This is a genomic window from Haloferula sp., from assembly GCF_049672945.1.
Lineage (GTDB): Bacteria > Verrucomicrobiota > Verrucomicrobiia > Verrucomicrobiales > Akkermansiaceae > Haloferula.
This window is the reverse complement of sequence record NZ_JBATWY010000058.1, coordinates 1-57,252: the sequence shown is the minus strand read 5'-3', so window position 1 is coordinate 57,252 and position 57,252 is coordinate 1. Positions and strand designations below refer to the sequence as shown.

The following is a 57,252-nucleotide window of genomic DNA, read 5'->3' as shown; positions in this document are numbered from 1 at the left end:
GGCTTTGAGTTCGTCCGGCCAGGTGACGGAGATGCTGTGGTAGCCGACGGTTTCGGGTGGGAGTTGGAATGAGGCGTCGATGGAGCCGTTGGCGGAGACTTCGAGGTCGCGGCTGAGGATTTCGCGGCCGGTGGGGTTGGTGATGGTGAGCTTGGGTTTGGCGGGGCCGGCGGCTTCGATGGTGTTGCCGTTTTGTTGGCGGATGATGCCTTTGAGGTGGACGGTTTCCTGCGGGCGATAAAGGGAGCGGTCGGTGAAAAGGAAGACGCGGCGGGTGGCAAGTGGGGGTTCGTCCCATGAGTAGCGAACCGGGAATCGCCACAGGCCCACGGTGGGCATGGCGGAGTCGTAGGGCGCGGTGAATTGGTCGCGTCCGAGCGAGGCACGGAGATGCCGGATGGATTCATTGCGTGGCAGGGTGGCGAGGCCGTTGGCGTCGGTGATGAATTGGTCGAGCGGTTCGGCGTCTTCGCCGAAGGTTTCGATTTTGACCTTGGGCAAGGGCTGACCTGTTAGACAGGAGAAGGCGTAGACTTGCGATTGGGTGTCGGTGATTTTCCAGGCCATGCCGATGTCGGTGAGCTGGATGAGGGCTTGGCCTGAGGGAGACTTCCTGGCTTCGGTTCCATCTTTTGGAGTGCCGATGACTTCGAGGAAGAAGGCGGCGGCGTTCTGGGGTTCATGACCGGGACGGTCATGCCACTGCTCGTCGGTGGGTTCTCCGATTTCGAAAGGAGTCTTTTCGCCGGCGAGGATCTTGTTCCAATCGAGGATGACGAGGCGGGAGGTGTCGATGGCGTTGTCGAGCGGGACATCGAATTCGGCGATGGTCTTGCCGCCCATCATTTCATAGGGAATGAGTCGGGTGGGTTCGATTGATTCGCTGTCCGGGCCACGGCCGGTGTAGTAGCGGTAGCCTTGCTGGGCACGGATGAGCTGGCGGCCGCTGAGTTTTTTGACGCGGACCTTGAGCTTGTCGAGATTGACCGTGGAAAGCCGGTAGCGACGGGAGCCGGTGGCGAGTTGGGTTTCGTCCTGACTTGGGAGGCCGAGTTGGGGTTTGAGGTGCTCGAAGACAAGTTTCTGGGAGATGGACTTGCCAAGCGCGCGGCCATCGTGAGAGGCGAGGCGGCCATCAATCGCGACGTTCCATTGGTCATCGGATGAGAAGTCACCGATCAGGTGGAGTTCGTCGTTGCGGGTCTCGATGCGGAGGTCGGAGACTTCCGGGCTGAGGGTGATCATGGAGGGTTCGATTTCGGCCGGTAGCTTGGCGGAGAAGTCGAGGATGATGCGTCGTGGGTTGTCGGGGGTGACGCGGGCGATGGATTTCTGGAGGGCGAAAGGACTGATGTCGCCGATGTGGCGGACGGTGTCGGTGCTGTATTTCGAGGATTTTCCCGGGAGGCCGGAAAGGATGGCGAGGCGCCATTCCTTGCCGATCGGGAGGGGGGATGAGGGTTCAATGATCAGGCCATTGGGGATTTCGGCATTGGGGGAGAGGTCGGGTTCACTGCTTGCGCCTGCGATGGATTCCGAGAAGAGTTGGGAGAAGCTTTTCCGGTTGTAGCCGGCGTGCTTGACGCGGGCCATGGTGGCCCGGGTGGTGCGGGCGGCGACGCGTTTGCCTTCCTTGCTTTCGAAGACGAGGAAGGGGGCGGCTTTGGAGGGCTCGACTTCATCGTTGAAGCGCAGGAACCAGGTGGCGTTGCGGGGCGACCAATCGTTCGAGTAGCGCTCGAGCATCGTCGCGTATTCGATTTGGAATGAGGGGGTCGAGTAAGTGCCGAGATTGGTATTAGGGACCTTGGAGCCGTCGAGGTAGATGTGTTCTCCGACAAGGGAGAAGGTATAAGCCGTGCCGATCGCGGGAGGAGCGGTGGGCACGAAACGGAGCACATTAGCTTCCTTCCAAAGGGTTTTGCCCGGCCATGCGGGTTTGATTTCAAGCCACGGGGTGGCGGCGACCTTGCCGATGCGATCGTCGGGGCAGGCGGCTTGATCGAGGACAAGTTCGATTTCGACGCCGGGGGTGATGGCCTTGTTGGGGACGTGCAGGCGAGGATCGGCGAGGGCGGGGGAGATGAGGGCGAGGAGGAAGAGGAGATGTTTCATGGCGACGACGGGTTCCAATTAGATATAACGTTCTCGGAGGCTAAGGATGTGTTTTTTAGTTGGGTCAATTTTGAAACGCCAAGACGCAAAGTCCGCCAAGGTTTGAGGAGTGTGTGGATACTAGGAATGGACAGAGTGGGTAGGTGGGGCCACCGGGAAGGGCATGGCTGGGACTTCGGATTGGCGTGGTTCTGGGGTGATCTCCTTATTGCGATGCCAAAAGTGTCGGTCGAGGTGGATCATGGGGTAGTAAAAATAGAAAATGGCTGTGCTGCTTAGGAGGGAGGGTTTCTTAAGAGAAGGGAAAGGGTTCCATTTTCTGATCACGATGCCGTCGTCTGGGTTGTGATAGAGAAGAGCTTGGATTTTGGTTTCTGATAGAGTCGTCGCCCGCTTCTCGAGTGTCGCGGTCAAATCGACGAGATAGAGGCCATCTTTTGAGACGACCAAATAGCTGAGGGGATACAGCAGCAGGATTACGAGGAATATGCAGATGGCACGGCGCTTTGGCATTGGCCCTAAAATGGCTGAGGGGACGGGGTGGTGGCAATGGTGGAAGTGAGGCAAGGAGCGGGGATTTGTAATCCCCGAGGGTGAGGTTGGCTGAGGTGGAGGGGTTTGAGTTTTCTGCTGGTGGTTCGCTAGGATGCTCAGCGAGTGAAGTCGCCGCTCTTTGGGGGACGGGGGCGTCGGTTTGCGATGGGGGGAGAAAAAAGGGAGTTGACGAGGGAGGCGTTGGGGCTCAGAAGGCCGCTGTTGCGATTGCGTCGCAATAACGATTTAAAAGAATACCGAATGATGCGAATGACGAAGCGATGGGAGTTGGCGGTCTGTGCCGGGATGGTGGTGCTGGCTGGGAATGTCGGGGCGCAGGATGCGCTCAATAGTCTGGAACCGGAGGGCTCGTTGGCTTCCTTGGAGACATTGCAGGGTCTGACGGTGGTGGGCAGCACCGAGGAGGTATGGAATCTGGCGGGCTCGGCGGCGTATATTGAATCTTCGGAGTTCCGGGATCGGGGCTACACGGATATCGCCAAGATCCTGGCGCGAGTGCCCGGCGTTTATGTGCGTCAGGAGGATGGCTACGGGAATTTCCCGAATATCTCGCTGCGTGGTGGCGATGGCACCCGGACCGAGAAGGTGACGGTGATGGAGGATGGCATTTTGACGGCCCCGGCTCCGTATTCCGCGCCGGCAGCCTACTATTTCCCGAAGAGCAGCCGGATGTCGGCGATCGAAGTGCTGAAAGGATCGAGTCAGGTTCGATACGGCCCGCAGACGACGGGGGGGGTGCTGAACTTAATTTCGACGGAGGTGCCGGAACTGGGTGGCGCGAATTTCTACACGCGGACGACGGCTGGAAGTGACAACACTCTCTTCACACAGACCTATTACGGAGACACGATTGAATTGGAGAACGGCCGCTTCGGCTACTTGTTGGAACTTCACGGGCAGCAGAGCGATGGCTTCCGGGAGTATCTCGGTGGGCTGAACAAGGACAGTGGTTTCAGGTACTACGAGCCGATGCTGAAGATGTTCTGGGAGCTGGATGGGCCGGTGAAGCAGCGCTTCGAGTTCAAGCTCGGTTACACGGATTTCGAATCGGACGAAGGCTACCTTGGTCTGACCGAATCGGATGCGCGGAACCTTCCGAATACCCGCTATTCTGCTTCTCAGTTCGACAAGATGGAGTCGGAACAGACCCGGACCTACTTCAAATATATCATTGAGCCGAGTGATGAGTTGAGTGTCGAGTCAGCGCTGTATTGGAATGTGTTCGAGCGGAATTGGTACAAGCTCGATCATGTTTCCGCGACCCAGAGCCCAGCGATTGATGGTCGTGGGCGGATCGGGACGGGGCGGACGAGCCTGAATGCCGCCCTTCTGAACCCTGCACTTACCGATGTGCTGAAGGGGCTGGCACCGGGGTCGATCGGCGTGAAGGCCAATGCGCGTTACTACAATGCCTTTGGATGGCAGAATCAGGCGACCTATCTTTTTGAGACCGGCAACGTTGCTCATGAATTGGTCGGCGGTTTCCGCCTGCACTATGACCGGGTCTTCCGCGAGCAGTGGGTCGATGTCCTCAATGCCAATGGCAACGGGACGTACAGCAATTTCCGCAACGGAATTCTCGGTGAGGAAAGCAATCGTCTGGAAGAAGCGGCGGCGGCTTCCTTCTATCTTGAAGATGTGATCAAGATTGGAGCATGGACGTTCCGTCCGGGAGTTCGCTACGAGCACGTGGCCTATGATTCGACAAATTTCAATGGGACGGGTATCCGGACGAGTGACGATCTTGGTGTCTGGGGCGGTGGTTTGGGATTCAATTATGAGTTCGATGACTGCAATGCGATGTATGGTGGCATATATCGCGGCTACTCGCTGCCGGGTCCCGATTCCTATATCAATGGGGGTGTGGATATTGAAGAGAGTATCGGTTACGAGCTTGGCTGGCGGTATCGCAACAGTGGGTTGATCGTGGACACGGCGGCCTTCTTCACCGACTTCGAGAACCTGATTGGAGTCGATGCGGGATTGGGTAACGGGGTGAATGCCAACGCGGGTGCCGCCGAGGTCTGGGGCCTCGAAACGGCAATCAATTACGATCCGACCTTTGACCGGGGATACAGCTTTCAGTTGCCGATGTATGTCAGTGCGACGTGGACGAGCGCCGAGCTTGAGTCCGGGCTGGTCGCCGGAGGAGCAGACAATATTTATGCGGGTGGTCAGCCGGGGGCGAACATTCCCTACATTCCCGAGTGGAAACTGGCGGCAGGGATCGGCTACACGACTGAGACGTGGGGCGTGAATCTTGATGGCTACTTCACCAGCAGCACCTATGGCACGGCCTTGAATTCGCCGGTGCCGGTCACGACGGCCCGTCAGGGGAAGATTGATGCGCTGCTGATCTTCGACTTGAGCGCCCACTACAATGTCAACGAGCAGGTGAAGCTGATCGGGGGATTGCACAACCTCTTCGACGAGCGAGGGATCACGACCCGTTTGCCGGAAGGTCCGCGGACGAACCTGCCCCGGACCTGGTTTGCCGGTGTGGAGGCGGCATTTTAAGGTATTTGTTTGTGCATCAGGCAGGCCGGTGGTGTCCCGAAAGCGGCGCTTCCGGCTTCGCTGTTGCCGGAAATCGATCCAAGCCCTAGGAATCCCGCCATGCGCACGCTGCTTCTGCTCTGCTCGTCCCTGATCCTGCCGTTGGCGGGTCAGGAGCCTGATGTCGATGCCCAGGTGGTCGAGTTGCGCGAAACCATCTCGAAGATGGTCGAAGTGAAGGCGCTGGCATCGATGGAGAAGAATGAGTGGGCGGGGCGCAAGGCGGAGATGGCGGAGTTGTTGAAGTTGCATCGCCGGGAGTTGGAGCTGTTGGGGGAGGAGTTGGAGAAGTCGGGGACTTCGGCAGGTGGTTATGACGAGAAGAAGCGCGAAGCTGAGGAGGAGCTGGAACGGCTGAAGTCGGCGCGTCGGGCGGCGAGTGAGACGGTGTTGAAGAACAAGGACCGGACGCTGGCGCTGGCGAAATTTTTCCCGAAGCCGCTGGCGATGGAGTCGGAGGTGGAGAGGGTTTCTTTGGAGTCGTGGGAGGCGGGTGATGAAGCACGGGATGGCTTGCAGGCGATTTTGGGGATGGTGACGAAGGCGGAGCAATTCAATCGGAGGATCACGAGAACGAAGGAAGAGCGGGACGGGCGCGAGGTGGAGGTGATCTATCTGGGTCTGGCCCGCGCCTACTACGCGGATCGTAGTGGGAACGCGGGAGTGGGTCAGCCGGATGAGGAAGGCTGGATTTGGCTTTCGAAGCCGGAGCTGAATGGTGAAGTGGTAAAGGCGCTGGATGAGCTCGATAAGAAGCGGCCGCCGGAAGTGGTGGAGCTGCCTGTTGGAATCAAGGAGGTGGCACGGTGACAAGTGGTGGATGGAAGATGGGTGGCGCTCTCTTGGCTGGAGTGGGTCTGGGTGTGGCTCGGAAGGCGGTGTCGGCGCTCGTGGCTCGTTCCGCCACCGCAGTCCAGAGTATGCTGGCGCTCGCGTTTCTGGGTTTGGTGTCGGCGGAGACATCGGTGCCGGATGCGTTGGAGAAGGCGAAGACGGATCTGGAGGCTTCCCTTTCCCAGCTGGACGAGACGCGCGAGATGATCGCCTCGGAGAAGCCGGAGTTGGCGAAGGAATTCGAGGAAGTCGGGCTGGAATTGCGGGAGAAGCGTCGGCTGGTGCGGATCGCGCGGATGAGTCGGGAAGATCGCGAGATGGCGATGCGCGAGTTGGAACGGGATCGCCAGGTAAGGCGTCAGGATGCGGCTTATTTGGCCGGCCTGCTGAAGGATCAGGCGTTGAAGATCCAGACGGTGTCGGGTCCGGGTGAGCCGGCGCTTGTGGTCGATGAGAGTATCATTGCAGGCGAAGCCGATGACCCTTCGAATGCGCTCGAAGAGCGGTTGGCGGTGGTGGATGCCTCCCTGGACCGGCTTGAGAGGCTCATTGGTGGTTCGAAAGCTCCGGGCAAGGCGGCCGTGGCGAGCGGTGAGGTGGTGGAAGGGGAGTTCGTGGCAGTTGGTCCGCAGGTTTGGTTTGCAGGTGCGGCTGCCGCCGGGCCGGTGGTTTGGGAGAAGGGGGGATCGCTGCCAAAGGTGATCGATGGAAATGCCGACGCGATTCGCAGTGTGATGGCAGGGAACGAGGCGCTGCTCGGAGTGGATGTGACCGGTGGCAAGGCACGGGCGCTTGAGGAGATTGATGGTGGTCTGCTGGATTTGGTCCGCAAGGGCGGCCTGTGGGTCTGGCCAATCATGGGTCTGGCCTTGCTGAGTCTGGTCTTTGGTCTGATCAAGCTGGCGCGCTTTGCGGGTTATCGCGAACCAGGTGAGGCCTGGGTGTCGGCGATTCTTGCGGCCTTGCGGGTGAATGATCGTGACAGGGCGCTGGAAGTGGCTGGTCAGGCGAAGCATCCGGTCGCAGCAGTGATGAAGAAGCTGGTGGAATCCGCGGAAAATACGGCGGATGTCGTAGAAGAGACGCTTTACGAGCAACTGATGGGTGTGCAGCAGAAGGCAGGGTCGCTGCTGCCGGTGATTGCGGTGACGGCGGCGACGGCTCCGCTATTGGGTTTGCTGGGAACGGTGTCGGGCATGATCCGGACCTTCAACCTGATCACCTTGTTCGGTTCGGGTGATCCCAAGCCGCTGGCGGGAGGGATTTCCGAAGCTCTGGTGACGACCTTGTTCGGCCTGGTCGTGGCCATTCCTGCGCTGATTCTTCATGCCTTCCTTGCGCGTCGCAGCCAGGGGATCGTCCAGACGACCGAGCGGTTGGGGCTTTCCTTTGTCAACTCCCTGAGGTCGAAATGAAGAATGCCATCCTCAAGACCCTGGCCGAAGGCGGACTTACTTTGTGGGCGCTGTTGCTGCTGGCGGTGATGATCTACTCTTTGGTTTACGGAGTGTGGCGTCATGGGCGGCGAACCCGCGCGCGGGTGTCTGCCGGCGAGTGGAAGAAGCGGACGAAGGTGGCGGGTGCCATGCCATGGGAGCAGGGGATCCGGGACCATCGCGAGATCGAGCGGAGCTTCGCGACCTTTGAGCTGGATGAAATGGCGTGGGTCGAGCGGCGGCTTCCGTTTCTGGGCGTGTTGATCGCGGCGGCACCCTTGCTGGGCTTGCTGGGAACCGTGGCGGGCATGCTGGTGACTTTTGGTGGAATGGCGTCGGGTGCGGGAGCCGAACCCATCGATGTGATTTCGGGCGGGATTTCGAAAGCGCTGGTGACGACCCAGGCGGGCTTGGTGATTGCAGTGCCCGCAGCCTTTCTTTTTGCGCTGTTGAAGCGCCAGAGTGAGTCGACGCATCTGGAGCTGCAGCGTCAGTTGCATGAAGAACTGAAGGGGGGAGCGGCGTGAGGAGGTTCCGACACAGCACCACGGATCAGGCCGTGACGACGGTGGACATTTCACCGTTGATCGATGTGGTGTTCCTGCTGCTGATCTTCTTCATCGTGACGACGGTCTTTGTGAAGGAGACCGGGGTGGAGATTTCGAAGCCGCGGGCGGCGAGTTCGGAGGACTTGCAGAAGCAGGCGATCCTGATTGCGGTGACCGATGAAGGACGTGTCTGGCACGGAGGGCGGGAGATTGGAATGGATGGAGTGAGGGCGGTGGTTTCGACCTTGTTGGAAGAGGATCCCGAGATTCCGGTGGTGGTGCGGGCGGATGCATCCGCAGCAACCGAGTCAACGGTGAGAGTGATTGATGCAGCGAAGCTGGCGGGTGCGGTCTCGGTGAGTTTGGCGACGGAGAAATGATACTTGTTTGCGATGATAGAAACCCTTGAGCCATTTGGAACCATTTTGGTTGGAGATGGTCCTGCGTTCATGACCGGGACGGTCATGCCACTGTGATATGAAGCTTCCAAGCGCAGTCGTGGGAATTGTGGTCGCGGGCATGTTGCTCGCGCTGCTTGGTTTGACGCGCTTGCTGGTTCCGGGTGGCAGGGTCAACGAATTGGAGATTCGCGAGGTTGAGATTGCGGCGTTGCCGGAACCACCTCCGCCACCTCCCGAGGAACCGCCACCGGATGCGCCACCGCCGCCGCCTTCCCTGACGGAAGTGAACGAGTTGCCTGATCCGACGCGGGTTCCGGTGCCCAAGGCGGAGATGCCGATGAATCTCGAGCTACCGGTCGATCCGTTTTTCACGGATGTGGAACCTGCGCCATTGCCCCAGCCGGTGGTTCGAAAGGCACCACCGAAGGCATCGCCCCAGCCTGCTTCGAGGCCGGCGTCAATGCGTCCTCCACCCGCGCCGGTAGCGAAATCATATTATGGGATCAGTGAACTGGACGGGAAACCGCGCCTGTTGCGACATGGCTCGGCCGCTTTTCCGAGTTCGCTTGCTCGCCAAGGCGTGACGAGCGGAACGGTGACTTTCGAAGTGGAATTGAGCACGAGCGGTGCGGTGAGTATCCGGCGGGTGGTGAGTTCGTCGCATTCCGAATTGGTAGCGCCGGCCCGGCGAGTGGCGGCATCGGCGCGGTTTACGCCTCCGACTCGAGGTGGGCAACGGGTGAAGGCGGTGATGCGATGGCCGATAACGATTAGAAAGTGATCGGGAAGGAATGAATATCCAATATCCAGCAAGGAATCATCAAAGCTCAATGAAAGACAATAGAGACTACGATTTGGAGGATCGGTTGATCGAGTATTCTGTGAGGATCATTAGTGTTTCTGAGGCTCTTCCAGATACGCGTGCAGGACGACATGTCTCCGGCCAGTTGCTCAGGAGTGGGACATCTGCCGCACCAAACTACGGCGAAGCTCAGAGTGCTGAGTCACGAAAGGATTTCATACATAAGATCAAGATCGCCCTGAAGGAAATGCGGGAGTCTCTTGTTTGGCTTAAGGTCGTCCGCAAGGCAGAGTGGATTACTCCTTACGGGAAGATTGAGCCATTGTTGAAGGAGACGGATGAGCTGATTGCGATTTTGTTTACTAGTGCGGAGACGGCGAGAAAGAATGACCAACGGTAATGAGGGGAATGAATATCCAATATCCAGCAAGGAATCATCAGAGCTCAGCGATTGATATGAGACAGTCTCGACGGGCCAATCGCGTGCTCTTCAAATACTTGATCATTGGATGTTCCTTGCTGGTTGTTGGATATTCCTCTTCGAAAGCGGCCGACCCGCTTCCGCTCTCGGCTTCTTATTGGAAGGATCCGTCGTTCCAGAAGAGCTTCAATGGGAGTTATCGGATCGAGGCGCGGATTGAACCGAGTGTCTCGACGGAGGAGCGGGGCTTGCTGGTCGAGGTGCAGGAACTGATGGCCAAGGGCGATCGGAAGTCGGCGCTTGCGAAGGTCAAGGGCAGTGCGCTGACATCGAAGTCGGCGGCGCTGAAGTTCAATCTCGGGAATCTTCAGTTTGAAGACGGGGAATTGGAAGAAGCGATCAAGGCCTATGAAGAAGCGCTCAAGATTTATCCTTCCTTTCGCCGTGCCCACCGGAATCTGGCAATGGCGCAGGCGCGAGACGGGGAACTCGAGGAGGCCTTGGAGCATTTGATCGAGGCGATGCGTTTGGGAGATGCCGATGGCGCGACCTACGGGCTGTTAGGGTACTGTCGCTTGCAGCGTGGAGAGTGGGCGAGCGCCTTGCAGGCCTACCGGATGGCACAACTCAGCCAACCGGATACGGCGGAGTGGAAGGCCGGGGTCGCGCAGTGTTTGCAGAATCTGAATGCCCGGGATGAGGCGGTGGCGATGCTGGATGAGGTGATTCGGCAGCGGCCGGAAGAGGCAGCGTATGCGAGCTTGCAGGCATCGATTTTGATCGAGCTGGGCAGACAGGAAGAAGCGGTGAAGGCGCTCGAGTTGCCGCGCCGTCTGGGTCGCTTGGATGCGGAGAGTCTGCTGTTGCTGGCGGACCTTCATCTGCGCGGGCAACGGGTGGCGGATGCCGGGGCCGTGGTGGATGAGGCCTTTGCCCTTGAGAAAAAACCGGAGCTTGGGCGAGTGATTTCGGTGACCGCCACGGCGATGATGAATGGAGAATGGGAGTTGGCCGAGGTGCTGGTGGAGAAGGCGGCGCCGGTTGAAGGGGAGCTGCCACGCGGGTTGAGACTTGCCGGGGCGCGGCTGAAGATCGAGTCGCAGAAGGCACCGGAGGAGGGTGCGGCGGAGCTTGAAATGCTGATCAATGAGGACCCGACGGATGGACAGGCGCTGATGGCTCTGGGTCGGTATGAATTGAGCGCTGGCAACCCAGGCAAGGCCGAGTTGCTATTCGAGCAGGCCAGTGCGGTGGGAGAAACGGCCGCAGATGCCTGGGTGGAGCTGGCCCGGCTCAAGGTGGACCAGCGGCGCTATGAGGCGGCTTTGAAGGCGGTGGAGCGAGCGATCGAGATCCGGCCAGGGGGAGAACTCGAGGCCTATCGAGATGGCTTGACGAATCTACTCAAGGCTGGTAAATAGTATGGATGGCCGAGATTCTTAAATACACCTCTGGACTGCCCTCCTTTTCGGAAGTCTTGGAGATTATTTCCCGCTGGAGTGAGCGGGAGACTCTCGTCGAGTCGGATCGGAAGCAGGCAAGAGAGGAACTCAACACCTGCCTCCAAGCCTTGGAAAACAAGACCGACGGGATGAGCGGGATGGTCCGCGGAAAGATCAAGAGCCTGCTGGAGCTGGTCGGCTAGCTCAGCAGCGCCTTGCGCGACGGATCATGTTCCTTCGCTGGTGCGAAGTTGCAGGTAAGCTTGGATCTCTTCTGAGGGATTGTGGGCGCGCATGAAGGTCTCGCCGATGAGGACGGCATTGGCGCCGGCGTCGAGGACCTGTTGAGCGTCGTCGAGGGTCTTGAGTCCCGATTCGGAAACAAGGAGAACGGAATCCGGGACTTCGTCGGCGAGTCGTTCGGTGGTTCCGAGATCGGTGGTGAAGGTCTTGAGGTTGCGGTTGTTGATGCCGATCAGGTCCGCCTCCAATTCGAGGGCTCGCTCCATTTCCGGCAGGTCGTGAACTTCGACGAGGACGTCGAGCTGGAAGTCCCTGGCTTCCTGATAGAGCCGCTTGAGGAGATCGTCGTCGAGGGCGGCGACAATCAGCAGAATCGCATCGGCACCGGAAATGACGGCTTCGTGGATCTGGAGCGGGTGAATGGTGAAGTCTTTTCGCAGCAGCGGCGCTTCTGAGAATTCCGCAATCTTGGTGAGGTAGCTGAGCGAGCCCTTGAAGTAGGGCTCGTCTGTCAGGATCGAGAGGCAGGAGGCACCGCCATCGAGATAGCGTTTGGCCTGGCGGATGGGATCGAAATTGGGGTCGATGATCCCGGCGGAGGGCGAGGCCTTCTTGATTTCAGCGATCACGCCGAGTTGGTCGGGTCCGCGGTCGAGAGCCGCACGGAATCCACGGAATTCGTTGCGCTGGAGGGCGGCGGCACGCAGATGACCGGCACGTGGGAGCAGGGCTTCCACTTCCTGGTGCTTGGTGGCGATGATTTCGGCGAGCTTGTCGGACATCGGACAGGGATTTGAGGGGGGAATGCGGGGATTGGGAATTGGAAACTGGGGAATTTGGGTATTAGACCCGATTGAGGTTTTTTTATGAATTTTGGCTTGTCCGCGGTGTGGGCAGGTGTAGAAACCGCCCACGCGTTTCGCGACGCGGGTGTAGCTCAGTGGTAGAGCGCGACCTTGCCAAGGTCGATGTCGTGAGTTCGAATCTCATCACCCGCTCCAATTTTAGAGAGAGGGCCCGGAAGAAATTCTGGGCCCTTTTTTGTTCACCCTGAAACGAGGTCCTCGAGCCGGAGGCGGGCGATGTGGTGGATTTGCTGGAGGGCTTCGGTGACCTCCTGGGTGGCGGTGTTGTTGAGGCGGGAGGTGAAGGACTTGATGACGCCATCTTTCGTGGTGAGGCGTGCGCAGATGATGAAGGGGAAACCGAAGCGCTCGCGGTAGCGGGTGTTGAGATCCGTGAGCTGTTCGAATTCGTCATCGCTGAGTCGATCAAGACCGAGGCCGGCTTGTTCGCGGGTGGACTCGGCGGTGAGGGCACCGGCGCGGGCGAGTTTGCCACCGAGGTCGGGGTGGGCGCGGATCAGGGCGAGCTGTTTGTCGGTGGGTGCGGTGTCGACCGTTTCACGGAGGGTGGCGAGGAGGGTGTCGATGCTTTCGAAGGGGGCGTGTGAGTGAGCGGCTTCGGCGATCCACGGGGAGTGCTCGTAGATGCCGCCGAGCAGGTTGACGAAGTCGTGGCGGGAAAAGTCATTGAGCTTGGAAAGCGGGGTCATGTGCAGGTAGGGATCATGGATGAGATTTCCCGGGGGGCAACCAAGGAGGACGTGATGGACGGTGTTTGGGAGCAGGTCGTGAAGCTGCGTGCGGCAGGTGTGGCGTTCGTGCTGGTGACGATCACGCAGGCACGTGGAAGCGTGCCGGGGGTGCTGGGGGCGAAGGCGCTGGTGACGGCGGAGGGCCTGGTCGGGGGAAATCTGGGCGGTGGAAAAGTGGAGGCGCGGGCGGTGGCTCAGGCGCAGGAGATGCTCGGTGGAGATGAACGGGTGATTTCGGTGCTGTGGAATTTGCAGCGGGATGTGGGCATGACCTGTGGGGGAGAGATGGGTTTTTTGTTTGAGCATGCGCCGGCGGAAGTGGGCTGGCACGTGGTGGTCTTTGGGGCCGGGCATGTTTCGCAGGCCTTGGTCCGGGTGCTGGCGGGATTGCGCTGCGTGGTCGAGGTGGTCGATGAAAGGGCCGAGTGGTTGGCGCGTTTGCCGGTGGCGGGGAATGTGAGGCGACACGAAGTGGCGGCCTTTGTCGATGGCCTGCAGTGGGTGAAGCCGACGAGCTTCGTGCTCTCGATCACCAAGGGGCATGCGGCGGATCGGCCGGTGCTGCGGGAGGTGTTGCGACGTTTTCCCGATATTCCGTATCTCGGGGTGATTGGAAGTGCTTCCAAGCGGGCGGTGCTGACGCGCGAGTTGATGGAGGATGGAATCGAGGTGGAGCTGTTAGATCGTCTTGTCTGTCCGCTGGGACTCCCGATTGGTGGCAATGATCCGGAAGAAATCGCGATCAGTATTGCGGCGCAGTTGTTGCAGCGCCGCGGGTGATTTCAGGCGGATTTTTTCCAAGCGGTAAGGCCGCGTTCCTCGTCGGTGCCGGGGATGGTGTTGTCGAGGAAGAGCGCGATGATTGCGCCGACGGACATGCCGGACGATCCGATCGAAGTCAGGATGTCACCGAGCCATTTCCCGGATCCGGTGAGAAGCGGGGCTTCGAGGGATTTGAAATATTCGGGAACGGAGAGTCCCATGAAGAGCGAGAAGCCGATGACGAACAGGTTGCGCGCCGAGTTGAGGTCGACGAACTGCAGATTGCTGAGACCAACGGAGGCGATCATGCCGAACATGACGCAGTACATGCCGCCGACGATGGGTTGCGGGATGGTGGAGAAAAGAGCACCGAATTTTCCGAGTACGGCGAGTCCGATCATGATGCAAGCACCACATTGGATGACACGTCGTGAACCGACACGCGTGAGCCCGATCGCGCCGATGTTTTCCGAGTAGGTGGTGGTGCCATTTCCTGAACCGAAGATCCCGGCGATGAAGCAGCCGATGCCCTCGAAGCCGATGCCGCGGTTGACGACCTTGGCGGTGGGGATGGGGGCTCCCGAGAGTCGGGCGCAGGCGTAGTAGTCACCGACGGATTCGATGATTGAGGCGAGGTAGCCGGCGAGAATACCGACGACGGCCGCGGTGGCAAATTGAGGCATGCCCCATTGGAACGGGAGGGGAACCTGAAGGATCGGTGCGGCCGTGACTTTCTCGAAATCGGTGTAGGCGGCATGGCCGGGAGCAAAGACGCCGGTGGCGGAGAGGATCATGCAGGTGACCCACGCGCCGACAATGCCGAGCAGGACCGGATACATGGCGAAGACGCGGTGCCTCTTGCGAAGGTATTGACTGAAGAGGATGATGAGGACGATGGTTAGTCCGCCGATCGGCCAGTTGGCACCGGCACCGGCTTTGGTGGCACCGAATTGAAAGAGCGCGAGGCCGATCAAGGCGATGGTTGGGGCGATGACGACGGGTGAGACGAGTCGCAGAAGTTTGCCGACGGCCCCGGTAAATCCGACGAGCATTTCGACGAGGGATCCGGCGATGATCGCGCCTTGGACATGCTGCATTTTGACCTCGAAGCCCGCATCGCTGATGCCCGCCATGCCACAGATGGCAATGGTGGGAGCGAGGAAGGAAAAGGTGCCACCCTGAACGACGGGGAGCCGGTTGCCGAAAGTCGATTGCAGAAGGGTGGCGATGCCGGAGACGAAGAAGATCGTTCCGATCAGCTGGGCCGTCTGGGTGGGGGAGGCCCCGAGGGCGTCGGCGAGGATGAAAGGGATCGCGACGGTGGACCCGAACATCGTGAGGTACTGCTGGAAGCCCAGCGGGATGGCCTCCTTGAGCGGCGGTTTGTCTTCGATCCCGTAGATCATGTCGTGGGGTTGTTTAGCCATCGGAATGAGAAAACTGTTCAGGTGGGCTTGGATTGTGCTATGGGTATCGCTTCGCGCTCCTCTCCGGAACGGGCGATTCAACCCCACTGCACAGATTATGCCGACTCTTAAAACTACCGTAGATGGCCTCGTATATCAGAACCCCTTTGTGATCGGTTCGGGACCTCCGGGAACGAATATGAAGGTGATCAAACGGGCCTTCAAGGATGGCTGGGGCGGAGTGATTGCCAAGACCGTCAGCCTCGATGCCTCCAAGGTCGTCAATGTGGGGCCGCGCTATGCCAAATTGAAGTCGGCCGACGGTAAGGAGGTCATTGGTTGGGAAAACATCGAACTGATCAGCGACCGGAGCTTCGACAAGTGGCTCGATGAGTTCAAAGAGATCAAGGACGAGTATCCCGATGGCATTCTGATCGCCTCCGTCATGGAGGAATACAACAAGGACGCGTGGTGCGAAATTACCGAGCGTTGCCAGGACGCGGGAGTCGATGCTTTCGAGCTCAACTTTTCATGCCCGCATGGTCTACCGGAGCGCAAGATGGGGGCGGCCATGGGCCAGGATCCCGATATTTTGAGGGAGGTGTGCGGATGGGTGAACGAGGTCTCGAAGATTCCCGTTTGGGCGAAGATGACGCCGAACGTGACGCATATTGAAGACCCGACCCGTGCGGCGCTTGCCGCCGGTTGCGAAGGGGTGAGTGCGATCAATACGATTCGCTCGGTGATGGGTGTTGATCTCGAAACCTTGAGACCCGAGCCGACTGTGGAAGGCTACACCACGCCCGGTGGTTACTCGAGCAAGGCGGTTAAGCCGATCGCGCTTCGCATGGTGATGGAGATCGCCCAGCTGATCCGCAAGGACTTCCCCGGGCGCTCGCTTTCCGCCATCGGTGGGATTGAAACCGGTGAAGATGCGGCGCAGTTCATTTTGCTGGGTGGCGACACGGTGCAGGTCTGCACCGGCGTGATGAAGTTCGGATACGGTCATGTGCAGACGATGTGCGAGCAGTTGCTCGGATTCATGGAGAAGAAGGGTTTTGAAACGCTTGATGATTTCAAAGGGCACAGCCTTGACTACTTCACCACCCACGCCGAGTTGGTCCGCATGCAGACGGAGCGCAAGGCAAAGGAGAAGGCCGCGAAAGAAGGGAAGGTCGTTTCCGATGCCGAGTGGGACGGCGATGATTTTGTGAAGCAGTCGGACGATCTGGCACGCAATTAACCCACTATGGAAACACTTCCAAACCTGATTGGTGGACAATGGTCCACCTCGTCCGCTTCTGAAAAATCCCCGGTTATGAATCCCTCGCGCGGGGATCAGATCGCCGAGGTGCCGATGTCTTCCGCCGCCGATGTGGATGCCGCGGTGCAGGCCGCTCAGAAAGCCTTTCCCGACTGGCGCGAGACGCCGCCGAACGAGCGGGCGCAGGTGATGTATCGACTCAAGGCTTTGTTGGAAGACGAGTTCGATGAATTGGCGAAAGGCATTTCACGCGAGCATGGCAAGACGCTCATTGAAGCGCGTGGCGACCTGCGTCGCGGACTCGAAATGGTCGAGTATGCCTGCGGCGCACCGACCTTGCTGATGGGCGAGAGTTTGGAAAACATCGCGAGAGGCATCGACTGTCACACCGATCGGGTGCCGCTCGGCGTGGTGGCAGGGATTTGTCCGTTCAACTTCCCGGCGCTGGTGCCGATGTGGATGTGGCCGCTCGCCTTGGCCTGTGGCAATTGTTTCATCCTCAAGCCTTCGGAAAAGGTGCCGATGACGATGCAGCGGGTCGCTGAGTTGCTGAAGAAGGCCGGCCTGCCCGATGGCGTCTTCTCGATTGTGCACGGTGGCCGAGAGGCGGTGGATGCGCTGTTGGAACATCCGGGAATCGAAGCGATTTCGTTCGTCGGTTCGACGCCGGTGGCCGAGGCGATTTACAAGAAGGGCTGCCTGCATGGAAAGCGGGTGCAGTCGGCGGGAGGCGCGAAGAACTTTCTCGTGATCATGCCTGATGCTGATCCGGAGCCGACAGCGGCCGCGCTGCGTGACAGTGCCTTTGGTTGTGCTGGTGAACGTTGCATGGCGGGATCGGTGGCTGTCGCGGTCGGTGAAGCGGGCAATCGGATTTTGCCAGGGCTGGTTGATATCATCAAAGGCATGAAGGTCGGTCCTACCGACGGAGTGGACCAACCGGACATGGGAGCGGTTATCACCGGTGCGCACCGCGATCGGGTGAATGAATTGATTTCACTAGGTGAATCGAAGGGTGGAAAAGTGATCGCTGACGGCCGCAATGCCAAGGTGGCGGATGCGCCCGATGGTTTCTATGTCGGGCCGACCGTGATTGACGAGGTCGACTACGGAAACGACATCGCCACGACCGAGATTTTCGGTCCGGTGCTGAGTGTGATGCGCGCCAAGACGCTTGATGAAGCGATCGCGGCCGCGAACAAGCAGTCGTTTGGAAACGGCGCCTGTATTTTCACGACCTCCGGCAAGGCGGCACGTGAGTTCCGTCACCGGGTTTCGGCTGGGATGGTCGGGGTCAATGTCGGGGTGCCTGCGCCGCTTGCCTATTTTCCCTTCACCGGATGGAATCAGAGTTTCTATGGCGACCTGCACATGCAGGGACGCGAGGGCGTCCAGTTCTACACCAAGCAGAAGACCACGACCACGCGTTGGTTTAGTTTTGGAGAAGGGGATATCTGGGTGAAGGACTGAAAAGGCATGGGGATCAGGATGGAAGGGATGGACAAGGTGAGGGAAATCCAACCGCAGATTAACTCAGATGTACGCAGATGAAGAGTGTGGTGGTTTGAGTGTTTTTTATTCATCCTGGTTCTGTTTTTCTATTTAGTAACTTGATGAGCTTATTGATTCGAAATGGAATGATCGTAACCGCGGAGCGGAGCTTTGTCGGGGACGTGCTTTGTGAAGGGGAAACCATCGCGGCGATTGGCGAGAACCTTGAGGCGCCTGCTGATGCGGAAGTCGTGGATGCAACGGGAAGGTATGTGTTTCCAGGATTCATCGATCCCCATGTGCACATCTATTTGCCGTTCATGGGGACCTTCTCGAAGGACGACTATGAATCAGCGAGCAAAGCGGCTTTGATTGGGGGGACGACGACCTTGATCGAGATGTGTTGTCCGTCGCGGCAGGATGATCCCTTGGAGGCGCTGGCGCTTTGGCGTGGCAAGGCGGAAGGCTTGTCGGCGTGCGATTTCACCTTTCACCTCGGGGTGACGAAGTTCGACGAGGAAACTCCGGCGAAGCTGAAGAAGGCGGTGGAAGAGGAGGGGGTCGCTTCCTTCAAGGTCTTCCTCGCCTACAAAGGGGCCTTCGGGATCGATGACAACGAACTCTACCAAACCCTCAAGACGGCGAAGGAACTCGGGGTCATTGTCACGGCGCACTGTGAGAATGCGGATCTGGTTTCCGCCCTGCAGGCGAAGCTGGTGGCCGAAGGAAAGGTGGGTCCGGAGTGGCACGAGCCTTCACGACCGGTGCAGGTCGAGGCCGAGGGCTGCCACCACCTCATGAGCTTTGCGGAACTCACCGGCGCGCATGTCTATGTGGTGCACACCAGTTGCGCGGAGGCGGTGCAGGCGATCAGCGAGGCGAAAGCACGAGGAGTGAATGCGTGGATTGAAACCGTGATTCCCTACCTTGTTCTCGACAGCAGCTACGCCGAGCGACCGGACTTTGAAGGTGCCAAGTGGGTGATGAGCCCGCCGATCCGCGACAAGGAGCATCAGCCGATTCTTTGGCAGGGACTAGCTGATGGAATCATCAGTACGGTGGGGACGGATCACGCGCCCTTCGACTTCGCAACGCAGAAGCACATGGGTCACCCGGATGCGGACAAAGCGGTGAATGCGGATTTCTCACCGCGCGGAGAAGCTGCCAACTTCACTCTCATTCCGAACGGGATCCCGAGCATCGAAGATCGTATCAATCTGCTCTACACCGAGGGGGTGAAGACCGGGAAGATCGACTTGCAAACCTTGGTCAAGGTCGGCAGTACGGAAGCCGCCAAGATCTTCGGTCTGTATCCGCGCAAGGGAGAGATCGCGGTGGGAAGCGATGCGGTCCTGGTCGTTTATGATCCGGACTATCGCGGGACGATTTCGGTCGAGACGCAGACAATGAACACGGACTACTCCGGCTTCGAAGGGGTGGCGATCGAAGGACGGCCAAGCCTCGTCACGGTGCGCGGGGAAGTCGCGGTGCGCGATGGGGAGTTTGTCGGGACGCTGGGTCGCGGGGAATATCTAAAGCGCAAGCCGACGCATTTTTAGGTAGGGAAATCAAACGGTGAATTCTTCGTTACCATGAGCTGCCGGCGGCAGGTGGATGTGATCGATGAAGTTCAGGGGGTTCCTTCCTCTAGATTCCCTAGTCCACCATTGATCGGTAGAATGCAAAATTGGGTATCAAGATTATGACCGAAGCCGAACTGTTGTCGCACATTGAAGACGGAACCGGTGTCCCTGCAAAAAGAGGGCACCCGACCTATTACGACGCGGGTGGACCGATTCATCCGACCGTTCCGGTCGACTACGACGAAGAGAGGTTGACGGCGGTCGGGAGCGTCCTTGGTGAGCCAGACTTCACTTATCACCCGGCACTAGGACTCCCTCATATCGACCTTCATCGATATCCTGCCACGGTAGACAGACCATTTACCTGCTATGTGACAAGCGGGATGTCGGACTTCCCCACCATTCTGAGAGACGGCTCGTCAATTCGGGTAGAGTTGGTCGCCTGCACGGCGAGAGGGGATTACGACCACGACATCAATTCCCCTGGATCGATCTCAATGGTGATGAGGTATGCTTCCCTTTATCCATTTCTTCAGCAAACGGGGATCAATTATTACCATGTGATTGAACTCCCGCAGGAGTATCATCCCTACTGGGGTAAGCGAGTCCTTCTCATTCCTCCATTTCTGCTCAATGACCTGGCGTTTCTCCCTCTGAAGGGACAGAAAGTTCATCTGCTCGGGATGATTCGAATCTCGGACAACGACTTTTCCGTATTAACGGCGCGGGGTCCTGAGGCACTCTTTGAGTCTTGGCGCGAGACCCTCGAGACTTGGCTCTTCGATACGGAGAATCGGGCGCCTTTCATTCTCCGAAGTATTCAGCCTCCGCCGGTGCGAAAGCCGCTTGGATTGCTGGGTCGGTTGTTTGGACGGAAATGACGTTCCACAATCGACTGTGTCCAATCGTTACCGACCGTCCCTATCCGGGCGTGTCGTTTGCTCCATTGGCATGGGGAGCTCCTACAAGTCGACGAATGAGTTGATGAACGAGTCGACAGGGAGCTTGGCGAGGTTTTCTTGGCTTTCGCAGGTTGCGTAGATTTCCTTGGCGCGGGCTTCGGGGAAGATGCGGAGAAGGTTGGTTTCGAATTTCCCCATGAGCAGCGGGATGCCGTCCTTGCGGCGGCGTTGGTGGCCGATGGGGTAGAGGACTTCGATGCGCTCGGTGCAGGTGCCGTCTTTGAAATGAATCTGAATGGCGTTGGCGATGGAGCGTTCGTCGGGGTTGAGGTAGGCGCGGGTGTAATCGGGATTCTCGGTGACTTCCATGAGTCCGCGAAGTTGATCGATGCGGGGATCGGCGGCGACCTGGTCTTCGTAGTCTTCGGCGAGGAGGTCGCCTTTCAGCAAGCCGATGGCGACCATGTACTGGAGGCAATGATCGCGATCAGCCGGGTTGTGGAGGGGGCCGGACTTGTCGATGATGCGCACGGCGCTTTCGTGGGTGTCGAGGTGGATGCGGGCGATGCCGTCGAGACGGTTGATGATTTCCGGATGGAGTGTCACCGCAGCCTCGACGGCGGTTTGGGCGTGGAATTCGGCGGGGAAGGAGATCTTGAAGAGGATCTTTTCCATGACGTAGCTGCCCAGTGGTTGGGAGAGGGTGATGGGTTTGCCTTCGAAGAGGACGTCGCCGAAGCCCCAGCCTTTGGCGGTGATGGCGGAGGGGTAGCCGGGTTCACCTTGGACTGCCATCAGGGCATGCCAGACGCCGCGGCTGGTGGCGTCGCCGGCGGCCCAGGATTTGCGGGGGCCGGTATTCGGTGAATGGCGGTAGGTGCGCAGGGCGCCGCCGTCGATCCAGGCATTGGAGAGGGCGTTGATGATCTGATCGCGGTTGGCGCCAAGCATGCCGGCGGTGACGGCGGTGGTGGCGATGCGGACGAGCAGGACGTGATCGAGCCCGACGCGGTTGAAGCTGTTTTCGAGCGCGAGGACGCCTTGGATCTCGTGTGCCTTGATGGCTGCAATGAGGATGTCTCTAACAGTAAACTGATGCGTGCCCTGTCGATTGAGGAAGTCGGCGAGCATGAGGATGCCGCCGAGGTTGTCGGAGGGGTGGCCCCATTCCGCGGCGAGCCAGGTGTCATTGAAATCCAGCCAGCGGATCATCGTGCCGAGGTTGAAGGCGGCGCGGACCGGATCGAGTTCGAAGCGGGTGCCGGGGACGCGGGCTCCCTGGCTCATGGTGGCACCGGGGACGACCGGGCCTAGACGGTGGACACAGGCGGGGAAAGTGAGAGCTTGAAAGGCGCAACCGAGACTGTCCAACAAGCAGTGGTGTGCGGTTTCGAGGGCTTCACTGCTGGTGATGGGTGTCTCGAGAATATAGTCGGCGATTTCGCAGAAAAGTGGGTCGGGATCCGGGCGGATGTTCGAGGGAGGTGCGGACATGATCAGCGTTCGTTGAGGGGTGCGACCGATCGGGTGTCGGGTCCGATGTAGTCGGCGGTTGGGCGAATGAGGCGGTTGTCCTCGCGCTGTTCGTAGATATGGGCGAGCCAGCCGGTGACGCGGGAGAGGACGAAGATGGGAGTGAACATGGGCGTCGGAATGCCGCAGAAGTGGTAGGCCGAGGCGCTGTAGAAGTCGGCGTTGGGGAAGAGGTTCTTTTCACGTTTCATGACGGCGTGGATCCGTTCGGAGACGGGGTAGACGACGGTATCGCCGGTCTTCGTCGCCAGGTCTTTCGCAAGCGCCTGAATGACCTCCGAGCGGGGATCGGACTCGGTGTAGACGCGGTGGCCAAAGCCCATGATGAGGGACTTCTTGGCGAGCATTTCCATGATGCCGGCCTCGGCTTCGTCGGGTGAGGAGAATTTTTCGATCAGTTCCATGGCGGCTTCGTTGGCTCCGCCGTGCAGGGGACCGCGGAGAGCGCCGATGGCGGCACAGATCGCCGAGTAGACATCGCTGAGGGTCGAGGTCACGACGCGGGCGGTGAAGGTGGAGGCGTTGAACTCATGCTCGGCGTAGAGGATCAGCGAGGTGTCGAGGACCTTGGTTTCGAGCGGGTCGGGTGACTGTTGTTTGAGCAGATGGAGGAAGTGGGCGGCAAGCGAGTCTTCGCCGGTATCGAGGTGGATGGCTTTGCCGTGGTGGGAGATGTGGTACCAGTAGCAGAGGATGCTGGGAAAGGCGGCGAGCAGGCGCAGGCCGACGGCGCGTCCGGGATTGCTGTTAGATTCAGGTTCGAGGCAGCCGAGCATCGAGCAGCCGGTACGCAGGACATCCATCGGGTGGGTGTCGGCGGGAATGGCGGCGAGCGTGGTTTTCAGATCTTCGGGGAGCTCGCGAGCTGCATGGAGATGGGATTTGAATTCGGCGAGTTGGTCGGCATTGGGGAGTTCGGCGTGGAGGAGGAGGTAGGCGACTTCGTCGAAGGTGCAGTGATCGCAGAGGTCGTTGATGCCGTAGCCGAAGTAGGTGAGGCCGGTGCCTTGCTTGCCGACGGTGCAGATGTGGGTGGTGCCGGCGACGACGCCGGCGAGTCCCCTGGTGTTCGAGTTGCTCATGATGATGGGTTGTTTTTGTGAGTGCTGTCCTGATCAGCTTCGTGTTCGTGATAGCGGAGGTGCTGGTAAAGCTCGTCGCGGGTTTGCATTTGATCGATGGACGCTTGCTGGGTGCCGTGGCTGCGGAGCTTGGTGTAGACTTCCATCGCGGCCTTGCTCATCGCACGAAAGGCGCTGAGTGGGTAGAGCGCAATGGCGATGCCGGCGTTCTCGAGTTCTTCGAGGGTGAAGAGCGGGGTCTTTCCAAATTCGGTGATGTTGGCGAGGACCGGAGTATCGAGAGCGGCGGTGACCGTGCGGTAGTCGTCGAGAGAGCCGAGTGCTTCGCAGAAAATCATGTCGGCGCCGGCGTCGAGGTAGGCTTGGCAGCGGTCGATGGCGGATGGCAGGCCTTCGGGGGCGACGGCGTCGGTGCGAGCCATGATGACGAAGCTTTCATCGCAGCGTGCGTCGACGGCGGCCTTAAGGCGGTCGCACATGACTTCGGTGGTGACGACCTGTTTGTTGGGTCGATGGCCGCAGCGTTTGGCTTCGGTCTGGTCTTCGAGGTGGCATCCGGCGGCACCGGCTTGCTCGATGGCGGCGATGGATTTCCCGGGATCGTCCCAGCCGGTATCGGCATCGACGAGGAGGGGAAGATCGCAGGCGGAAGTGATGCGTCGGACGTCTTCGAGGACGTGGTCGAGAGTGGTTTTGCCGAGGTCGGGGAGGCCGTAGGAGGCATTGGCGACGCCCGCACCGGAGAGATAGAGCGCTTGAAATCCAGCGTCTTTGGCGAGGATCGCGGCGTAGGCATTGATGACGCCGGGCAGCTGCAGGGGGCGCTCGGAGTGGAGCGCTTTGCGGAACAATTGGCCGGGGGTCACATCAATGAGGGGTTAGGGGCTGAGTGACTGGATGTAGGCGATCAGCTCATCCAGTTGTTCGTCGGTTAGAACGTTGGCGTAGGGAGGCATGGCCGGGGCGTATCCTTTGACGACCTTGGCGGTGGAATTCGCAATCGATTCGCGGATGTAGCTTTCGTCGGCGGTAAGCTTCGACCCATCGACGAACTCCCTTTCGCGACCGACGAGACCGTAGAGGGTGGGGGCGATGGCACCGTCCTGGGGGAGGTGGCAGGCCTGGCAGCCCATGGTGGTGAAGACGTTGGCGCCGGCCTCTGCTTGTGGGCTGAGCGGCGCGGCGGTTGCGGCGCTGTTCGCCTTCGCGCCGGAGATGAGGAGGTAGACGATGCCGGAGCCTAACAGGAAGGTCAGGGCGAGGAGTTCCTTCCAGCGGCGGAGCGAGTGGTAGCAGTTCATCAGGTGCTTGATGATGGCCAGCGTGATGATGATCACTGCGGCGATGGGGATGTTCCAAGCGCTTCCGTAGGTGGCCGGGAAGTGGGCGCTGAGCATCAGGAAGATGACTGGAAAGGTGATGTAGTGGTTGTGGGTGGAACGGATCTTCGCCTGCTTGCCGAGGTTCAGGTCGTGGGGTTTTCCCTCGAGGAGCGCGGCCATCATCTTGGCCTGATTGGTCATGATGTGGAAGAAGACATTGGCGCTCATCATGGTGCCGAGCATGGCGCCCATCTGCAGGTAGACGGCGCGGCCGTTGAAGACCGTGTTGAGCCAGAAGCTGTAGCCGATGAGTGCGGCGAAGCAGATCAGGAGTCCGAGCCACTCCTTGTTTTTCAGTGGGCTGCGCCATATCAGATCGTAGAAGATCCAGCCGCCGATGATGGAGCCCAGACTGATGACGGCACCCATGTAGGCCGGGAGATCCGTCTTGGAGGGATCAAGGAGCAGGGTGCCGCCGCGGGTGTAGAAGAGCGAGACGAGCAGGATGAATCCACTGATCCAAGTGGTGTAGGATTGCCACTTGAAGATGTGCAGGCGCTGCGGGAGTTCCTCGGGGTTGATGATTCTTTTCTGGAGGAAGAAGATGCCGCCGCCGTGGAGCATGTTCATCGAACCGAGCGAGGTCTCTCCGTCTTCGGGGTTCTTGCGGAGGTTGAGCTCGAACCAGGTGAAAAGGAGAGAGTTGCCAATCCACATGATTCCCGCCACGACGTGGATCATGCGGAAGGTGATATCGATGAACTCGATCATGTTTCGAGACTAAGAGAACCTCATGGTGACGGCTAGGTCTATCAGTGCATACGGCTCCGGTCGCCTACTTCTCAATCCACGCCATGATTTTCGTGGCGAGTTTGTCGAAGGCGACCACGGATTGAGCAATGTGTTCCTCTTTGGTGTCCTCGATTTTATTGTGACTGATGCCATGGAGGCTTTGCACAAACATCATAATGGTGGGCACTCCTGCCGCCGCGGCTTCGGCAGCATCATGCAAGGGACCGGAGGGTAGACGATGACTCGTTCCGACTGTTTCCGTGATTGCCTCATCGCAGAGATCTATCAGTTCGGAATCAAAAAGAATCGGTTCGATATGCCAGATTCGGCTCCATTCGACGCTTGCATCCGCCTCGGCTGCAAAACGTTCGCTGGCCTCCATGGCTTGACTGAGCATGCGAGCGAGTGCGTCGCGATCGAGGTGCCGCTGATCGAGGGTGATCTCACAATCCTCGACGACACTGGTCACGATTCCGGGCTTGGTCTTGCAGGAGCCAATCGTACACACGCCGCCTTCGCGATCGGTGATGGCATAAATCTCAGGCGACATTTTTGCCGCCGCTAAAAAGGCATCCTTTCTCCGATTCATGGGAGTGCTTCCCGAGTGCGCGGCCTGACCGTGAAAATGAATGGCGTGTCGCTCCACTCCGAATGTTCCCAGGACTGCGCCGAGCGGCAGGTCGAGATCGAGAAGGACAGGGCCCTGTTCGATGTGCAATTCCTGATAGGCCGCGGCATTGGCAAGTTCCTTGCCGCAGCTTTTCGCCTGGTCCAAATCGATGCCCTCATTTTTCAGAGCATCTGGAAGTGAAATGCCATCCTTGTCGGTGAGTCCGCGCGCTTCCTCGAGGTCGAGATTTCCGGAACAGGCCGACGAACCGAACAAGCTTTTTCCAAAACGAGCGCCTTCTTCATCGGCCCAATCGACGACTCTTACGGTGACCGGCGGGCCGTCAGGATATTCCTCGGCAATGCGGCGGAGGATGGCGACTCCGGACAGGGTGTTGAGGCAGCCGTCGAGCCAACCTCCGTTGGGCACGGAATCGATATGACCTCCAATGACGAGGGCACGGTCCTTTTTTCCGGCCAGGGTTCCCCAAAGATTGCCGGCGGCATCGCGGTGGACTTCGCATCCTGGAATGGCTTCGAGTTTGTCCTGCAGCCACTTCCGAGCGGTCCTCCAGATCGGGGTAAAGGCCACGCGCTGGGCGCCATTTTCGTCGCCAGTCAGTTCACGAAGGTCTTTGAGTTCGTCGATGGTGGTCTGCGGATTCATGGCTTGGGATTGGGAGTTAAGAAAGTTCGGAAAGAACTTCGGAAAAGACTTCGATGAGGAAGTCGGCGTCGGCGGGGGTGAGGCACATGGGGGGTTTGAGGCGGATGACCGAGCCGTGCAGGCCGCCCTTGCCGACGATCAGACCGTGGTCCTTGCAGCGCTCGAAGAAGTCGGCGGTGAAGGCGCTGGCAGGCTGGCCGTCTTGGACGAATTCAACGCCGAGGATGAGACCGCTGCCACGGACGTCGGCGATGACCGGATACTTGTCCTTCAGCAAAGTGAGGCCGGCAATGAGCTGGTCGCCGATTGTTTTGCTGAGCGCCATGGTGTTGTCGCGGAGCATGATGTCGAGGGTGGCCATGCCCTGGGCCATGGCGAGCGGGTCGCCGCCAAAGGTATTGAAGTGGATCCGCCCGGTCATGTGGGAAGCGATCTCGTCGGTGGTGACGACGGCGGCGAGGGGGAAGCCGTTGCCGATGGACTTGGCCATGACGACGATGTCGGGGATGACCTCGTAGTTCTGGAAACCCCAGAAGTTTGTTCCAGTGCGGCCGAAGCCGGTCTGGACTTCATCGGCGATGCAAACGCCACCGGCCTCGCGGACGTGGGCGTAGGCATGGGTGAGGTAGTCGGCGGGGTAGGGAACAGCTCCGCCGACGCCTTGAATGGGTTCGGCGATGTAGGCGGCGACCTTTCCGCTGGTACCGAACTTGATCAGATCCGCGACTTCTTCGGCATACTGCTTGCCGGCATCGGGGGCATCGTAGGGGATCGGCCCCCAGACCGGGTGGGGTGCTTTCAGGTGCTGGAAGCCGGGCATCGGTGGCACGGCGTATTTCCAGGTGTGATGACTGGTGAGTGCCATGCCGACGGCATTTCCTCCGTGGTAGCAGTTGCGTAGTGAAAGGATCTCGTGGTGACCGGTGTGGAGGCGGGCCATGAGGATCGCGAGATCGTTGGCTTCGGACCCGGAATTGACGAAGTAGACGCGATTGAGCGGGTCGGGAAAGGTGGCCGCGAGTTTCTCCGCGTACTCGACGACGGTGGGGTGGAGGTAGCAGGTGGGGGCGTGCTGGATGAGCTGGGCCTGAGCGCTGAGGGCGGCGGTGACTTCAGGGTGGCAGTGGCCGACGCTGACGGTGCAGATGCCGCCAAAGCAGTCGAGGTAGCGTCGTCCGGTCTCGTCCCAGAGATACTGCATGTGGCCCTCGACCGGCATGAAGGGCTCCTTGTAGAGCAGGAAGATGCCTTGATTGAGGACGGCCTTGCGACGCTCCAGTAATTCCGCTTTCGAAGGGCCGGAGTAGGGGGACGGCGTGTGATCACAGGGTGGGAGTTCGATGGGCATGAGGGCAGGGCGGGTGAGTGGTTCGGCAGCGGTCAGGCTTGCAGATTGGTCGAGGAATTCGAGATAATTTCAACAGGGCACAGTGCGGGATGAGTGCCAAACGGAATGTTTTTTGCCTGACGGGTTCCATTCCTGTGCGGGTGCCCTAGGTTCCGGAAAACGTTCAACGATCTGATTTCATGAAACCGTTAGACATCCCCGCCTACTCGGCCTACCTGCCGGAGTCGCTTTTGGAAATGCTGTGGGCGGATGCGGAGGCCGTCGCAGGGGTCGAGGGTCTGCGGGTGTCGGCCGGTTTGCGGGAACATTATCCGGACGTCGAGACGGATGAGGCGCTGAAGTTTGCCTGTGACTTGTATGACCAAGTCAAAGGCAGGCTGGCGGATGTGCTCGAGAGCCGGGTGCGTGATCGGGAGTTCATGGATCGCGTCACCTTGTCCTGTGTGAAGGAGAATGAAGAGCTCGACTACACCTCGCCGCACTACCGGACAGTGCTTGGCGAGAAGGACCAGTCGGGGCGGGTGGTGGTCGGACCTTTGGAGCAAACCGAAGCCGCGGCCCCGGTGGAGATCCCGGAGTTTCTCGTCGGGGATCAGGTGACCTTGTTTGGTCCGCCGGATACCGCGAAGATGTCGATCAATGCGATGAACGCGCTGAATCGGATCAGTCCGGACGAACCGGCGATCGTGAGGGAGTTGGTCGAGGCGGCGGGTCAGGTGCCGCGCTGGGGTGCGGACAACGAGGATTCCAAGACGCCGATCATGGCGAGTTTCCTCGATGCCTGTCAGAACCTGATGGCTTGCTTTGACGGGACAATCCGTTTTGAGGATCAGCAGCGGGGAAAGACCTATGAGTTGGATGAAGAGGGACTTTCAAAACCGATCAAGCGGATTCCCGGATTGGCTCTGCCGGATGGGAGTCACTTGCTGAATGGAAATCCCTTGCCCTTGCATCTTTATGATTTCGCGACACATCTGTGGCACAATCGGGCGCGGAAGGAGGCCTTGGTATTCTACGTGCCGAAGCTGGAAAACGAAGAGGAAGCTGGCTACTTGCGGAACTTGATTGAGCGTGCCGAGCGGATGATTCAGGCGGTGGAACCCGGCTATGAGCTGGGAACGATCAAGCTGTTCATCGTGTTCGAGAACCCGCGGGCGATTTTCCGTATCCGTGAGATCGCAGCGGTGCTGCATCCGCATTTCCTCGGGGGGAGTCTGGGATGGCATGACTTCCTTGCCTCTGCCGCGCGTTTGTTCAAACACGATCCGCGCTACCGGATTCCGGTGAAGGCCGATCCGAATATCGTGATCAACCACATTCGCGAGTCGCATCGGATTCTAGTGCGGGCACTGGAGCCGCTGGGGGCGATCCGGATCGGCGGGATGTACGGGGTGCTCTTTGAAGAGGGGAACGAGAAGTCGTATGAAGTCAGCATGGTCGGCTATGTGCGCGATGTGACGACGCAGCTCAAGCGCGGTCTCAATGGCTTCTGGGTGGCGCATCCGGCCTTCGTGCGGACCGGTCTGGCGATGGTCGAAGCCTGGCGTCGCGGTCCGGAAGTCGTGACCGAACTGGTCAAGGCGCTGGTGCCGAATGAGGCCGAGCATGGACCACTGTTAGATTTTGTTTTTTCCGAAGATGCCGCGGGTTTGGATCCGCAGGATCCGGGCTACCTGCGCAGTGTGTTGGCGGCCAGTGTCGAGGTCTCGGATGTCATTGCGAACGATGATCCGGAGGAGGTGCGATATAACGTGTTTCAGGCGCTGCAGTATGTTTGTGATTGGTTGTGCGGAAATGGCTGCGTCGCGCTGCCGGCGACGATGACGAATGGCCAGGGTGAGAGCGTTTTTGTCCGAATCATGGATGATCTGGCGACCACTGAGCGCTCGCGCTGGGAGTTGTGGGCTGAGGTGGCGCATGGGCGGGTCACGCATGAATCCTTTGAGAAGATTCTACGGCAGGAGATCGCGTTCATCCGTGCTGGGGAAGATGCCGCGAACAAGAGGATTCAGGTGGCGTGGAAGGGTGAGGCGGCGAAGTGGTATCCGGTGGCCGCGGCCCTCCTGCATCAACTGGTGACCGATCCGGAGCCGATGGAGTTCGCGACGGAGTTGCTGATGCCGTTTACCTTCGACATGATCCGTGAAGCGACGGATCCGATGGCGGCCGTTCAGAAGCTTGCACCCGGGCGGTATCAGGGCTGGGTGGTTTAGTCGTTATCCAACATGGCCAGAGGATCGGCGGTAGGTAGATCGTGTGCGGCGCCGACGGGAACACTGGTCAGCTTGCCGTTGAGGATGTTGATCGCAGAGATGAGTTCCGGTTGGCTTTTGCAGGAAGCGGCGAGTCCGTTCTCAGCGAGCATGGTGATCCATTTGTGGGTGGCGTTGTTGAGCGCCTGGGTGGCGGTTCGCGCATAGGCGCCGGGCATGTTGGCGACGCAGTAGTGAAGGATGTTCTCTTCGAAGAAAGTGGGATCGTCGTGCGTGGTGGGGCGGCTTGTCTCGGCGCAACCACCCTGATCGATGGCGATGTCGACGAAGACGGCTCCCGGCTGCATCTGGCGCAGCATCTCGCGGGTGATGAGTTTCGGAGCGGCAGCTCCAGGAACGAGGACGGCCCCGATGATCAGATCGACGCGAGGCAGCTGGTCGGCGATGTTCGCCTCGGTGGAATAGAGGGTGTGCGCGCCTTCCATCGTGATGTCGAGAAAGCGCATGCGTTCGATGTCGACTTCAAGGATGGTGACATCCGCACCGATACCTGCCGCGACCCGCGCGGCATTGATGCCGGCGCTGCCGCCACCGATCACCATGACGCGGCCTGGGGCCACGCCGGGAACTCCGCCGAGCAGGATGCCTCGCCCGCCGCGGTGTCTGGCGAGGTGGTAGGAGCCGACAATGGAGGACATGCGTCCGGCGATCTCGCTCATCGGTTCGAGAAGCGGGAGACGGCGATTGATTTCGAGCGTTTCGTAGGCGAGGGCGGTGCAGCCGGATGTCATGAGCGACTCGGTCAGTGTCTTCGAAGCCGCGAGGTGAAGGTAAGTGAAGAGAGTGTGTTGTGGTCCCAGACGCGCAATTTCCTCAGGCTGGGGCTCCTTGACCTTGATGATCAAAGCGGCCTCTCCAAAGACGGCTCCGGCATCGGGAAGAAGCTCGGCACCAGCCGCTTCGTAGAGGGCGTCGGGATAGCTGGAGCCCTCGCCGGCACCGGTCTCGACGACCACGCGATGGCCTCGCCGGACGAGCTCGCCCGCTGCTGAAGGAATCACGCTGACGCGATGCTCCTGAACCTTGATCTCCTTCGGGACGCCGATTGTCATCGGATCATCCTAATCCCGAAGTGGAGGATAGGCGACGAGAATTGAGATTCGTCCCACGAGTATCGTTGCCGCTTACTCGGGTGAGAGCATCAGCATGATCGGATTGTGATCAGAAAGCTCACGCGGAACGTCGGGCACCATGACGGCATCCGCCTTCTTGAAACCGGTCGTCATGAAGTAGTCAAAGGTGGTGGGTTCGAAGCGTCGATCATTCGGGTCGGGATCACTCCGCCAAGTGGCGCGATCTTTTTTCGGTGTGTTGCCCCAGGTGTTGTGGAAGCCGGCTTTTTCAAAATCCGCGACCACCGTGCATACCGGGAACTGGCCGTCATGATTGGTGTTGAAATCTCCGGCGATGACCCAGCCGATGATTTTCTGATCGGCGAACTTTTTTTCCATCTCGGCTTTGTGATCGATGATCTGGCGGACCGACTCGGCACGGGTATCGGCGACATCCTGAGCGCCCTCAGGAGTATCGCTGCCGCGGTTGCTCTTGAGGTGGACGCAGTAGAACATCATCAGGCCGCCGTCGGGATGCTCGAGGGCGGCGAAAGCGAAGCCGCGTCGGAGATTGGGAAGGTCGGCGGTCGGGGCGAAGGCCTCGAACCAGGCGGAGTTGGCCTTGAGCGTGGAAGCGATGGCGCATTGCTGAGGACCGACGGTCTTGCCATCCGACTCAAGGAACTGGCTGAAGACGTGAACCTTCATTTCGGGAACTGCCGTAGCGAGCTTCTCAAATGCCCTCTCGTCGGTAACTTCCTGAGCGAGGAGGATGTCGGGAGCGAGTTTCTGGAGGACGGTCGATGCCCCTTTCAATTGCTTGGTCTGGTCCCTCTTGGAGGCATTGGGGTAGCCTCCTGGGAACCACTCGATATTCCAACAGGTGGCCTTGAGTGGCTCTGCTTGGAGGCTTGGTGGAAGAAAGAAAACATGAGCAAGTGCGGTAGCCGCGAGAAAGGTTGAACGGATCATGGTGGAGAGGGCGTTAAGTGGGGCAATATTTGCGAGAAGAACGTGATCGTTCGTCGACGATCATAGTGCCTTTTTCCGGAAACGCAGCTTTGGAATTAGAGGAACTCGGCCGGTGATGGTGTCAAGTGATAGTGTCTCGGGCCGCCTCAGGCTGTTCAGGACCATTCCCACTCTCTGGTGACCTCAGGAACGTGAGCCAATGGAGTGGCTCTGCATAGCTTCGTGCGCCGTCTATTCCACTTGAAGCGGCGGACAAGGTCCGACCTCGACTACTCGAAGGACTTGGCGACTCCGGAAAGCTTCTTTTCGGATTCCTCACGCCATTCAAGGGACTGAGTGGCAGCCTTCGCATGATAGGGCGAAAATCTTGTCGCGGCCAGTTTGGCGGTGCGACGCGTCGAGGTCCTGAGGAGGTCATCGTAGACTCCCGAGATGCGACGGTTGAGATCGGCTTTGGCAGCGCGCTCACCTCGTTCCTTCAGCCACTCGTTGACCTCAAAGAGTGAGCGTACTGCCGCCAACTGCTTGTTTTGCTCCAAGATCTCACTTACTGCTACGGATGGCCCCGCCTGAGCATTCGTATCAATCCCGGTGCTCGATGGCCGCGTGGCGGCGAAGGCGAAGACGAGGCGGGTAAAGCGGTCTGCGGTGGCCAGTGTCTTCGCCTCCTCCATGAAGTCGGTGATCTGGATGGGTGTCCACTTGATCGCACGATCGAGCCGACATGCCTCATGCGTCTCGTAGCTGTTGACACGTTGCGGCCAGAGGGATGGCTCGGCGTTTCCGGCGGCGATCACGATACCTAGGAGCTCCGCGGACTCTGCGGTGAAAATCGGAGTGCCGAGGGCGGATTGGTTGAAGCGCGAACCGTTACTCAGCTTCTCAGCTGTTATTCCGGCGACACGACTCTCAACGATGGTGTCAGACTCTCCGATCCCCAGCACGGACAAGCCGGACTCCAATTCGCTCGGCCCCATCTTGCTCAGCGCACCCTCAACCTCGTTCTTGACTTCAAGTCGGGCAAGGTCGACATCGGCGGCCACTTCGAAGGTGCCGAATTTATCCAGCTTGACGCCCTCGGAAGTCACGATTTCAAAGCGTGAATTGCCGCCGACGAAGCTGGCGGGGAAGTAGATCCAGACTTTGTCATCGGCAGCTACCAAAGTTCCGGATCCGCTGGTTTGGTCGCCGCTGATCGTCACTACCGAGGTGAGCTGCTCTGCGGCGGTTTTCTTGGCGGCTTCGAGCTTTTCTCTGCTGGTCGGTTCCCGCTCTTTGACATTTTTTGCGGCAAACTCGCGGGCTTTGAGGCGTTCGAGCTCGCTTTCCGCAGATTCGGCACGTCTCTTAAGACTGCGGAGTTCGCTCTTCAGTTCGCTGTTCTCAATGGCGAGCTCGTCCGTTTCTTCCTGCTGGGACTGGAGCCGCTCCTTCCTCGAATTGAGATCCTGAGTGGTGAGCTCCAGCTGTTCGGTGAGTTCGTCAATTTCGGCCTGCTTTTTCTCGTCTTCGCAACCAAGGAGGACCAGCGAGCCGACACCGATGGCGAAGGAGAATAGAAGATGCTGTGCGTTCATTTGACCGGGTTTTTGACTTAGGCGCCATGCTGCCAGTCAGCTAGCGACAGTCAAGGAGGCGGTTTCCGCATCTTGATCAAAGTCGGATCAATGGAGACCGTTGAGGTGTTGGCGGGCAGTGACGCCTTAAACGATTCATTTGACCAACCCGCTCCGACAAGAGTCCAAATCGGCGGCTTCGATCCGGCGCTTTGCTGGGAGAAACGCTTTACCTCAACGATTCTGATCGAGGAACCGTTGGCGTAGGAGCCAAGCAATAAGGCCGTCAAGCACGGCTAACCCCCCCAATCGTCACCTTTGGCCACTTCTTTTGGGTCAGGCGCTGCTCGTCTCCAATCTCCATCATTCGTTGTAGTGAATTCCCGTGACAAGACAGAATGAGCTCATCCACCTTAACGTGACGCTTGAGGGTCGGTATTCGCAATATTTGCGGGAACTGCCCCCAACGACCGGAAGAAACAGGGCACCCCGACGGCAACCGATAGGTCGCACTAGGAAGGTTTTGTTGATTTTCGTCTAAATCGAGGGATCTTCTTGCCTTTGCTAAGAATCCTTTCTTTACCGTCCGAACCTACTACACCAACGCTGAAGTTCCCATGAAACCCAATTTAAACAAGACCCCATCTACGACTTCCATGTCCGGCTTTACCCTGGTCGAGCTCATGGTCACGATCGTCATCGTCATTGTTCTCGCCGCCTTTGTTTTTATCGGGACATCCCGAATGAGAGCGTCCGCTGACCGGGCTATTTCCGCTGATAATCTTCGTAAGCTTCAGCTGGCGAATGGCCTCTATGCGAGCGACAACAACGGGCGTTTCGTTGCATGCTTTACCAGAAACGAGGAGGGGAAGACAGGAGGTCTGTGGGACCGGAACTCCGATTTCCTCGATCTTTATGTCGGGGTGAATCAGCCGACCGACGGCAACAGGCAGGAGAGCCGGGTGAGCCCAAAGCACCTTGATCCCATCGCTTACAAGGCCAAGGCCAGCGGTTATGATACGCTCAAAGCAAGCTACGGCATGATTTCGAAGGATGATTACACTTCGAGCGGGCCAGGTGCTAATTCTTCCTACCGGATGACCGAGTTGACCTCACCGTCCCAGACCGCTGCGTTTGTGACCGCGGTGAACTGGCTTGTTCAGTACAGCGGCCGTAGCAACTGGAAGGGTGTCGAAGGCAAGGTCAATGCGCCGATGATGGCATACCGTCATGGCAACAAGGCACAAGTCGCTTACTACGATGGTCATGTCGGCGAAATTACCAAGGAGGACATGGCAAGGTTCGACAAGCGCGGCGGCAAGAAAAACTCGTTCTGGACGGGAACGAACGGCAGGCGTTGAGCTTTGAAGCCCCGTTCGGGTCGGTTTGGATCTCCAGCTTTTTGGTTGCTCTTCCGGCTGAACTATTGGTCTCGATCACTTTCCGCCTCACTCCCTGCTCAGTGAGCGCGGGGAAAGGAAGTACCGCCGGTGGTTTGCTGCGGCTTGAGGCTAAGGGGTGAATTTTCCGGCGGCGCGGAGGGCTTCGCGGACGGAGATGGCGAGCATGAGCGGGGGTTCGCCGACGGCTTTGGAGCCGTGGATGGTGCTGCGCTGGGCAGCGTCTGTTAGAAGATTGACGCGGAAGTCGAGGGGGGCGTCGGAGATGGTGGGGATGGCGTAGGTGGAGGCGCTGTGGGTGAGGAGGACGCCGTCGTCATTCCACATGAGTTCTTCGCTGGTCAGCCAGCCGGCGCCTTGGACGAAGCCGCCTTCGATCTGGCCGCGATCGATGGCGGGGGCGAGCGAGTTTCCGACGTCGTGGAGGATGTCGACGCGGCGGAGGTGGTGCATGCCGGTGAAGGTGTCGAGTTCGACTTCGCTGACGGCGGCACCGAAGGCGAAGTAGTGGAAGGGTTTGCCTTTGGGGTTGGGCTGCGACCAGTCCCATTGGAGGTCGGGCGTTTTGTAGAAACCGGCGGCGGAAAGCTGGATGCGCTCGGTGTAGGCTTTGGCGATGAGTTCCTCGAAGGGGATGGTTTTTCCTCCGCCGTGGACGTGGCCGTAGGCGTAGGTGATGTCGCTCTCGGTGCAGCCGAGGATGGTGGCGGCGAGGGGATTGAGGCGGCTGCGGAGTTGGGCGCAGGCATCGGCGACGGCCATGCCGTTGAGGTCGGAGCCGGAGCTTGCGGCGGTGGCGGAGGTGTTTGGGACCTTGTCGGTGCGGGTGTGCATCAGCCGGATGCGCTCGGCGGGCAGGCCGAGTTCGCGCATGGCGACGGAGAGGATTTTGGTATGGAGGCCCTGGCCCATTTCGGTGCCGCCGTGGTTTACCTGGATGGAGCCGTCGGCGTAGATGAGGACGAGGGCGCCGGCCTGGTTGTAGTGCTTGAGGGTGAAGCTGATGCCGAACTTGACCGGGGTGATGGCGATGCCGCGTTGCTGGTGCGGGTTGGCGCGGTTCCATGCGGCGATGGATTTTTTTCGGGCGGCGAAGTCCGATGTTTCTAGTAGTTCGTCCCAGATGCGGGCGAGGCGGTTGTCTTCGACTTCTTCGCCGTAGTGGGTGGTGTTGGTTTCGCCGCTGCCGTGGTAGAAGTTGCGCCGGCGGACTTCTTCGGGCGGGAGGCCGAGTTTGGCGGCGATGCGGCCGATGATTTCCTCGATGACGAGCATGCCCTGGGGGCCGCCGAAGCCGCGGAAGGCGGTGTGGGAGGTGACGTTGGTTTTGCAGACCTGGCCACGGAAGCGGACGTGGGGGATGTAGTAGGCGTTGTCGAGGTGGAAGAGGGCGCGGTCGTTGACGGGTTGGGAGAGATCGAGGGACCAGCCGCCGTCGGAGTAGAGCTGGATGTCGGCGGCGTGGAGTTGGCCATCGGGGTGGTAGCCGATGCGGAATTTGGCGAAGAAGGGATGGCGTTTGCCGCTGGTGGAGATGTCGTGGTCGCGGTCGAGTTGGAGGCCGACGGGTTTGTCGGTTTTGAGAGCGGCGATGGCGCAAAGGGCGGCCCAGGGGTTGGCTTGGGTTTCTTTTCCTCCGAAGCCGCCGCCCATGCGGGGGCACTCGACGACGATGCGATGGCGCGGCCAGCCGAGGACTTCGGCGACGATGGTCTGGGTTTCGCTGGGGTGCTGGGTGGAGGAGGTGATGTGGAGCCCGCCTTCGCCATCGGGTTCGGCGAGGGCGGCGTGGGTTTCGAGGTAGAATTGCTCCTGTCCGCCGATGTGGAAGGTGCCTTCGAGGACTTGTGGTGATTCTGTTAGAGCGCTGTCGATTTCACCGCGCTGGAGAAAATGGGGGTCGGTGTGGAATGACTCGGCGGCAATGGCGTTTTCGATGCCGAGGAGGGGGGCTTGTTTGGTGAACTGGATGTCGAGGAGCTCGGCGGCGAGCCGGGCTTGTTCTTCGGTGTCGGCGATGACGGCGGCGAGGAGTTGGCCGTGGTAGTGGATTTCGTTTTCGGCGAAGAGCGGTTCGTCGTGTCGGGCGGGGCCGGTGTTGTTAGAGCCGGGGATGTCGGCGGCTGTTAGAATGCAGTGGACGCCGGGGGATGAGATGGCGCGGGAGGTATCGATGCTGAGATCGGTGGCGCGGGCGGTGGTGGAGAGGACGGGCCAGACGGCGAGGGCTTTGCGTTTGAGGGCGATGTCGTGGGTGTAAAGGGCGCTGCCGGTGACGTGGGCGATAGCGGATTCGTGGTGGGGGGTGTCCTGGGAATCGGCAGAGACGGTGGGTCGTGGGATGGAGTCGCTGAAGCCGGCGAGATACTTTCTGAAGAGAGAGGGAATGAGTTGCTGGCGGTGCTCGGCGGTGGCGCGGACGTCGGTGAGCGGGGTGAACTCGCTGCTGAGAAGGGTGAGGATTTTCTCGGAGGAAGCTTCGGCGCTGGGGAGGCCGATGAGGGCTTGTTCGGTCTTGGAGGCGCGGGCGGGGGTGGCGGCGACGCCGCCGTAGGCGAGGCGGGCGGTGGTGATGAGGCCGGCTTCATCGGTGACGAGGCGGATGGCGGCGGAGACGGTGGAGATGTCCATCTCGCGGCGCTTGGAGACTTTGTAGAACTCGGTGCGGCCGGGGAGATTTCTCGGGATGGAGATGGTGGTGAGGAGTTCGTTCTCGGCGAGGAGGGTTTTGCGGTAGCCGGTGAAGAAGTTTTCTAACAGGACGCTGCGCTTTCCGTCGGGCGACTCGAGGGTGAGGGTGGCGTCGAGGGCGAGGAGGAGCGGGGCGGTGTCGCCGATGGGTGAGGCGGTGACGAGGTTGCCGCCGATGGTGGCGCGGTGGCGGATCTGGCGCGAGGCGAAGAGCCGCAGCAGGTGATCGAGGGCGGGAATCTCGCCAGCGAGGGCGGCTTCGATGTCGGTGAGGGCGGTGGCGGCGCCGAGGTGCCAGTGGGTGTCGGTTTTTTCGATCTGCTTGAGCTCGGGAATGTGCTCGAGGGAGATGAGAGCGGTGGGGCGGAGGTGGCGTTTGTTGATGAGGACGGCGAGTTCGGTGGCGCCGGCGATGAAGTTTATTCCGGGGTTGGCGGACTTTAGTTTGAGGGCTTCGGATATGGTGGTGGGGGTGGAGTAGGAAGAAGTGCCGAGTGAGCAGTGAGCAGTGAGCAGTGAAGAGCTGGCTAGCGTGGGACTTTGAGAGAGGGCGGCGGCGGCGTCGCGGATGGGGCGGTAGCCGGTGCAGCGGCAGAGGTTTCCGCAGAGTTGGTCGGCGACGGCGGAAGGGTCTGCCGTGACGCCGCGGGCTTGGGCTTCGGCCATGGAGCAGATGATGCCGGGGGTGCAGTAGCCGCATTGGGAGCCCTGGCAATCGACCATGGATTGCTGGGCGGGATGGAGGGAAGAGTGATCAGCGAGGCCTTCGGCGGTGATGATTTCGCGGCCGACGAGGGAGTGGACGAGGGCGAGGCAGCCGTTGATGGCGCGGGGTGGGCCTTCGGGTTCTAACAGGAGGATGGTGCAGGCTCCGCAGTCGCCTTCGTTGCAGCCGACTTTTGAGCCGGTGCGACCGCTTTGGCGGAGGAAGTCGAGGATGCTTTGGTGGAGCGGGGCGGAGGAGACGTCGACTTCCTTGCGGTTGATGGAGATGGAGGTTGGCAAAGTTTGTTAGATGGTATGCTAAGAGTAAGAATTTAACCGCAGATGAACGCTGATGGACACAGATTTTGAGTGGGATATGAATTCTCGTGATAGCCCCCTTGGAGACAATTCTGCATTGCTTTGGAATCCGTGTATTCTGTGTATTCCGTGGTTCTCGTTTTGGTTTTATGAATCACGGGAGGCGGTGGACGTTTTTGTAGTAGAGGTAGGAGGCGGGGGTGTCGCCGATGGCGGCGAACCATTGGGGGCAGTAGGGGGCCATCCAGATGGCGTCGCCGGCTTCGACGGGGTAGTAGGCGTTTTCGAGTCGGTAGATGCCCTGGCCGCTGAGCATTAGCAGTCCGTGTTCCATGATGTGGGTTTCGACGAAGGGGAGGGTGGCGCCGGGTTGGTAGGTGAAGATGTTGATCGCGAGGTCGTAGCGTGGATCGATGGGGAGCAGCGTTTGGAGGCGGGCGCGTTCGTGGCCGAGGAAGGGTTCGTCGGGGACATCCGAGGCGAGACCGTGGATGAGTGGGGGGAGTCCGAGATTGGGGTCAGGCTCGTAGACTTTGCGGAAAAGGGTGACGCGGGTGCTTTCATCGCCGTGGAGGGTGAAGGCGGTGTAGGGTGGGATGAAGATGAAGCCGGTGGTGGCGAGCGCGATGGATTCGCCGTCTTCGATGTCGATGGTGGCGCTGCCGGTTTCGATGTAGAGGGCGTGTTCGTGTTCGTCAGCAGGGAAAGTGGCAGACCCTTCATTGGATTCGAACGTGATGAGGATTTGGGAGAGGTCGGCACCCATCGCGGGGGAGAGGATGACGAAGCCGGTGGCGTTTTCCCATCCGGGGAAGGCGGAGGGGACGTGGCCATCGGGGGCGATGAGGGCGTGGCGGTCGGCGAGGACGGTGCGGGTGTGCATTGGGTGAAGGGTAGGTGGTTTTTGGAGGGGCTCAATGGGGGAAATTTTGGACCAGGATGGATGGGATGGATTGGATGAAAGGCAGGGATTATGTTTTTGTATTATTAATTTTGGTCCGTATTGGTTTTGGGTCTGATGAAATGGGCTTTGGTGCTTGGGGTGACTTTCTGGCCGCGGAGGTAGGTGGTTTGGATTTGGTGGGTGGGGGTTTGACCGAGGTAGGGGGAGATGGGGTGGCGGGTGAGGAGTTGGTCGGCGGTGATGGGGTGGGGTGCTTTTTTGACGATGGTGAAGTCGGCGTCGTAGCCGGGGCCGAGCTGGCCTTTTCCGGGGAGGCGGAAGCGCTTGGCGGGGTTGATGCTGGTTTGGGGGAGGAGGTCGAGGGAGCGATCGAGGAGGAGGGGGAAGCCATGCTGGATGCCGGCGATGCCGCCCCAGATTTTGAAGAGGTCGTCGCCGGTCTTCATTTCGGGTGGGGCGGGGGAATGGTCGGAGCCGATGGTGTCGATGAAGCCGTCGCGGAGACGTTGCCAGAGGGCTTCGACCGTGGAGGCAGGACGGAGCGGTGGAGCGCACTTCGCGGCAGCTCCGATGCGGATGGCGTCGGTGTCTGTTAGAAGGAGGTAGTGTGGGCAGGTTTCGACGGTGACGTCGATGCCGCGCGATTTGGCTTCGGTGACGAGGTCGATGCCTTCGGGGCAGGTGACGTGGACGATGTGCAGGGCGCATCCGGTTTCGGCAGCAAGACCGATGGCGAGGGTGATGGCTTCCAGTTCGAAGGAGATGGGTCGTGAGGTGAGCCAAGCGGCCATGTCGGTGCCGCGGACGGGGAGGTCGCGTGCGATTTCGGCGTGGACGGCGACGGGGAGTTGGAGGTCGGCGGCGATGCTCATGCCGGCGCGGAGGGTGTCGGCATCGGCGTGGGGGAATTCGTCGAGGCCGGAGTGGCACATGAAGGCCTTGAAGCCGATGGCACCTTCGGCGGCCATGGCTGTTAGATGGGGAATGGAGTCGGGGGTGAGGCCGCCCCAGAGGGCGAAGTCGAGGTGGGATTTTTCTTCGGCGATGCGGCGCTTTTTGAGGAAGTCCTCGGCGGTGGTGACCGGTGGGGACGAGTTCAGCGGCATGTCGATGAAGGTGGTGCCGCCACCGACGGCGAAGGCGAGTGAGCCGGTATGGAGGCCTTCCCAATCGGCGCGGCCGGGTTCGTTGAAGTGGACGTGGGCATCGATCCAGCCGGGAAGGATCATGGCGTCGCCGAGGTCGACTTCCTCGCGGGCGGTGCCGGTGATGTTTTCGGCGAAGTCGCTGACGAGGCCGTCGGTGATGGCGAGGGTGTGGGGTTGGCCTTTGGAGTTGGTGCCATGGAGGAAGAGGTCGTGCATGGAGATCAGGTGGCGGCGTGGGAACGGAGGAAGCGGGTGAGGACTTCGATGCCGGTGGCGATGTCCTGCGGGGTGGCGAACTCGTCGGGGTGATGGGAAAGGCCATCGCGGCAGCGGACGAAGATCATGCCGATCGGGGCGACGCGGGAGATCGCGACGCCATCGTGACCGGCGCCGCTTGGCATGATGCGGCGGGTGTGGGTGGTCGCTTCCAAGGCATCGAGGAGTCGCTCGGTGAGCTCGGAGTCGCAGGGCACGGCGTCGTTTTCCTGGACGATCTTCCAATCGATGGTGAGCTCACGTTTTTCGGTGATGGCCCGGCATGTTTCCTCGAGTTGCTGAAGGAGTGCGTGGCGTTTTGGATCCTCAGGATGGCGGAAGTCGATGGTGAAAGCGGCGGCTTGGGGAATGGAGTTGGAGGCACCTGGCCGGATGTCGATCTTGCCAACGGTGGCGATGAGATCGGCTTCGTCGCGGGCCATGGATTCGACCTCGAGGATGCATTCGGCAGCGCCTGTTAGGGCGTCGCGGCGGAGGTCCATGGGGGTGGTGCCGGCATGGTCGGCACGGCCTTCGATGGTGACGAACAGCCGCGACTGGCCCGCGATGCCGGAGACGATGCAGGCGGGCTCGTTGGCGTCTTCGAGGATGCGTCCCTGCTCGATGTGGAGCTCGATGTAGCCGCGGGTGAGGCCCGGCAGGTATTGGACGCATTCGCAGTGGTCGCTCCAGCCTTCACGGTCGATGGCTTCAGCCACGGAGCAACCTTTCGCATCGGTGAATCCGAGAGTGGCCTCATCGAGGGTACCGGTCATGCAGCGGCTGCCGAGGTAGGTGGATTGAAAACGCATGCCTTCTTCGTCGGAGAAACCGAGCACGTGGACGGGGAAGGGGAGGGTGATGTTTTCGGCGCGCAGGGTTTCGAGAGCGGCAAGGGCGGAGATGAGTCCGAGGGAGCCATCGTATTTGCCGGCGTTGATGACGGTGTCGAAATGGGAGCCGATGAGGAGGGGCGGTGCTTCAGGATCTTCGCCGGGAAAGATGCCGCGGATACTGCCATCGCGGGTGTGGCAGGTGGCCATGCCGAGTTCTTGCATCCAAGTGAGGAGCTGGTCGGCGGCGCGCCGGTTTGCGGGTGAAAGGAAGGTGCGCTCGAGATGATCGGGCTGGTCGGAGATCGCGCCGAGGGTCTCGAGCCGGGTGAGGGCGTTCTGGATGGCGGGTGACATCTCAGCTACCACGATAGGTGGAGTAGGACCAGGGGCTGCAGAGTAGCGGGATGTGGTAGCTCTGATCCGGACTGACGGTGAAATGGATGGGAACCTCGTCGAGGAAGGGTGAGTCGACTCCTTGGGCGCGGAAGTATTCGCCGACGGAAAAAACGAGCTGGTAGCGTCCTGCGGCGGGATTGGTAATGAGAGGAGAGTCACAGCGCCCGTCGTGATTGGTGGTGAAGTCCGCGAGGGGGGAATCATCATGGAACAGGCGGATCCTCACCCCGACAGCGGGTTTGCCCGAGGCGGTATCGAGGACGTGGGTGGTGATTTTCTCCATAAGCGGCATTTCAGCAGAATGGGTGCCGCGGAGCAAGAGGGCGTCCAGCAAGAAAATTGGAGCCGGATGGGATGCGATCTGCTATGATGGGGGATGATCGGAAAACAGTATCGAGCGAGTCTGCCGGAAGTGCGTCTGCCCTCGGGACGTGAGTTGGTGGAGAAACTGGATTTTCTGCGCCTGCCCAAAGTGCTCCTGCATGAGCATTTGGATGGCGGATTGAGGCCATCGACGGTGATCGAGCTTTCTCGGGAAGTGAAGTATGCCGGGCTGCCGACGGAAGACCCCGGGGAGTTGGCGAAGTGGTTTCATCGAGGGGCGCAGCGGGGTAATCTTTTGGAATACCTCGAGGGCTTTGCGCACACGATCGCGGTGATGCAGACGAAGGAGGGTCTTGAGCGGGTGGCGTATGAGTACATCGAAGACATGTTCAACGATGGGGTGATTCATACCGAGGTGCGTTTTGCGCCGGTCTTCCATACTCAGGCTGGCCTGAGCCAGGATGAGGTTGTGGAAACCGTGATCTCCGGACTGGAGCGCGGGCGGAAGGCGTTTGGGGTGACCTGGGGTTTGATCATTTGCGCGATGCGGGATCGTTCGGACTCGCTGGAAGCCGCGGAGCTGGCGATTCGTTGGCGGGATCAGGGAGTGGTGGGTTTCGACCTCGCGGGGGGTGAGGACGGCCATCCGCCGAAACGCCATCTGTCGGCGTTTCAGGCAATCAGTCGCGCCAATTTCAAGATCACGATTCACGCGGGCGAGGCCTTTGGGCCGGAGTCGATCTGGCAGGCATTGCAGTACTGCGGGGCGCACCGACTTGGTCACGGGACGCGCTTGCTAGATGACATTACCTTCAATAACGATGGAACGATGAAGCTGGGTGAGCTCGCGCAGTTCATTCTCGATCGCCGGGTTCCTTTGGAAATGTGTTTGTTGAGCAATGTGCACACGGGCGCATGCAAGACGGTGGAGGATCATCCTTTCCCGAAATTCTTCCGGGCGGGTTTCCGGGTGTTTTTGAATACGGACGACCGCCTGATGAGTGACACGGAAATGTCGAAGGAACTCGAGATCGCCGTGGATGCCTTTGACATGACCCTTTCGGACTTGCAGAAGATGACCGTGAATGCGGCGAAGAGCAGTTTCGGTCACTATGCCGAGCGGGTGGACCTGATCCATCGGCGCATCTTGCCAGGCTTTGCGGTGCTGTTTGCGGAGCTGACGGCGAAGTCGTTCGCGGAACAGGGGCGGGAGTGATGCCATCCGAAGGGACCATTCGCACTTTTTGATGGCGAAAGCCGGGGGGCCTGTGTGGAAATGCGGCCATGTGGGTTTGGGAAAAATTGTCGGCGTCCAAGTGGCTCGATGCGTGGGAAGAGCGTTTCCGCGGGAATTCGAATCTGGTGATCCATGTGCTCAAGGGCGGCAAGACGCTCCGGGTGGAGGTTTTTTGTGAGAAGCAGAAGGATGCCGAGGCGATCGTCGAAAGGTTTGGCGGGCGGGTGAAGCAGCTCAAGAGCACGGATTGGATGAAGCCGGCCCCCGTACCGCCGCCGCTGAAGATCCGGGATCGATTCGTGGTGACCCAGGAGGGTCGGCCGAAGGCCTTGAAGGCCTTGGAGAAGCAGTATCCCGGGAGGGAAGTGCTGAGTATTCCGCCGGAAATGGCTTTCGGCACCGGGGATCATGCCACAACTTCGACCTGTCTGCGCTTGCTGGTGGACGCCGCGAGAGAGCGCGAGGGCGGCTGGAGCTGTGCGGACTTGGGCTGTGGCACGGGATTGCTGGCGATTGCGGCGGGAAAGCTGGGTGCCGACCCGATCTTTGCCTGCGACTACGACCCCTTCGCCGTCACGGTGGCCGAGCGGAACTGCGCGCGGAGCGGGGTGTCAGGGGTGGAGATCAAGGAGCTGGATGTGCTGAAATGGAAGCCTGGAAAGAAGTACGATGTGGTGATGGCGAACATCTTCTCAACCGTTCTGGTTCAGGCATTTCCGGTGATTGCCAAGCTCTTGAAACCGGGTGGTGACCTGATTTTGTCGGGAATTCTAGCCACTCAGGCTTGGGATGTTTTCGAGGCGGGCGCCCGCAGTGGATTTGGATTTCCAACGGTGGTGAAGAAGGGGAAATGGGTCACCGCGAAGGGTGGCTGGATGAAGGATTTGGTCGATTGAGTGAGGATATTTCCGCCCAGCCCTTCAAAGCGCCTATTTCACTTGCGCCGATGGCGGGCGAGGTGCAGAAAAGCGGCCCGTTTCGCTGGGAGGGGTGACAAACATGGACTGTCGCTGCTTCAGGCGATTTCAAACATCACGCTCTCTCATGGACTCCATTTCATCTCGCATCGCCGAAGTTAATCCTTCCCTCACGCTCGCCGTCACCAATCAGGCCAAAGCCATGATCGCTCGTGGCGAAGAAGTCTACGGTCTGGCTGGCGGCGAACCGGACATCGATACTCCGGATCACATCAAGGCCGCCGGCATCGTCGCCATCCAGGAAGGCCGCACCAAATACACGCCTGCCGCCGGCATTCCCGAGCTTCGCAACGCCCTTTCCGCCAAGTTGATGGCTGACAACGATCTCGAGTATGATGCCAAGCAAATCTGCGTGACGGCGGGTGCCAAGATGGCCTGCTTCAATGCCATCCTCGCGATGGTGGAGGAAGGTGACGAAGTGATCATCCCATCTCCCTACTGGGTGAGTTATCCGGAAATGGTGCGTCTCGCTGGTGGCAAGCCGGTGATTGTCGAGACCAAGGAATCGAACGGCTGGAAAATGACTCCTGAGCAGTTCGAAGAAGCGATGACGCCTGCGACGAAGATGGTGGTTCTCAACTCACCTTCCAATCCGACGGGTGCCGTTTATACCGAGGAAGAGCTTCGTGCGATCGGTGAGGTGGCGCTTTACGAGGACATCGTGATCCTTTCCGATGAGATCTATGAAAAGCTCGTCTACGGCGAGGCGAAGCATGTCTCGATCGCTTCGCTCAGCAAGGAGCTCTACGACCTGACGATCACCGTCAATGGCTTCTCGAAGGCCTACTCGATGACCGGCTGGCGTCTTGGATACACGGCAGCTCCTCCGGCGATTGCCGAGGCGATCGACAAGATCCAGAGTCACACGGTTTCGAATGCCACCTCCTTCTGTCAGTATGCCGGTATCGCCGCGCTGCAGGGAGACCAGGCTTTCCTCGGTGACTTGCGCGCTGAGTACGATACCCGCCGTCAGTTCATGATGGCCCGTCTGCAGGCGATCCACAACGTGCGGGTGGTCGAGCCGAAAGGTGCGTTTTATTTCTTTGTCTACACCGGCCAGCTCGGCATCAAGTCCCAGAATCTCTGCGACAAGCTGCTGTCACGCTACAAGGTGGCGGCCGTTCCGGGCATTGCGTTCGGATACGATGAAGGGATTCGTCTCAGCTACTGCACGACGCTTGATGTGCTGAACGAAGGTCTGACGCGCTTTGAGCAATTCTGCCGCGAGCATTGAGTTGCCATTGATTTTGAAAAGCCCGGTTCCCGAGAGGGTGCCGGGCTTTTTTATGGCTCTTCGCATGAAGCTACGGCGAGCAGGCTGCCTTCGCTTCTCTCAGGGCTCGAAGGGATACTTCGGGGCAATGGTTGCCTGACAGTTCGGGCATTTGAGTGCTCCTGCGGTGACCATGTTTCGGCACTTGGGGCAGTGAAGGGGGCTGGCGACGATCTTGCCGTCCTCGGCCCCATCGCGTTTGTCGATTTCCCGGATCTTGCGTCGCAGGGCTTCGTCGCTGATGCCGGTCTCGGTCTGAAGGAGTTCGTAGAGGGCCTGATTGGCGAGGGCCATTTTGGTGACGAGACGGCGCAGTTGTTTGATCTCGTAGCCGAGGCTGGTGGTGTCGCCTTTCAGGTCGGACTGACGCTGGCTGATGTCGTTATACCTCGCTTGGTGGAAGATGTCGTCGAACATGATCAGGGTTGTTCTTCGTGTTCGATGCGGACTTGTTCGCTGCCGATGAGATCCTTCATGCGGGTGCGCAGGGCGGCGTCGACCACTTCAAGCACGCCGCTTCTTTCCGCTTCCTGTCGCATTTGCTGGCGGAGTTCGCGCAGCAGGGTCGCGCGGTCGGCAGCGGTGATGTCATTGGCCCAGCCGTCTTTTTCACTGAGGATGGTGAAGTCGATGAGTTCGACACCGAGGATCTGGGCTTCGGGAAAGCGGGCGACCGGCACGCCGTTTTCGACGGCAAGTGAGACGCCCGGTTTCAGCTTGTAGCCCGCCGTGACCCGGTAGTCGCCACGGGCGATGAGCTGCTTGGTGCCGGCGGGGAGGTATTTGAGCACGTAGCTCTCGTTCTCGAAGCTGCGCGTCGCCGACATCTTGAGTTCGAGCAGTGAGAGTTCGCTAATCTCATTTTGTTCGACGATTTCGGCACGTCCTTCGACGATTCTGGTATTGGAGTTGGTGAGAGCGCTCAGGACCTTGTCGAGGCCGTCGCTGATGCCGGAGGTGGTGCCCTTGACGCTCTGGTCGACGAGTCTCACGGCGAAGTAGCCGATGATGACGATTGCTGCCAGCAGGGTGATCCAGCGAACCGTCTTCCAAACTTCCTGATGATGGGCCATGGGCAGTGAACCTATCATGCTGCCTTGAGGATGCGATTGGATTTCCGGTCCAAACTTGGAACGCGGCAGAATTGGGAACAGGCGCGGCTTTTATACCTGCAAAGGGCGGGATTTCGGGTTAATCGAATGGCGATGTGGGAAGCGATCGGCGGTTGGGGTGGATGGGATGAAGTCGGCGCCGGAGGTGTCTGGCTGATGACGATCTGTCTCTTTGTGGTCGGTTTGGCAGGCTGTGTGGTGCCCGTAATTCCGGGTCACCTGATGATCCTGATGGGCGCGGTGGCTTATCGCTGGCTGTTGGGTGCGGAGTCCGGGCTCTCCTGGTGGACGGTTGGAGTGATCGGGTTGTTGTTGGTGGCTTCCCAGACATTCGAGTTCGTGAGTGGGGCGGCGGGATCCAAGTGGTTTGGTGGCACCAAGTGGGGATCCGGTGGGGCGATTGTCGGGGGGATTGTCGGGATGTTTTTCATGCCCTTTGGGTTGATTCTCGGACCCTTGCTGGGTGCCTATGCTTTCGAGGCGATGTTTGCCAAGCAGGAGCACAAACCGGCGATGGTGTCCGGGGTCGGATCAGCGGTCGGAACGATGGCCGGGCTGGTGGTGAAGATCCTGGTCGGGGTGGTGATGGTGGTTTGCTTCTTCTCGGACGTGTTTTTCATCCAGTGAACGGTGGAGAGAGGTCTTGCATCGTGGCGAGCGCAGGCTAGCTTTCGCGCGCCGCTCCCCGGGCGATCGCTGCTTTTTCCTTCGGGAAGAGGTCGAGGAAAGTCCGGACACCATAGGGCAGCGTGCCTCGTGAAAGCGAGGGACCGGGGTTTCAAAGCTCCGGGACGGAAAGTGCAGCAGAAAACACACCGCCGATGGCCCGCAAGGGATCAGGTAAGGTTGAAATGGTGGAGTAAGAGCCCACCGCGCCGAAGGTAACAACGGTGGCACGGTAAACCCCGCGCGGTGCAAGACAGAACAGAGGATGAGCTGCCCGCTCGCCAACCCTCGGGTAATAGTCGCCGCTCGCTTCGGCGGGCTCCCGCTTCGGCGGGGAGAGAAATGATCGTCGAATCCCGCAAAGGCGGGAGGAACAGAATCCGGCTTACAGGGGAGCGGCCGCTTTTTCCCAAGGAGTGGGGACTTGGAGTTCCCGAGGGTGGGTGTCTTTTGGTAAAGGGGGTGATTGGGGCGCGTGGCCTCCGTCGGGGATTGCAAATCTCCACTCCTTGCTAGGTAATCCGCCCGTCTTGAGTGAGCCCACCCCGATTCGTGCGGAAACGCCTTGGTTGATTCGTATTTCGAAGCACTTCGCTTCGTTCACGGACGAGATCATCAGCGACCTGGAGGCGAAGAAGGTAAAGGCGCTGGGTGAGGAATACTCATTGATCCAATGCCGCAACCCCTTGCGCCTGCACGGCACGGATGCCTCTCATTTCATCCGCTGGAATCTGCCCCTCGATCACACCTGGCCGTGCAACCCGCAGAAGATGGAAGGCTTCATCGAGAAGGCGGCCCAGACCCTTCATGACAAGTTTGCCGACAAGGGGCTGCAGGGGATCTTCATCGGTATCCTCGATCCGAGTGCGCGCGATGGTTATTACAAGGCGATGGCTGCGAACCTGAGAGGTCGCACTTTGCAGATTTTCGGAGATGAGGCGAAGGGATTTCGCGCAGTGGAAGAACAAGATGCAACGAAGCCCTCGCTCTTCTGCATGGTAGGGAAAGAAGGTTTGTTCTGCGGAATTCAAAGCCCGCAGGCATCGAATGGATTCTATCCTGGCGGCACGAAGTTCATCAGTCAGAAGGCCGACCACACCATCAGTCGGGCGGGTGCCAAGATTGCGGAAGCACTTCACTACCTGCCGCTTCATCGACCGATCCCTGAAGAAGGGGGGCACTGGCTTGAACTCGGAGCCTGTCCGGGCGGGATGAGTTCAGAGTTGTTAGAGCGCGGTTACGAAGTGACGGCGATTGATCGAGCGCCATTGGATGAGCGACTGGACAAGCATCGGGGGCTACACTTCATCAAAGCCGACGTGTCCGAATTCGAACCGTCGTCGCGTGCGAGTTTCGATGCCCTGCTGTGCGACATGAACGGCGAAACCCGGGTCGCGCTGGCGCAGGTGATCCGGCTTTCGAAAAGCCTGAAGCCCGGAGGTCTGGTGGTTTTCACGCTGAAAACCGCCGGCGTCGAGAGCTACGTGGAGATCAATGACCACTTCAAGGCGGCGCTGGATCAGGCGGTGAACGGCTGGCTGAAATTGATCGCCGTGACCCACCTGACATACAATCGGCAGGAATTCACCTTGTTCTTCGAGCGAAAGCGAGGAGCTCAGCCCGAGAAAGGCGGCGGGCAGGGACCGGGAGGATTCTGGTGATTCGAGGGTGAAATGAAAATTCGACGAGTCTGCTTTTCCAGAGTATCGGTCCCGCCATGTGGCGGCTTGTGGCGATTTTGCTCGGTCTGACCGCCCCATTGGGAGCGGTCGGTTTGAGGGTGGTGACCTTCAATATCGAGACCCATCGCAATTCGAGCGGTTGGCCGGACTATGCTCTGGATAATCCAAGCTCGATGGATTTCACCAGTGTCGCGAGGATTCTCGAACGGATCGATGCCGACGTGGTGGCACTTCAGGAAGTCCATACCTCCGACTGGAATGAGGGCGATGTGGCGGCTCTGGGAAACCAGCTCGGTCTGCCTCATCGGTTCATTGGGTCGAACTCAGGAAACTTCGATTCGAGCCTCCGTGTCGTCTTTCTGTCGCGCTACCCGTTCTCATTCACCGATTCGATCATGTCTCCGCCCGGTGCGAAGGAGATCGCAAGGCACTGCCCGGTGGTCGTGGTCGATGTGCCGGGAACTTCCCGGGACCCGCTGCTGATCTCCGCTCACATCAAGGCAGGCACGGGAACGGCTGACCGCTTTCGGAAAGCCATCGAAATGCAGCGGCTGGTGAAATATTTCAATGAAACGGGTGTCGAGGCATCGGACAATTTCATTCTCCTTGGGGACTTCAACCCATCGGGAGCGAACCGGACTTATACCTCGGCTCCGTCCGGATTGCCGAACACCTTTGTCCTGGGATCAGACATTACATTTCCGGTCACCTTTTCGGGCAACATGCTGTCCTATTTCTCGGGTCTGGTGCCGACACTGCTCGACCCCAGGCAGTTGAATGGTTCAGCCGCGACTTTTGAATTCGGTCAGACGCTTGATCTTTTCCTGGTGTCGCCAGCTTTGGCGGGTCGGCCCTATGGTGCCGAAATTTATCGATCGTCTCTTGATGACTCGAACTCGACAGGACTTCCCAAATCGGGTGCGCCTCTGAATGACAACAGTTCTTCGATCGCATCCGATCACTATGCGGTGTTCGCGGATTTCGAACTCGATCAGGATTTCTCGGATCTGAGCCTTGCGGTTTCGTCGGCTTCGATTGTCGAAGGCAGTCCCGCCTCCTCGGTGCAGTTGACGGCAACACTACCCGGAACGGCAGCTTCCCCGGTGGAGATCACGTTTTCATCGGACAATCCAGGCGTCGCATTCCCAGTGGATGCTGTCGTGACGATTCCGGTCGGTGGGAGCAGCGCCAGCACGACCATCAGCACTTCAAGAAACTATCTCGTTGATGGAACTCGGAGTGTGATCTTTGAGGCCTCTTCCTCAGGTTACGATTCCGCCATGACCGGCTTCAATGTGCTGGATGCCGACGGGCCCTACGTTTTCACCGCGGCGGGTGAAACGATCAGTGAGACCTTTGACGGCTTTGCAGGAAATCAGGATCCGGCCCCTTGGACATCCAATACTTCGGGATGGCAAGGAAGCGATGACGGCAGCTCGGGAGTCGGCGGAGCTCGTTCCTACGGTGTTGGCGGCGATGATTCGCTTGGGTATCTGGCGGATGGAGGGGAGCTGGTGGCGAATGTCAATTTCATCAACCAGTCCGAGGATCCTCTAGGCATTCTCGAGATCGGGTATCAGGCCGAGCAATGGCGTTCTGCAATGAATGGCAGCGCCGATCGAATTACGGTCGACCTCGTAGTGGAGGGCGTCGTGACACCACTCGGCCCACTGTCATTTGATGCCCGGATGGATTTGCCCAGCGGACCGGCCTCCTATGTGGAATCGAAGTTGGTTCGTGTCGATCAACTGGCAATCGCACCGGGTGAAGACTTTTCCCTGCGTTTCACGATTTCACCCGGGGCCGGATCGGGTGTTCTGCCAGCGGATGTTTTCATCAACGAGTTCCACTATGACAACTTCAGTGACGATGTCGGGGAGTTCGTGGAGATTGTCGTCGGTCCCGGGTTTACAGGAGAGCTTTCAGGGGTGGAGTTGGTTTTCTATAACGGAAACAATGGCGCGGAGGGCGCTCGTCACGGTCTCGACAGCTTCACACTAGGAACTACCACCAGCTCGGGTCATCGGGTGTATTCGAAGCTGATTTCCGGCATCCAAAACGGGAGTCCGGATGGTTTTGCCTTGGTCGTCGAAGGGGTGGCGACGAGTTTCCTTTCCTACGAGGGCAGCTTCATGGCCGTCGATGGCCCGGCCAGCGGGATGACCTCGATGGATGTCGGCGTATCACAAGGGACGAACGATCAAGCCGGAACGAACGCCATTGGTCTGGTGGGAACGGGAGGATCTTCATTGGACTTCACCTGGCAGAAGATTTCCGGCTCCCACAGTCCTGGAGCGGTGAATGCCGGACAGACTTTGATGCTTCCTGGCCTGCCACCGCAAGGTCTGGCGATCGACGATCTGATGGTGACTTTCGTTTCCGATTATGACGGTGACGGACTCGCTGATGACGAGGATGGTGATGACGACAATGACGGTCAGACGGATGACTTCGAGTTGGCCTTTGGTTCGGATCCCTTGGATAGGGCCTCAGTCTTCAGGACGAGTTTTGATGGCGGAATGCTCTCATTTCCTGGCTCTGAGGGGATCCTCTACACGGTGGAATGGTGTGATGATCTGGTCGGCTGGGAAACGCTTTCGAGCCATCTTGGAGAAGGTGCCGATATCACCGTGGAACTGCCAGCTGGTGAGACACGGGCGTTCTTCCGAGTCAGGGCAGGAGAATAGCTGAGCCTTGGAAACGGGCACGAAAAAGCCGGACGGTTTCCCGTCCGGCTTCGTGATTGGATGTGACAACTCGACGTTGTCACGCGGCTGATTACATCATGCCGCCCATGCCGCCCATGCCACCACCGTGGTCATGGCCGTGACCGGCTTCTTCCTTCTCCGGAAGATCGGTGATGATGCATTCGGTGGTGAGGAGCAGACCGGAGATCGAGGCCGCGTTCTGCAGGGCAGAACGGGTCACCTTGGTCGGGTCAACCACACCGGAAGCGATGAGGTCTTCGTAGGTGTCGGTGGCGACGTTGTAGCCGAAACCGTCAGGATTGTTCTTCACCTTCTCGACGATAAGCGCGCCTTCGCGGCCGGCGTTTGCGGCAAGCTGGCGAAGCGGAGCTTCGACGGCTTTGGCAACAATGCCCATGCCGGTGCGTTCGTCGTCATTCGAGGCAAGATCCGCATCGCTGCTGTCTAGCGAAAGCTTCAGCGCACGGATGAGCGCGGTGCCACCACCTGGGACGATGCCTTCTTCCACTGCTGCGCGGGTCGCGTGAAGAGCGTCTTCAACGCGTGCCTTCTTCTCCTTCATCTCGGTTTCGGTGGCAGCACCGACGTTGATGACGGCCACACCGCCTGCGAGCTTGGCAAGACGCTCCTGGAGCTTCTCGCGGTCGTAATCGCTGGTGGTTTCTTCGATCTGACGGCGGATCTGGTTGACGCGGCCGGTGATCGCTTCGGAAGTGCCGGCACCTTCAACGAGGGTGGTGGCTTCCTTGGTGATGGTGACGCGCTTGGCTTCGCCGAGGTCGTCGAGCTCAACGGAGTCGAGCTTGATGCCGAGGTCCTCGGTGATGACCTTGCCGCCGGTAAGGATGGCGAGATCTTCGAGCATCGCCTTGCGACGATCGCCGAATCCAGGTGCCTTGACGGCAGCGATGTTGAGGATGCCGCGGAGCTTGTTCACCACGAGGGTGGCAAGAGCTTCACCTTCCACATCTTCTGCGATCACGATGAGAGGACGACCCGTTTTGGCGACCTTCTCGAGCAGAGGAAGCATGTCCTTCAGGTTCGAGATCTTCTTCTCGTGGATAAGCAGGTAGGCGTTGTCGAGGTTGGCTTCCATGGTCTCCGCATCGGTCACGAAGTATGGGGAGAGGTAACCCTTGTCGAACTGCATGCCTTCGACGACGTCGAGCGTGGTTTCGATGCCCTTGGCTTCTTCCACGGTGATGGTGCCGTCCTTGCCGACCTTGTCCATGGCCTCGGCAATGATGGTGCCGATGGTTTCGTCCCAGTTGGCCGAAACGGTGGCAACCTGGGCGATTTCCTTGGTGTCGTTGACCTGCTTGGAGATCTCGGCGAGTTTGGCGACGATCGACTCGGTCGCCTTCATGATGCCGCGCTGGAGCGAGATCGGGTTGGCGCCGGCAGTCACGTTGCGAAGACCTTCCTTGTAGATGGCTTCCGCAAGTACGGTGGCTGTCGTCGTTCCGTCACCAGCAATGTCGGAAGTCTTCGAGGAGACTTCGCGAACGAGTTGGGCACCCATGTTTTCGTAAGGATCTTCGAGTTCGATTTCCTTGGCAACCGAGACACCGTCCTTGGTGATGGTTGGGGAACCGAACTTCTTGTCGAGGATCACGTTGCGACCGGCTGGTCCCAAGGTGGCCTTGACGGCTTTAGCGATTTTCTCGACGCCACGAAGCAGGGCGTGACGAGCGGCTTCGTCGAATTGGAGTTGTTTGGCCATGATAGTTTAAATGGTATTGATTGAATGTTTGATGGGTTGTTTCTCAGGAAACGATGCCGAGGATGTCGGACTCCGACATGATGAGCAGTTCTTCTCCGCCGACTTTGACTTCAGTGCCGCCGTACTTGGAGATCAGCACCTTGTCACCGACCTTGACGGCGAACTCGATGGTCTTGCCATCGTCGTCCTTGCCGCCGGTGCCGAGGCTGACGACTTCTGCTTCCTGGGGTTTCTCCTGCGCGGTGTCCGGGAGGGCGATGCCGCCAGCGGAAAGGGCTTCGGCAGCGAGACGCTTCACCAGAACGCGTTGACCGAGTGGTTGGATGTTAGCCATGTGTTTGTTGTCTATTTGTGTTGTTTGTTGGTTGGAATGCCGCCCCGCTCACGCGGGGCGGAAAGTATTCAGTCGACGACTTCAGCGTCCACGACCTTGCCCTTGGCCTTCTTCGGCTCGTCGGACTCGGAGTCTTCGGGCATCTCACCGTCGGGCGTTGCGGCACCGCCGTTTGCGCCAGCGGCTCCTGCCGCCGCTTGCGCGGCTTGTGCAAGGTCCTGAAGAGCGGCTTCCAGTGTGCTGGTCGCCGTCTTGATCTGCTCGAGGTTATCGCTCTTGAGAGCTTCCTTGAGTGCGTCGACCTTGGCTTGGATGCCGGCCTTGATTTCTTCCGGTGCTTCCGCTGGAAGTTCGGAAATTTGTTTCTCGACCTGGAAGACCAACTGCTCGGCCTTGTTCTTGGTGTCGACGGCTTCGACGCGGATCTTGTCCTCCTCGGCATGGGCTTCAGCTTCCTGCCTGGCCTTCTCGATTTCCTCCTTGGAAAGGCCGGACGATCCCTGGATGGAGATCTTTTGTTCCTTGCCGGACTGCTTGTCCTTGGCAGAGACGTGGAGGATACCGTTCGCATCGATGTCGAAGGTCACTTCGATTTGTGGCTCACCGCGGCGTGCGGCAGAGATGCCGTCGAGACGGAAGTTTCCGAGCAGCTTGTTGTCGTTGAACATCGGGCGCTCTCCCTGGCAGATGCGAATATCGACGGCAGGCTGATTGTCCGAAGCAGTCGAGAAGATCTGCGATTTCTTGGCCGGGATCGTGGTGTTACGCTCGATCATCGGAGTGGCACGTGAGCCTTCGGTTTCGATCGAAAGGCTGAGCGGGGTGACGTCGAGAAGAAGCACGTCCTTGACGTCGCCCTGCAGCACGCCGCCTTGAATCGAGGCACCGATGGCAACCACTTCGTCCGGATTCACTCCGCGGTGAGGTTCCTTGCCAGCGAGGGCCTTGGCGGTTTCGAACACCTTGGGCATGCGGGTCATGCCGCCCACGAGCACCAGCTCGTTGATCTCCGAGGAGCTGACACCGGCTTCCTTGAGACAGTCGGTGACCGGCTTTTTGGTGCGTTCGAAAAGACCATCGGTCAGCTGCTCGAGTTTCGAACGGCTGAGCGAAAGCTGAATGTGCTTCGGACCGTTCTGATCGGCTGTGATGAACGGAAGGCTGATGTCGTAGGACTGGGTCGAGGAAAGCGCGATCTTGGCTTTCTCGGCTTCTTCCTTGATCCGCTGAAGAGCATCGGGTTGACCGGAAAGATCGACACCTTGGTCCTTTTTGAATTCATCGACGATCCACTGAATGAGCGTGTTGTCCCAGTCGTCACCACCGAGTTGAGTGTCACCGTCGGTTGCGAGCACTTCGAAGACACCGTCACCGATTTCGAGGACGGAGATATCGAAAGTACCACCACCGAGGTCGTAAACCGCGATTTTTTCGTCCGACTTCTTATCGAGGCCGTAAGCGAGCGCTGCGGCGGTCGGTTCGTTGATGATGCGGCGAACGTTGAGGCCGGCGATTTCGCCTGCAGCCTTGGTGGCGTTCCGCTGGGAGTCGTTGAAGTAGGCAGGAACGGTGATCACCGCATCGGTGATGGTTTCACCGAGCTTGGCTTCAGCGTCGGCCTTGAGCTTGCCGAGGACCATGGCCGCGATCTCTTGCGGCGAGTAAGTTTTGGTTTCACCACCGGCTTCCACTTGGATGTGGGCGTCGCCATTTGAGGCTTCGACGATGGTGTAAGGCATCTTCTTGTCGGCCTCGGAAAGCTCCGAGAACTTGCGACCGATCAGGCGCTTCGCCGAGAAGATGGTGTTTTTCGGGTTCGTGACGGCCTGGCGTTTGGCGGCCTGACCGACGAGACGTTCGCCAGACTTGGTGAAAGCCACGACGGATGGAGTGGTGCGAGCACCTTCAGAGTTTTCGAGGACCGTTGGTTCACCGCCGTCCATGACAGCCATGCAGGAGTTGGTGGTTCCGAGGTCGATACCGAGAATCTTGGACATGAATCTTTGAGTAGTTGAGGTTGGATGGGTTGCGTTAGTTTTGGGCGCAATTTGCTGAAAATCACTTCGCAGGGCGTGTGCCACCAGTATCTATAGGTTATTCAAGTCGTTGATAATTAGAGATAAAAGAGTTTAACCCAAGCTTGGGGTCGAACCACCTGAGCTGTCGTTTGGGACAAGCTGTCACGCTTCATGTGGACAGCCTGTCTCAGCAGTGACAGCTTGGTTTCCGTTTCAAGCACGGCTGGGAGGAGCCTCGGGAATTTCCTTGGGTTCTACGCGAAATTCGCATTGCCAAGGTTGGGGGTGCTTCCCTAGGGTCCGCGCCTCCACCCAAGGACAGGTGTCAGAGTGGTCGAATGAGCACGCTTGGAAAGCGTGTGTGGCAGCAATGTCACCGTGGGTTCGAATCCCACCCTGTCCGCCAAACCCCTGATCCCGCACGCGGGGTCAGGGGTTTGGCGTTTCAGGAATGGGCCGAGAACGCTGACGAGCGAAGTGAGACGGGTTTGAAAGCAACTATGAGTTTCACGACCGAATTTCATTCCGGTCAACGGCCGCAAACTGGAATAGACGGTGCGCAGCGCTGTCAATTCCACCCTCTCGTCGCGTTTCGTTGAGGCTTCGAGAGGCAAGCCACCGGGCATGATCCTTGGGCATGATGCCGCCCGAAGAGGCCGAGGCTCCTTAAGTCACGACTTCTTTCTGAAGTTGCCTCGCGACGTAGAGTCGTTCGGCTTTGGGTGCGAGTTCGATTCCACGCATCGGTCGGGCACCGTGGCGGCGGGTGGCTGAAAAATGATCTCGGCAGGCGGCAAAGGCCTGTTCGACAAAGTCGCGGCTGCCGATGACGAGGCCGTCGGTGAAATAGCGCACGCGGCATCGAAGGTAGGTCGCCCAGTCGAGGCGGCCGCCCTTTTTGAGAACTCTCAGCGCGGTTTCTCGGGGGACTCGGTCTCTCGTCGCGGCTGTTCCGGGCCGGCTTTTCTCGCGGGCGAGTTG

The 57,252-nt window shown here is 59.4% G+C and carries 46 protein-coding genes, 2 tRNA genes, 1 other RNA gene and 1 pseudogene (1 of these 50 only partly in view); 25 read left to right on the top strand and 25 right to left on the bottom strand.

The window, feature by feature from the left end; all coding sequences use genetic code 11:
* Both WBG04_RS05370 and WBG04_RS05365 read right to left on the bottom strand, forming a co-directional pair.
* Positions 1 to 2,115 carry the 5' end (the start) of an alpha-2-macroglobulin family protein gene (locus WBG04_RS05370; protein WP_424313350.1) on the bottom strand. 3,738 nt of this gene lie to the left of the window's left edge, so only the first 2,115 of its 5,853 coding nucleotides appear in the window; the start codon lies at positions 2,113 to 2,115; the stop codon falls past the left edge of the window.
* 120 nt (positions 2,116 to 2,235) lie between these two features.
* Positions 2,236 to 2,628 carry a hypothetical protein gene (locus WBG04_RS05365; protein ID WP_424313349.1) on the bottom strand — a complete coding sequence of 131 codons (393 nt, stop codon included), beginning with the start codon at positions 2,626 to 2,628 and terminating at the stop codon, positions 2,236 to 2,238.
* A gap of 291 nt (positions 2,629 to 2,919) precedes the next feature.
* Between WBG04_RS05365 and WBG04_RS05360 the strand changes: the two genes are divergently transcribed.
* From WBG04_RS05360 to WBG04_RS05320, 9 genes are all read left to right on the top strand, one after another.
* Positions 2,920 to 5,187, top strand: a complete 2,268-nt coding sequence (locus tag WBG04_RS05360; RefSeq protein WP_424313348.1) for a TonB-dependent receptor family protein — start codon at positions 2,920 to 2,922, stop codon at positions 5,185 to 5,187.
* Between the two features lie 99 nt (positions 5,188 to 5,286).
* Complete coding sequence (locus WBG04_RS05355) at positions 5,287 to 6,036, top strand: DUF3450 family protein (protein ID WP_424313347.1); 750 nt, start codon at positions 5,287 to 5,289, stop codon at positions 6,034 to 6,036.
* Positions 6,037 to 6,053: 17 nt separating this feature from the next.
* Entirely contained in the window at positions 6,054 to 7,475 is a 1,422-nt protein-coding gene (locus WBG04_RS05350) for a MotA/TolQ/ExbB proton channel family protein (protein WP_424313346.1), read from the top strand.
* Positions 7,472 to 8,023, top strand: coding sequence for a MotA/TolQ/ExbB proton channel family protein (locus tag WBG04_RS05345; protein ID WP_424313345.1), 552 nt, complete (start codon positions 7,472 to 7,474; stop codon positions 8,021 to 8,023). The genes WBG04_RS05350 and WBG04_RS05345 overlap by 4 nt, the downstream gene beginning before the upstream one ends.
* Positions 8,020 to 8,424: an ExbD/TolR family protein gene (locus WBG04_RS05340; protein ID WP_424313344.1), complete on the top strand. Its 405-nt coding sequence runs from the start codon at positions 8,020 to 8,022 to the stop codon at positions 8,422 to 8,424. Before WBG04_RS05345 ends, WBG04_RS05340 begins: the two co-directional genes overlap by 4 nt.
* Positions 8,425 to 8,521: 97 nt before the next feature.
* Positions 8,522 to 9,226, top strand: coding sequence for an energy transducer TonB (locus tag WBG04_RS05335; protein ID WP_424313343.1), 705 nt, complete (start codon positions 8,522 to 8,524; stop codon positions 9,224 to 9,226).
* A gap of 49 nt (positions 9,227 to 9,275) precedes the next feature.
* Entirely contained in the window at positions 9,276 to 9,647 is a 372-nt protein-coding gene (locus tag WBG04_RS05330) for a four helix bundle protein (RefSeq protein WP_424313342.1), read from the top strand.
* 56 nt (positions 9,648 to 9,703) lie between these two features.
* Positions 9,704 to 11,089 carry a tetratricopeptide repeat protein gene (locus tag WBG04_RS05325; RefSeq protein WP_424313341.1) on the top strand — a complete coding sequence of 462 codons (1,386 nt, stop codon included), beginning with the start codon at positions 9,704 to 9,706 and terminating at the stop codon, positions 11,087 to 11,089.
* Between the two features lie 5 nt (positions 11,090 to 11,094).
* Positions 11,095 to 11,313, top strand: a complete 219-nt coding sequence (locus WBG04_RS05320) for a hypothetical protein (protein ID WP_424313340.1) — start codon at positions 11,095 to 11,097, stop codon at positions 11,311 to 11,313.
* Positions 11,314 to 11,337: 24 nt separating this feature from the next.
* Here the strand turns inward: WBG04_RS05320 and trpC are convergent, their stop codons facing one another.
* On the bottom strand, positions 11,338 to 12,135 hold the full coding sequence (gene trpC, locus WBG04_RS05315) for an indole-3-glycerol phosphate synthase TrpC (protein ID WP_424313339.1): 798 nt from the start codon (positions 12,133 to 12,135) through the stop codon (positions 11,338 to 11,340).
* A 144-nt stretch (positions 12,136 to 12,279) separates the two neighbouring features.
* Between trpC and WBG04_RS05310 the strand changes: the two genes are divergently transcribed.
* Positions 12,280 to 12,354, top strand: a tRNA-Gly gene (locus WBG04_RS05310).
* 44 nt (positions 12,355 to 12,398) lie between these two features.
* Here the strand turns inward: WBG04_RS05310 and uraD are convergent.
* Positions 12,399 to 12,908 carry a 2-oxo-4-hydroxy-4-carboxy-5-ureidoimidazoline decarboxylase gene (gene uraD / locus WBG04_RS05305; protein WP_424313338.1) on the bottom strand — a complete coding sequence of 170 codons (510 nt, stop codon included), beginning with the start codon at positions 12,906 to 12,908 and terminating at the stop codon, positions 12,399 to 12,401.
* Between the two features lie 15 nt (positions 12,909 to 12,923).
* On the opposite strand from uraD, the gene WBG04_RS05300 reads away from it, so the two are divergent.
* Positions 12,924 to 13,730: an XdhC family protein gene (locus WBG04_RS05300; RefSeq protein ID WP_424313337.1), complete on the top strand. Its 807-nt coding sequence runs from the start codon at positions 12,924 to 12,926 to the stop codon at positions 13,728 to 13,730.
* 2 nt (positions 13,731 to 13,732) lie between these two features.
* Here the strand turns inward: WBG04_RS05300 and WBG04_RS05295 are convergent, their stop codons facing one another.
* Positions 13,733 to 15,139 carry a uracil-xanthine permease family protein gene (locus tag WBG04_RS05295; protein WP_424313336.1) on the bottom strand — a complete coding sequence of 469 codons (1,407 nt, stop codon included), beginning with the start codon at positions 15,137 to 15,139 and terminating at the stop codon, positions 13,733 to 13,735.
* A gap of 97 nt (positions 15,140 to 15,236) precedes the next feature.
* Here WBG04_RS05295 and preA point away from each other — a divergent pair, with 97 nt between their 5' ends.
* The 4 genes from preA (at position 15,237) to WBG04_RS05275 (ending at position 20,337) form a co-directional block, all read left to right on the top strand.
* Entirely contained in the window at positions 15,237 to 16,361 is a 1,125-nt protein-coding gene (preA, locus tag WBG04_RS05290; protein WP_424313335.1) for an NAD-dependent dihydropyrimidine dehydrogenase subunit PreA, read from the top strand.
* Positions 16,362 to 16,367: 6 nt separating this feature from the next.
* Positions 16,368 to 17,852: a CoA-acylating methylmalonate-semialdehyde dehydrogenase gene (locus WBG04_RS05285; RefSeq protein ID WP_424313334.1), complete on the top strand. Its 1,485-nt coding sequence runs from the start codon at positions 16,368 to 16,370 to the stop codon at positions 17,850 to 17,852.
* Between the two features lie 143 nt (positions 17,853 to 17,995).
* Positions 17,996 to 19,432 carry a dihydropyrimidinase gene (gene hydA / locus WBG04_RS05280; protein ID WP_424313333.1) on the top strand — a complete coding sequence of 479 codons (1,437 nt, stop codon included), beginning with the start codon at positions 17,996 to 17,998 and terminating at the stop codon, positions 19,430 to 19,432.
* 143 nt (positions 19,433 to 19,575) lie between these two features.
* Positions 19,576 to 20,337 carry a suppressor of fused domain protein gene (locus WBG04_RS05275; RefSeq protein WP_424313332.1) on the top strand — a complete coding sequence of 254 codons (762 nt, stop codon included), beginning with the start codon at positions 19,576 to 19,578 and terminating at the stop codon, positions 20,335 to 20,337.
* Between the two features lie 81 nt (positions 20,338 to 20,418).
* On the opposite strand, the gene WBG04_RS05270 is transcribed toward WBG04_RS05275, so the two are convergent.
* The 6 genes from WBG04_RS05270 to WBG04_RS05245 form a co-directional block, all read right to left on the bottom strand.
* On the bottom strand, positions 20,419 to 21,852 hold the full coding sequence (locus tag WBG04_RS05270) for a bifunctional 2-methylcitrate dehydratase/aconitate hydratase (protein WP_424313331.1): 1,434 nt from the start codon (positions 21,850 to 21,852) through the stop codon (positions 20,419 to 20,421).
* A gap of 2 nt (positions 21,853 to 21,854) precedes the next feature.
* Entirely contained in the window at positions 21,855 to 22,973 is a 1,119-nt protein-coding gene (gene prpC, locus WBG04_RS05265) for a bifunctional 2-methylcitrate synthase/citrate synthase (protein ID WP_424313330.1), read from the bottom strand.
* Positions 22,970 to 23,839, bottom strand: coding sequence for a methylisocitrate lyase (prpB, locus tag WBG04_RS05260; protein ID WP_424313329.1), 870 nt, complete (start codon positions 23,837 to 23,839; stop codon positions 22,970 to 22,972). The genes prpC and prpB overlap by 4 nt, the downstream gene beginning before the upstream one ends.
* A gap of 12 nt (positions 23,840 to 23,851) precedes the next feature.
* On the bottom strand, positions 23,852 to 25,066 hold the full coding sequence (locus WBG04_RS05255; protein ID WP_424313328.1) for a urate hydroxylase PuuD: 1,215 nt from the start codon (positions 25,064 to 25,066) through the stop codon (positions 23,852 to 23,854).
* A 64-nt stretch (positions 25,067 to 25,130) separates the two neighbouring features.
* Entirely contained in the window at positions 25,131 to 26,363 is a 1,233-nt protein-coding gene (locus WBG04_RS05250) for a hydantoinase/carbamoylase family amidase (protein WP_424313327.1), read from the bottom strand.
* 16 nt (positions 26,364 to 26,379) lie between these two features.
* Positions 26,380 to 27,711, bottom strand: coding sequence for an aspartate aminotransferase family protein (locus WBG04_RS05245; RefSeq protein WP_424313326.1), 1,332 nt, complete (start codon positions 27,709 to 27,711; stop codon positions 26,380 to 26,382).
* A 179-nt stretch (positions 27,712 to 27,890) separates the two neighbouring features.
* Here WBG04_RS05245 and WBG04_RS05240 point away from each other — a divergent pair, with 179 nt between their 5' ends.
* Positions 27,891 to 29,924, top strand: a complete 2,034-nt coding sequence (locus WBG04_RS05240) for a hypothetical protein (protein ID WP_424313325.1) — start codon at positions 27,891 to 27,893, stop codon at positions 29,922 to 29,924.
* Here WBG04_RS05240 and ald read toward each other — a convergent pair.
* The 3 genes from ald to WBG04_RS05225 form a co-directional block, all read right to left on the bottom strand.
* Positions 29,921 to 31,036, bottom strand: coding sequence for an alanine dehydrogenase (gene ald / locus WBG04_RS05235; RefSeq protein WP_424313324.1), 1,116 nt, complete (start codon positions 31,034 to 31,036; stop codon positions 29,921 to 29,923). The two genes, WBG04_RS05240 and ald, sit on opposite strands and share 4 nt — an antisense overlap.
* A 72-nt stretch (positions 31,037 to 31,108) precedes the next feature.
* On the bottom strand, positions 31,109 to 32,008 hold the full coding sequence (locus tag WBG04_RS05230) for an endonuclease/exonuclease/phosphatase family protein (RefSeq protein WP_424313323.1): 900 nt from the start codon (positions 32,006 to 32,008) through the stop codon (positions 31,109 to 31,111).
* A gap of 269 nt (positions 32,009 to 32,277) precedes the next feature.
* On the bottom strand, positions 32,278 to 33,585 hold the full coding sequence (locus WBG04_RS05225; protein WP_424313322.1) for a hypothetical protein: 1,308 nt from the start codon (positions 33,583 to 33,585) through the stop codon (positions 32,278 to 32,280).
* Positions 33,586 to 34,181: 596 nt separating this feature from the next.
* On the opposite strand from WBG04_RS05225, the gene WBG04_RS05220 reads away from it, so the two are divergent.
* Positions 34,182 to 34,925 (top strand): prepilin-type N-terminal cleavage/methylation domain-containing protein, encoded by a 744-nt coding sequence (locus tag WBG04_RS05220; protein WP_424313321.1) that lies wholly within the window; start codon positions 34,182 to 34,184, stop codon positions 34,923 to 34,925.
* A gap of 150 nt (positions 34,926 to 35,075) precedes the next feature.
* Here the strand turns inward: WBG04_RS05220 and xdhB are convergent, their stop codons facing one another.
* From xdhB to uraH, 5 genes are all read right to left on the bottom strand, one after another.
* Complete coding sequence (xdhB, locus tag WBG04_RS05215) at positions 35,076 to 38,660, bottom strand: xanthine dehydrogenase molybdopterin binding subunit (protein WP_424313320.1); 3,585 nt, start codon at positions 38,658 to 38,660, stop codon at positions 35,076 to 35,078.
* Between the two features lie 172 nt (positions 38,661 to 38,832).
* Positions 38,833 to 39,561 (bottom strand): (S)-ureidoglycine aminohydrolase, encoded by a 729-nt coding sequence (gene allE / locus WBG04_RS05210; protein WP_424313319.1) that lies wholly within the window; start codon positions 39,559 to 39,561, stop codon positions 38,833 to 38,835.
* A gap of 104 nt (positions 39,562 to 39,665) precedes the next feature.
* Positions 39,666 to 40,946 carry an allantoinase AllB gene (gene allB, locus WBG04_RS05205; RefSeq protein WP_424313318.1) on the bottom strand — a complete coding sequence of 427 codons (1,281 nt, stop codon included), beginning with the start codon at positions 40,944 to 40,946 and terminating at the stop codon, positions 39,666 to 39,668.
* A gap of 5 nt (positions 40,947 to 40,951) precedes the next feature.
* Complete coding sequence (locus tag WBG04_RS05200) at positions 40,952 to 42,175, bottom strand: M20 family metallo-hydrolase (RefSeq protein WP_424313317.1); 1,224 nt, start codon at positions 42,173 to 42,175, stop codon at positions 40,952 to 40,954.
* Position 42,176: 1 nt separating this feature from the next.
* On the bottom strand, positions 42,177 to 42,551 hold the full coding sequence (gene uraH / locus WBG04_RS05195) for a hydroxyisourate hydrolase (protein WP_424313316.1): 375 nt from the start codon (positions 42,549 to 42,551) through the stop codon (positions 42,177 to 42,179).
* A 42-nt stretch (positions 42,552 to 42,593) separates the two neighbouring features.
* On the opposite strand from uraH, the gene WBG04_RS05190 reads away from it, so the two are divergent.
* The 3 genes from WBG04_RS05190 (at position 42,594) to WBG04_RS05180 (ending at position 45,989) form a co-directional block, all read left to right on the top strand.
* Positions 42,594 to 43,757, top strand: a complete 1,164-nt coding sequence (locus WBG04_RS05190) for an adenosine deaminase (RefSeq protein ID WP_424313315.1) — start codon at positions 42,594 to 42,596, stop codon at positions 43,755 to 43,757.
* A 68-nt stretch (positions 43,758 to 43,825) separates the two neighbouring features.
* Positions 43,826 to 44,674, top strand: coding sequence for a 50S ribosomal protein L11 methyltransferase (locus WBG04_RS05185; RefSeq protein ID WP_424313314.1), 849 nt, complete (start codon positions 43,826 to 43,828; stop codon positions 44,672 to 44,674).
* Between the two features lie 148 nt (positions 44,675 to 44,822).
* A complete protein-coding gene (locus WBG04_RS05180; protein ID WP_424313313.1) occupies positions 44,823 to 45,989 on the top strand; it encodes a pyridoxal phosphate-dependent aminotransferase in 1,167 nt (388 codons plus the stop codon).
* Between the two features lie 99 nt (positions 45,990 to 46,088).
* Here WBG04_RS05180 and WBG04_RS05175 read toward each other — a convergent pair whose 3' ends face one another.
* Positions 46,089 to 46,445: a hypothetical protein gene (locus tag WBG04_RS05175; RefSeq protein ID WP_424313312.1), complete on the bottom strand. Its 357-nt coding sequence runs from the start codon at positions 46,443 to 46,445 to the stop codon at positions 46,089 to 46,091.
* 2 nt (positions 46,446 to 46,447) lie between these two features.
* Positions 46,448 to 47,101: a DUF4230 domain-containing protein gene (locus WBG04_RS05170; protein WP_424313311.1), complete on the bottom strand. Its 654-nt coding sequence runs from the start codon at positions 47,099 to 47,101 to the stop codon at positions 46,448 to 46,450.
* Positions 47,102 to 47,227: 126 nt separating this feature from the next.
* On the opposite strand from WBG04_RS05170, the gene WBG04_RS05165 reads away from it, so the two are divergent.
* From WBG04_RS05165 to WBG04_RS05150, 4 genes are all read left to right on the top strand, one after another.
* Complete coding sequence (locus tag WBG04_RS05165; protein ID WP_424313310.1) at positions 47,228 to 47,767, top strand: DUF456 domain-containing protein; 540 nt, start codon at positions 47,228 to 47,230, stop codon at positions 47,765 to 47,767.
* 50 nt (positions 47,768 to 47,817) lie between these two features.
* An RNA gene (gene rnpB / locus WBG04_RS05160) (RNase P RNA component class A) lies at positions 47,818 to 48,210 on the top strand.
* Between the two features lie 126 nt (positions 48,211 to 48,336).
* On the top strand, positions 48,337 to 49,467 hold the full coding sequence (locus WBG04_RS05155; RefSeq protein ID WP_424313309.1) for an SAM-dependent methyltransferase: 1,131 nt from the start codon (positions 48,337 to 48,339) through the stop codon (positions 49,465 to 49,467).
* Positions 49,468 to 49,523: 56 nt separating this feature from the next.
* Entirely contained in the window at positions 49,524 to 52,175 is a 2,652-nt protein-coding gene (locus tag WBG04_RS05150; RefSeq protein WP_424313308.1) for an endonuclease/exonuclease/phosphatase family protein, read from the top strand.
* 91 nt (positions 52,176 to 52,266) lie between these two features.
* Here WBG04_RS05150 and groL read toward each other — a convergent pair whose 3' ends face one another.
* The 3 genes from groL to dnaK all read right to left on the bottom strand — a co-directional run bounded on the left by groL (position 52,267) and on the right by dnaK (position 56,250).
* Positions 52,267 to 53,922 carry a chaperonin GroEL gene (groL, locus tag WBG04_RS05145; RefSeq protein ID WP_424313353.1) on the bottom strand — a complete coding sequence of 552 codons (1,656 nt, stop codon included), beginning with the start codon at positions 53,920 to 53,922 and terminating at the stop codon, positions 52,267 to 52,269.
* Between the two features lie 40 nt (positions 53,923 to 53,962).
* The gene (locus tag WBG04_RS05140) at positions 53,963 to 54,253 is read right to left on the bottom strand and encodes a co-chaperone GroES (protein WP_424313307.1); all 291 of its coding nucleotides are present in this window, start codon (positions 54,251 to 54,253) and stop codon (positions 53,963 to 53,965) included.
* Positions 54,254 to 54,321: 68 nt separating this feature from the next.
* On the bottom strand, positions 54,322 to 56,250 hold the full coding sequence (gene dnaK / locus WBG04_RS05135; protein WP_424313306.1) for a molecular chaperone DnaK: 1,929 nt from the start codon (positions 56,248 to 56,250) through the stop codon (positions 54,322 to 54,324).
* 337 nt (positions 56,251 to 56,587) lie between these two features.
* Here dnaK and WBG04_RS05130 point away from each other — a divergent pair.
* A tRNA-Ser gene (locus tag WBG04_RS05130) sits at positions 56,588 to 56,677 on the top strand.
* A gap of 260 nt (positions 56,678 to 56,937) precedes the next feature.
* Here WBG04_RS05130 and WBG04_RS05125 read toward each other — a convergent pair.
* Positions 56,938 to 57,252, bottom strand: a pseudogene (locus WBG04_RS05125) (hypothetical protein); the annotation flags it as partial.

Bases quoted from the DNA above. Each gene is read 5' to 3' on its own strand.
- WBG04_RS05365 (WP_424313349.1), bottom strand. From the start codon at position 2,628: ATGCCAAAGCGCCGTGCCATCTGCATATTCCTCGTAATCCTGCTGCTG.
- WBG04_RS05360 (WP_424313348.1), top strand. From the start codon at position 2,920: ATGACGAAGCGATGGGAGTTGGCGGTCTGTGCCGGGATGGTGGTGCTG.
- WBG04_RS05355 (WP_424313347.1), top strand. From the start codon at position 5,287: ATGCGCACGCTGCTTCTGCTCTGCTCGTCCCTGATCCTGCCGTTGGCG.
- WBG04_RS05350 (WP_424313346.1), top strand. From the start codon at position 6,054: ATGGGTGGCGCTCTCTTGGCTGGAGTGGGTCTGGGTGTGGCTCGGAAG.
- WBG04_RS05345 (WP_424313345.1), top strand. From the start codon at position 7,472: ATGAAGAATGCCATCCTCAAGACCCTGGCCGAAGGCGGACTTACTTTG.
- WBG04_RS05335 (WP_424313343.1), top strand. From the start codon at position 8,522: ATGAAGCTTCCAAGCGCAGTCGTGGGAATTGTGGTCGCGGGCATGTTG.
- WBG04_RS05330 (WP_424313342.1), top strand. From the start codon at position 9,276: ATGAAAGACAATAGAGACTACGATTTGGAGGATCGGTTGATCGAGTAT.
- WBG04_RS05325 (WP_424313341.1), top strand. From the start codon at position 9,704: ATGAGACAGTCTCGACGGGCCAATCGCGTGCTCTTCAAATACTTGATC.
- WBG04_RS05320 (WP_424313340.1), top strand. From the start codon at position 11,095: ATGGCCGAGATTCTTAAATACACCTCTGGACTGCCCTCCTTTTCGGAA.
- trpC (WP_424313339.1), bottom strand. From the start codon at position 12,135: ATGTCCGACAAGCTCGCCGAAATCATCGCCACCAAGCACCAGGAAGTG.
- uraD (WP_424313338.1), bottom strand. From the start codon at position 12,908: ATGACCCCGCTTTCCAAGCTCAATGACTTTTCCCGCCACGACTTCGTC.
- WBG04_RS05300 (WP_424313337.1), top strand. From the start codon at position 12,924: ATGGATGAGATTTCCCGGGGGGCAACCAAGGAGGACGTGATGGACGGT.
- WBG04_RS05295 (WP_424313336.1), bottom strand. From the start codon at position 15,139: ATGGCTAAACAACCCCACGACATGATCTACGGGATCGAAGACAAACCG.
- preA (WP_424313335.1), top strand. From the start codon at position 15,237: ATGCCGACTCTTAAAACTACCGTAGATGGCCTCGTATATCAGAACCCC.
- WBG04_RS05285 (WP_424313334.1), top strand. From the start codon at position 16,368: ATGGAAACACTTCCAAACCTGATTGGTGGACAATGGTCCACCTCGTCC.
- hydA (WP_424313333.1), top strand. From the start codon at position 17,996: ATGAGCTTATTGATTCGAAATGGAATGATCGTAACCGCGGAGCGGAGC.
- WBG04_RS05275 (WP_424313332.1), top strand. From the start codon at position 19,576: ATGACCGAAGCCGAACTGTTGTCGCACATTGAAGACGGAACCGGTGTC.
- WBG04_RS05270 (WP_424313331.1), bottom strand. From the start codon at position 21,852: ATGTCCGCACCTCCCTCGAACATCCGCCCGGATCCCGACCCACTTTTC.
- prpC (WP_424313330.1), bottom strand. From the start codon at position 22,973: ATGAGCAACTCGAACACCAGGGGACTCGCCGGCGTCGTCGCCGGCACC.
- WBG04_RS05255 (WP_424313328.1), bottom strand. From the start codon at position 25,066: ATGATCGAGTTCATCGATATCACCTTCCGCATGATCCACGTCGTGGCG.
- WBG04_RS05250 (WP_424313327.1), bottom strand. From the start codon at position 26,363: ATGAATCCGCAGACCACCATCGACGAACTCAAAGACCTTCGTGAACTG.
- WBG04_RS05245 (WP_424313326.1), bottom strand. From the start codon at position 27,711: ATGCCCATCGAACTCCCACCCTGTGATCACACGCCGTCCCCCTACTCC.
- WBG04_RS05240 (WP_424313325.1), top strand. From the start codon at position 27,891: ATGAAACCGTTAGACATCCCCGCCTACTCGGCCTACCTGCCGGAGTCG.
- ald (WP_424313324.1), bottom strand. From the start codon at position 31,036: ATGACAATCGGCGTCCCGAAGGAGATCAAGGTTCAGGAGCATCGCGTC.
- WBG04_RS05230 (WP_424313323.1), bottom strand. From the start codon at position 32,008: ATGATCCGTTCAACCTTTCTCGCGGCTACCGCACTTGCTCATGTTTTC.
- WBG04_RS05225 (WP_424313322.1), bottom strand. From the start codon at position 33,585: ATGAACGCACAGCATCTTCTATTCTCCTTCGCCATCGGTGTCGGCTCG.
- WBG04_RS05220 (WP_424313321.1), top strand. From the start codon at position 34,182: ATGAAACCCAATTTAAACAAGACCCCATCTACGACTTCCATGTCCGGC.
- allE (WP_424313319.1), bottom strand. From the start codon at position 39,561: ATGCACACCCGCACCGTCCTCGCCGACCGCCACGCCCTCATCGCCCCC.
- allB (WP_424313318.1), bottom strand. From the start codon at position 40,946: ATGCACGACCTCTTCCTCCATGGCACCAACTCCAAAGGCCAACCCCAC.
- WBG04_RS05200 (WP_424313317.1), bottom strand. From the start codon at position 42,175: ATGTCACCCGCCATCCAGAACGCCCTCACCCGGCTCGAGACCCTCGGC.
- WBG04_RS05190 (WP_424313315.1), top strand. From the start codon at position 42,594: ATGATCGGAAAACAGTATCGAGCGAGTCTGCCGGAAGTGCGTCTGCCC.
- WBG04_RS05185 (WP_424313314.1), top strand. From the start codon at position 43,826: ATGTGGGTTTGGGAAAAATTGTCGGCGTCCAAGTGGCTCGATGCGTGG.
- WBG04_RS05180 (WP_424313313.1), top strand. From the start codon at position 44,823: ATGGACTCCATTTCATCTCGCATCGCCGAAGTTAATCCTTCCCTCACG.
- WBG04_RS05175 (WP_424313312.1), bottom strand. From the start codon at position 46,445: ATGTTCGACGACATCTTCCACCAAGCGAGGTATAACGACATCAGCCAG.
- WBG04_RS05170 (WP_424313311.1), bottom strand. From the start codon at position 47,101: ATGGCCCATCATCAGGAAGTTTGGAAGACGGTTCGCTGGATCACCCTG.
- WBG04_RS05165 (WP_424313310.1), top strand. From the start codon at position 47,228: ATGGCGATGTGGGAAGCGATCGGCGGTTGGGGTGGATGGGATGAAGTC.
- WBG04_RS05150 (WP_424313308.1), top strand. From the start codon at position 49,524: ATGTGGCGGCTTGTGGCGATTTTGCTCGGTCTGACCGCCCCATTGGGA.
- WBG04_RS05140 (WP_424313307.1), bottom strand. From the start codon at position 54,253: ATGGCTAACATCCAACCACTCGGTCAACGCGTTCTGGTGAAGCGTCTC.
- dnaK (WP_424313306.1), bottom strand. From the start codon at position 56,250: ATGTCCAAGATTCTCGGTATCGACCTCGGAACCACCAACTCCTGCATG.